The 52,295-nt window shown below is 42.0% G+C and carries 44 protein-coding genes (1 of these 44 running past the window's edge); 28 read left to right on the top strand and 16 right to left on the bottom strand.

Annotated elements, in window-relative coordinates:
* The coding region (locus tag QUD05_RS33795; RefSeq protein WP_289799861.1) for a serine hydrolase at positions 1-1,049 on the bottom strand (1,049 nt) is incomplete at its 3' end.
* Between the two features lie 530 nt (positions 1,050-1,579).
* The gene (locus tag QUD05_RS33790) at positions 1,580-2,758 is read right to left on the bottom strand and encodes a GNAT family N-acetyltransferase (RefSeq protein ID WP_289799860.1); all 1,179 of its coding nucleotides are present in this window, start codon (positions 2,756-2,758) and stop codon (positions 1,580-1,582) included.
* A 311-nt stretch (positions 2,759-3,069) separates the two neighbouring features.
* On the opposite strand from QUD05_RS33790, the gene QUD05_RS33785 reads away from it, so the two are divergent.
* Positions 3,070-3,390 carry a DMT family transporter gene (locus tag QUD05_RS33785; protein WP_289799859.1) on the top strand — a complete coding sequence of 107 codons (321 nt, stop codon included), beginning with the start codon at positions 3,070-3,072 and terminating at the stop codon, positions 3,388-3,390.
* Between the two features lie 161 nt (positions 3,391-3,551).
* Here QUD05_RS33785 and QUD05_RS33780 read toward each other — a convergent pair whose 3' ends face one another.
* A complete protein-coding gene (locus QUD05_RS33780; protein WP_289799858.1) occupies positions 3,552-5,216 on the bottom strand; it encodes an FAD-dependent oxidoreductase in 1,665 nt (554 codons plus the stop codon).
* 64 nt (positions 5,217-5,280) lie between these two features.
* Positions 5,281-5,490 (bottom strand): hypothetical protein, encoded by a 210-nt coding sequence (locus tag QUD05_RS33775; RefSeq protein WP_289799857.1) that lies wholly within the window; start codon positions 5,488-5,490, stop codon positions 5,281-5,283.
* Between the two features lie 849 nt (positions 5,491-6,339).
* On the opposite strand from QUD05_RS33775, the gene QUD05_RS33770 reads away from it, so the two are divergent.
* Positions 6,340-6,942 (top strand): hypothetical protein, encoded by a 603-nt coding sequence (locus QUD05_RS33770; protein WP_289799856.1) that lies wholly within the window; start codon positions 6,340-6,342, stop codon positions 6,940-6,942.
* 114 nt (positions 6,943-7,056) lie between these two features.
* On the opposite strand, the gene QUD05_RS33765 is transcribed toward QUD05_RS33770, so the two are convergent.
* The gene (locus QUD05_RS33765) at positions 7,057-8,388 is read right to left on the bottom strand and encodes a serpin family protein (protein WP_289799855.1); all 1,332 of its coding nucleotides are present in this window, start codon (positions 8,386-8,388) and stop codon (positions 7,057-7,059) included.
* Positions 8,389-8,791: 403 nt separating this feature from the next.
* Positions 8,792-10,387, bottom strand: coding sequence for a S8 family serine peptidase (locus QUD05_RS33760; RefSeq protein WP_289799854.1), 1,596 nt, complete (start codon positions 10,385-10,387; stop codon positions 8,792-8,794).
* 180 nt (positions 10,388-10,567) lie between these two features.
* On the opposite strand from QUD05_RS33760, the gene rpe reads away from it, so the two are divergent.
* Positions 10,568-11,275, top strand: coding sequence for a ribulose-phosphate 3-epimerase (gene rpe / locus QUD05_RS33755; RefSeq protein ID WP_289799853.1), 708 nt, complete (start codon positions 10,568-10,570; stop codon positions 11,273-11,275).
* A gap of 874 nt (positions 11,276-12,149) precedes the next feature.
* On the opposite strand, the gene QUD05_RS33750 is transcribed toward rpe, so the two are convergent.
* Positions 12,150-12,620 carry a HetP family heterocyst commitment protein gene (locus tag QUD05_RS33750; RefSeq protein WP_289800138.1) on the bottom strand — a complete coding sequence of 157 codons (471 nt, stop codon included), beginning with the start codon at positions 12,618-12,620 and terminating at the stop codon, positions 12,150-12,152.
* Positions 12,621-13,589: 969 nt separating this feature from the next.
* Here QUD05_RS33750 and QUD05_RS33745 point away from each other — a divergent pair.
* The gene (locus QUD05_RS33745; protein WP_289799852.1) at positions 13,590-13,727 is read left to right on the top strand and encodes a hypothetical protein; all 138 of its coding nucleotides are present in this window, start codon (positions 13,590-13,592) and stop codon (positions 13,725-13,727) included.
* Here QUD05_RS33745 and QUD05_RS33740 read toward each other — a convergent pair.
* Together QUD05_RS33740 and QUD05_RS33735 are read right to left on the bottom strand one after the other, a co-directional pair.
* Positions 13,724-13,879: a hypothetical protein gene (locus QUD05_RS33740; RefSeq protein WP_502911423.1), complete on the bottom strand. Its 156-nt coding sequence runs from the start codon at positions 13,877-13,879 to the stop codon at positions 13,724-13,726. The two genes, QUD05_RS33745 and QUD05_RS33740, sit on opposite strands and share 4 nt — an antisense overlap.
* Before the next feature lie 523 nt (positions 13,880-14,402).
* Positions 14,403-16,832 (bottom strand): GH116 family glycosyl hydrolase, encoded by a 2,430-nt coding sequence (locus QUD05_RS33735; RefSeq protein ID WP_289799851.1) that lies wholly within the window; start codon positions 16,830-16,832, stop codon positions 14,403-14,405.
* 384 nt (positions 16,833-17,216) lie between these two features.
* Between QUD05_RS33735 and QUD05_RS33730 the strand changes: the two genes are divergently transcribed.
* The 4 genes from QUD05_RS33730 to QUD05_RS33715 all read left to right on the top strand — a co-directional run bounded on the left by QUD05_RS33730 (position 17,217) and on the right by QUD05_RS33715 (position 22,463).
* The gene (locus QUD05_RS33730) at positions 17,217-20,408 is read left to right on the top strand and encodes a WD40 repeat domain-containing protein (RefSeq protein ID WP_289799850.1); all 3,192 of its coding nucleotides are present in this window, start codon (positions 17,217-17,219) and stop codon (positions 20,406-20,408) included.
* 298 nt (positions 20,409-20,706) lie between these two features.
* Positions 20,707-21,180: a hypothetical protein gene (locus QUD05_RS33725; protein WP_289799849.1), complete on the top strand. Its 474-nt coding sequence runs from the start codon at positions 20,707-20,709 to the stop codon at positions 21,178-21,180.
* Positions 21,181-21,653: 473 nt separating this feature from the next.
* On the top strand, positions 21,654-22,061 hold the full coding sequence (locus QUD05_RS33720; RefSeq protein ID WP_289795575.1) for a transposase family protein: 408 nt from the start codon (positions 21,654-21,656) through the stop codon (positions 22,059-22,061).
* A gap of 129 nt (positions 22,062-22,190) precedes the next feature.
* Positions 22,191-22,463: a hypothetical protein gene (locus tag QUD05_RS33715; RefSeq protein ID WP_289794483.1), complete on the top strand. Its 273-nt coding sequence runs from the start codon at positions 22,191-22,193 to the stop codon at positions 22,461-22,463.
* A gap of 328 nt (positions 22,464-22,791) precedes the next feature.
* Here the strand turns inward: QUD05_RS33715 and QUD05_RS33710 are convergent, their stop codons facing one another.
* Entirely contained in the window at positions 22,792-23,169 is a 378-nt protein-coding gene (locus tag QUD05_RS33710) for a CU044_2847 family protein (protein ID WP_289799848.1), read from the bottom strand.
* A 67-nt stretch (positions 23,170-23,236) separates the two neighbouring features.
* On the opposite strand from QUD05_RS33710, the gene QUD05_RS33705 reads away from it, so the two are divergent.
* The 9 genes from QUD05_RS33705 to QUD05_RS33665 all read left to right on the top strand — a co-directional run bounded on the left by QUD05_RS33705 (position 23,237) and on the right by QUD05_RS33665 (position 35,912).
* Positions 23,237-27,424, top strand: coding sequence for an nSTAND1 domain-containing NTPase (locus QUD05_RS33705; RefSeq protein WP_289799847.1), 4,188 nt, complete (start codon positions 23,237-23,239; stop codon positions 27,422-27,424).
* A gap of 46 nt (positions 27,425-27,470) precedes the next feature.
* Positions 27,471-27,632, top strand: a complete 162-nt coding sequence (locus tag QUD05_RS33700) for a hypothetical protein (RefSeq protein WP_289799846.1) — start codon at positions 27,471-27,473, stop codon at positions 27,630-27,632.
* Between the two features lie 168 nt (positions 27,633-27,800).
* Positions 27,801-28,205: a DUF4112 domain-containing protein gene (locus QUD05_RS33695; RefSeq protein WP_289799845.1), complete on the top strand. Its 405-nt coding sequence runs from the start codon at positions 27,801-27,803 to the stop codon at positions 28,203-28,205.
* A gap of 365 nt (positions 28,206-28,570) precedes the next feature.
* Positions 28,571-29,776, top strand: coding sequence for a glutathione S-transferase family protein (locus QUD05_RS33690; protein ID WP_289799844.1), 1,206 nt, complete (start codon positions 28,571-28,573; stop codon positions 29,774-29,776).
* Between the two features lie 34 nt (positions 29,777-29,810).
* Entirely contained in the window at positions 29,811-31,301 is a 1,491-nt protein-coding gene (locus QUD05_RS33685) for a glutamine synthetase family protein (protein ID WP_289799843.1), read from the top strand.
* Between the two features lie 516 nt (positions 31,302-31,817).
* Positions 31,818-32,114, top strand: a complete 297-nt coding sequence (locus QUD05_RS33680) for a microviridin/marinostatin family tricyclic proteinase inhibitor (RefSeq protein ID WP_289799842.1) — start codon at positions 31,818-31,820, stop codon at positions 32,112-32,114.
* A gap of 179 nt (positions 32,115-32,293) precedes the next feature.
* Entirely contained in the window at positions 32,294-33,283 is a 990-nt protein-coding gene (locus QUD05_RS33675; RefSeq protein ID WP_289799841.1) for an MvdC family ATP-grasp ribosomal peptide maturase, read from the top strand.
* An 84-nt stretch (positions 33,284-33,367) separates the two neighbouring features.
* A complete protein-coding gene (locus QUD05_RS33670; RefSeq protein ID WP_289799840.1) occupies positions 33,368-34,342 on the top strand; it encodes an MvdD family ATP-grasp ribosomal peptide maturase in 975 nt (324 codons plus the stop codon).
* A 175-nt stretch (positions 34,343-34,517) separates the two neighbouring features.
* On the top strand, positions 34,518-35,912 hold the full coding sequence (locus QUD05_RS33665; RefSeq protein WP_289799839.1) for an IS4 family transposase: 1,395 nt from the start codon (positions 34,518-34,520) through the stop codon (positions 35,910-35,912).
* A 67-nt stretch (positions 35,913-35,979) separates the two neighbouring features.
* On the opposite strand, the gene QUD05_RS33660 is transcribed toward QUD05_RS33665, so the two are convergent.
* Positions 35,980-37,167, bottom strand: a complete 1,188-nt coding sequence (locus QUD05_RS33660) for a DUF4336 domain-containing protein (RefSeq protein WP_289799838.1) — start codon at positions 37,165-37,167, stop codon at positions 35,980-35,982.
* A 626-nt stretch (positions 37,168-37,793) separates the two neighbouring features.
* Between QUD05_RS33660 and QUD05_RS33655 the strand changes: the two genes are divergently transcribed.
* The 9 genes from QUD05_RS33655 (at position 37,794) to QUD05_RS33615 (ending at position 47,533) form a co-directional block, all read left to right on the top strand.
* Positions 37,794-37,985, top strand: a complete 192-nt coding sequence (locus QUD05_RS33655; RefSeq protein WP_289799837.1) for a hypothetical protein — start codon at positions 37,794-37,796, stop codon at positions 37,983-37,985.
* A gap of 313 nt (positions 37,986-38,298) precedes the next feature.
* Positions 38,299-38,559 carry a type II toxin-antitoxin system Phd/YefM family antitoxin gene (locus QUD05_RS33650; protein WP_289799836.1) on the top strand — a complete coding sequence of 87 codons (261 nt, stop codon included), beginning with the start codon at positions 38,299-38,301 and terminating at the stop codon, positions 38,557-38,559.
* On the top strand, positions 38,543-38,818 hold the full coding sequence (locus QUD05_RS33645) for a type II toxin-antitoxin system RelE family toxin (RefSeq protein WP_289799835.1): 276 nt from the start codon (positions 38,543-38,545) through the stop codon (positions 38,816-38,818). Before QUD05_RS33650 ends, QUD05_RS33645 begins: the two co-directional genes overlap by 17 nt.
* 262 nt (positions 38,819-39,080) lie before the next feature.
* Positions 39,081-40,322, top strand: a complete 1,242-nt coding sequence (locus QUD05_RS33640; RefSeq protein ID WP_289799834.1) for a cytochrome P450 — start codon at positions 39,081-39,083, stop codon at positions 40,320-40,322.
* 55 nt (positions 40,323-40,377) lie between these two features.
* A complete protein-coding gene (locus tag QUD05_RS33635; protein ID WP_289799833.1) occupies positions 40,378-40,593 on the top strand; it encodes a hypothetical protein in 216 nt (71 codons plus the stop codon).
* The gene (locus QUD05_RS33630) at positions 40,593-41,000 is read left to right on the top strand and encodes a type II toxin-antitoxin system VapC family toxin (RefSeq protein WP_289799832.1); all 408 of its coding nucleotides are present in this window, start codon (positions 40,593-40,595) and stop codon (positions 40,998-41,000) included. The genes QUD05_RS33635 and QUD05_RS33630 overlap by 1 nt, the downstream gene beginning before the upstream one ends.
* Before the next feature lie 11 nt (positions 41,001-41,011).
* Entirely contained in the window at positions 41,012-44,026 is a 3,015-nt protein-coding gene (locus QUD05_RS33625) for a UPF0182 family protein (protein WP_289799831.1), read from the top strand.
* A gap of 398 nt (positions 44,027-44,424) precedes the next feature.
* On the top strand, positions 44,425-46,485 hold the full coding sequence (locus QUD05_RS33620) for a bifunctional metallophosphatase/5'-nucleotidase (protein ID WP_289799830.1): 2,061 nt from the start codon (positions 44,425-44,427) through the stop codon (positions 46,483-46,485).
* A 157-nt stretch (positions 46,486-46,642) separates the two neighbouring features.
* Positions 46,643-47,533, top strand: coding sequence for an isopenicillin N synthase family dioxygenase (locus QUD05_RS33615; protein WP_289799829.1), 891 nt, complete (start codon positions 46,643-46,645; stop codon positions 47,531-47,533).
* Positions 47,534-47,998: 465 nt separating this feature from the next.
* On the opposite strand, the gene QUD05_RS33610 is transcribed toward QUD05_RS33615, so the two are convergent.
* From QUD05_RS33610 to QUD05_RS34225, 4 genes are all read right to left on the bottom strand, one after another.
* The gene (locus QUD05_RS33610) at positions 47,999-48,922 is read right to left on the bottom strand and encodes a peroxiredoxin family protein (protein WP_289799828.1); all 924 of its coding nucleotides are present in this window, start codon (positions 48,920-48,922) and stop codon (positions 47,999-48,001) included.
* A gap of 49 nt (positions 48,923-48,971) precedes the next feature.
* Positions 48,972-49,055, bottom strand: coding sequence for a chaplin family protein (locus tag QUD05_RS34230; protein WP_354666193.1), 84 nt, complete (start codon positions 49,053-49,055; stop codon positions 48,972-48,974).
* A 12-nt stretch (positions 49,056-49,067) separates the two neighbouring features.
* Positions 49,068-49,298 (bottom strand): bacteriocin, encoded by a 231-nt coding sequence (locus QUD05_RS33605; protein WP_289799827.1) that lies wholly within the window; start codon positions 49,296-49,298, stop codon positions 49,068-49,070.
* A 143-nt stretch (positions 49,299-49,441) separates the two neighbouring features.
* Positions 49,442-49,714, bottom strand: coding sequence for a chaplin (locus QUD05_RS34225; protein WP_354666168.1), 273 nt, complete (start codon positions 49,712-49,714; stop codon positions 49,442-49,444).
* 659 nt (positions 49,715-50,373) lie between these two features.
* On the opposite strand from QUD05_RS34225, the gene QUD05_RS33595 reads away from it, so the two are divergent.
* A complete protein-coding gene (locus QUD05_RS33595; protein WP_289799826.1) occupies positions 50,374-50,757 on the top strand; it encodes a hypothetical protein in 384 nt (127 codons plus the stop codon).
* A 171-nt stretch (positions 50,758-50,928) separates the two neighbouring features.
* On the opposite strand, the gene QUD05_RS33590 is transcribed toward QUD05_RS33595, so the two are convergent.
* A complete protein-coding gene (locus QUD05_RS33590; protein ID WP_289800137.1) occupies positions 50,929-51,207 on the bottom strand; it encodes a hypothetical protein in 279 nt (92 codons plus the stop codon).
* Positions 51,208-51,496: 289 nt separating this feature from the next.
* Here QUD05_RS33590 and QUD05_RS33585 point away from each other — a divergent pair, with 289 nt between their 5' ends.
* Positions 51,497-52,295 carry the 5' portion of an NAD(P)/FAD-dependent oxidoreductase gene (locus QUD05_RS33585; protein WP_289799825.1) on the top strand. It continues 341 nt past the right edge of the window, so 799 of the gene's 1,140 nt are visible here — the first part of the coding sequence; it begins with the start codon at positions 51,497-51,499; its stop codon lies beyond the right edge, outside the window.

Raw genomic sequence — 52,295 nt, 5'->3', positions numbered from 1 at the left:
AAACTATTGGTTTTGACACGGCGCATAATGCCTAAAACTTGATTGCGGCTAGTTGGGGATAACAAACGATTATTAGAAACTAAGGCCGCCAATCTGACTAAATCTTTGGAACTAGTTGTATTTGTGCCACCGATATCTGGAAGGAGATTCCGCATTGCCGTATTTTGCAATCCCCAGCTACGAAAACGTTGACTAACTTTTGCAGCACCACCCAAGCGATCGAGAACTAGATTTGTGGCGGTATTATCGCTGATTGTCATCATCAGGGTAGCAGTTTCTAGGACACTAAATTTAGTGCCGATGGGTTTGTATTGCATAATTCCAGATTCGCCCACCTTTAAATCGCGCCGCATCACTAATTTATCGGTGAGCTTAATTCTACCTGCGTCTATTTCTTGGAAAAGAGCCACTAATAAGGGAAATTTGATTGTACTGGCAGCAGCAAATCTTTTTTCGCCATTAATATCTATATAGTTTCCTGTATCTAAATCTAAGAAAAATATTCCCGGATTCAATGATTTATAACTTGCCAACAAAGTGCGAATCTGAGAAGTAATACCAGCCATCTCTTGACCAAGATTTACAACTCCAGCAAATGTCGATGCATCTGTGGATCTGATGGCAATATCTTCTCGATTTTCTCCAACAATGGGATTATTTTGGCGGTTAAATGAATTGAATTTGAAACTCCAATGAGAACGAGAATCTCCTTTAATTGATATATTTTGGGAAGTTACATCATAACCAGGAGCTAACTCGACGACAAAACGAGTGGTTTGAGAGTCTGGTTTGCCGAGGCGAATTTCTTTCACCGCTTTCCCAAAACTTCGTTTGACAGTATCGGAATTAAAATTAGTTCCAGGTAAGTCAATCACCAATCGATTAGGATTATCTAATAAAAAGGCTTTTGGTTCTATTCCTGAAGTGGTAGTTAGGTCTAATTGGTTTTGGCTAGAATCATAGTACCAAGACTGTAATTGTGAGGCTTTAGCTTGTCCTGCAACTATAACCAAACTGCTTAAACCAATCGCCAGTAGATGTGATTTCATGTTGTGAATGTGGGTGTGCAAGTTAGGATCAACTAATCAGGTTTACTTAGATTGTTTTCTGATGACTGTGCTGAACTTCCGGAGAAAAAGTCATAAATCCCGTTGAGTTATTTTTACCAGATGAGGTTTGGGATTAGATAAGCACGATAAATCATCATCACTTATTAAAAGTAAATTGCTGACAGTTTAATTTGTGTGTGAGTTGACAACAACATAAATTGTTAATCTAGCGGAAGGACGAGCGAAGGATTAATTATGTTTCCAATTTAGGGGTTATCAATAAATTATCCAATCTTGTGGGGTGGACATCTTGTCCGCCTATAATAAACAAGGGCGGACAAGATGTCCACCCCACAAAAAATCCCACTTTTCCTACCTTTTTGACGAAAAGTAACAAAATTAAGTCAGGATAAATACACATGAGTTGTGAGCTATTTGTAACCTCACCTTTGGGGGACTTTAATCCCTCTCCGACTTTCAAGAGGAACAGACTTGAACTAACGCAGAGAAAGGTTAGTTGAGAGTTCACGTTAAAAGAAATCAGCCATCCAAGGAGAACTACCTGCAAAGATTTGCGTAGCTGCTGAAATAGCGGTTTCTGTCCCATACAGTTTTCCGGCTATTTGCAAATGGTAGGGAGCGAACAAACTTGTATATAGTGGTGCTAATTCTCGGATATCTAACTGCAACTCACCTTTTCCACCTTTTGTAACTTCACCGCGTCCATTGGCAACAGAAAGAATGAATTTACTATTATTTGCATCTAACAAATTATCTTGAATGTCTAAGTGCAGTTCAGTTTCGATTCCCGATGGATAACCCCGCATCTCCAGCGCCTTAACTACATCTACTACCCGCAGCATCCAACGCATCGTATTCTTAAACTTGGCAGTTTGCTCTGGTAGTAGCAATGTCAAAGAATCAGTTACAGAACTCCTCCATCGCACGTGTTCAATTTGAGAGCGATGACTGGCAAGGAAAGACCAGAATGTTTGTGCAGCCGCAGTTGTGAGAATTACCCAATCTTTGATTCGCAGGATTGCGCCATCCTCTCTTGAATGTTGGCTGAAGAGGATATAGCCTTCGGGTTTCTCTTTTGTACCGATAAAATATGCGTAAAATGTTTCCTTCTCATCTGGTTGAATTAAGCGCTCCCAGATTGCGGGATGTCGGTCTAAATATCCATGCGTTTGTCTCGCCTGTTGTTGATATAGTTCATGAAAGACTTGATGATTAATTGGCACTATGGGTTGCAAAGGTAGGGATTGCTCTCGCACTTGGATATTCCTAGTAGAAACTTCCCAATTACACCAGCTACCCCCTTGCTCATAGCCGACTCTTCGATACAGAGTTTGCATGGCTGGATAAAGAGCAGAGAGCGGTATACCTCTAGCATAAAGTTCCTTGAGCGTCTGCTGCATGAGAGCGATCGCAGCTCCCGAACCACGATACTCTGGAGCAATACCCACTGCGGCGATTCCTGTCATTGGTACACGCACACCACCCCACCACTGGCCCATATCCAGAGTTGCCAATCCACCAACTAATTGCCCAAATCCCCGAATAATACGGAAATTTTCTACGCCAATGAGATTAACATAAGCTTCCTCGCCACCAACTGGGCTGATGAAACACTGCTCAAGGATATATATCAGCTGCTGAATATCCTGTGGATCGGCAAGAGTGCTGTATTCAAATTGAGCCGTCATTTCTCATACCATTAGTAGGACAAAAACACAATCACACTACAGCAGATATTGCCCTAATACTTGAGCAATTTCATCGCCATAAAGCCCCGGAATAGCCTCAATTATACTACTGCACGTTTGGTTTTAAATGTTGGAACACCTACACCCTTTCTTTGTGAAGCTGCATATATTTATCTCCCGCTATGCCCTCCCTCCAAAGCATCTTCATGGAGAATTGATATTACACTGGTAAAAATTTTTAATGAGTTACTTCAGGACTGTTTATTCTATTTTTAGGGCGAGTTGCTCTTAACAAACCACTTACAAAAAATATGTCAACAAGTTGGATTTACCTTATAATTGCCATCCTTTTTGAAGTTTCAGGCACAACTTGCATGAAATTATCGGATGGATTTACTAAAATAGTTCCTTCAGTATTAATATTTGTCTTCTATGGACTTTGTTTTACTTTTTTGACCTTTGCCCTCAAGAGACTTGAAGTAAGTGTCGCCTATTCTGTCTGGGCTGGATTAGGAACTATTCTAGTCGCTCTTATTGGGATTATTTGGTTTCGGGAATCTGCCACATTCATCAAACTTGTGTCGATCTCCTTAATAATCATTGGGGTAATTGGCATCAACGCAAGTCAGTGAAGGGGCAGGGGGGCATACTTCTCTACGAGAGGCTGCGCCAACGACTACGCTCAGTAACCGGGGGGCAGGGGGCAGGTGGTCACTGAGCGTAGTCGAAGTGGGATAGGGGAGCAGGGGAGAGGGTTTGCAGATTTTATACGGCTTAGTATTGGCTGCTTTAGCTAAATATTACTTAGGTAGCGGTGAACAAATTGAATGGCGATCGAACCTTCTCCGACACCGGATGCCACCCGCTTAATTGAGCCATAGCGGACATCTCCGGCTGCAAAGATTCCGGGAATGTTGGTTTCTAATAAGAAAGGAGAGCGTTCTAAAGACCAACCACGAGGAGATTTGCCATTATGCACTAAGTCTGGCCCTGTGATGATAAATCCCTGAGCATCGCGTTGAATAACGCCATCAAGCCAATCAGTTTTGGGGCTAGCACCGATGAAAATAAACAGCGATCGCGCCGACACGGTTTCGGTTTGTCCAGTTTTAGCATGGGCGATCGCAATTGCTTCTAAATGTTCCTCTCCCTTGACTTCTACGACGCTGCAACCCGTGCAAACTTTGATATTTTCAGTCGCGGCAATTTGGTCAATCAAATATTGAGACATACTTGATGCTAGTGACTCACCCCGCACCAACATAATCACTTTGCTAGCATACTTAGCAAAATGCATTGCTGCCTGTCCAGCAGAGTTTGCCCCGCCTACCAAGTAAACCTCTTCGTTGGCGCAGGCGATCGCTTCAGTCATAGCAGCACCGTAATAAATTCCTGCTCCTGTGAGCTTCTCTGCTCCTGGAACCTTTAGCCAACGGTAGGAAACGCCGGTTGCAACTAAAAGTGCATGGCAACTAATCTCGCTACCATCTGCTAATTGCAGAATCCGATAAGGATCTTCCAGTCGAACCCCAGTTACTACTTGAGGAGTGAGAATTTCTACTCCAAATCGCCGCGCCTGGGTGACTCCCCGCCTTGCTAAATCACTGCCACTCAAGCCAACAGGAAACCCTAAATAGTTTTCAATCCGCGAACTCGTACCTGCTTGGCCTCCTGGCGCTTCACGCTCAATTAATACAGTACTCAATCCCTCAGAAGCGCCATAGACGGCGGCTGCTAATCCGGCAGGGCCAGCACCCACGATCGCTAAGTCATAAAAGGGGCGCTCTGCCTGAGTTTGCAGTCCAATTTTGGCGGCAATCTCTAAATTAGATGGTTGAATTAATCGGGAACCATCGGGAAACAATACCAATGGCAATTGCTGTCTGCCATCAGCTTGGGCGTATTCCACCAATTTTTCTACATCCGGTTCCAGTTCAATATCTAACCATTTGAATGGAACCTGGTTACGTGCTAAAAAGTCTTTCACCTGATGTGAAAAAGGCGACCAGCGATTACCAATGACTCGAATGCCTTCAAAGGGTGGACGGAATCCAGCTAGCCAGTCATCTAGCAAATCATCTAAAACCGGATATAGCTTCTCTTCTGGTGGATTCCAGGGCTTGAGTAAGTAATAATCAAGTCTGGTACTATTAATCGATTTAATCGCAGCATCCGTATCTGCATAGGCCGTCAACAAGGCGCGTTTCGCATCGGGAAAGATGTCTTTTGCTCGTTCTAGGAACTCCACGCCTCCCATTTGGGGCATACGTTGATCAACCAAAAATAGAGCAACTGCTTCATTCCGCAATTTTAGTTGCTGTACTACATCCAGAGCCGTGATACCTGAATCTGCCCGGACAATGCGGAAGCGATCGCCATACTGATGACGCAAGTCTCGTGACACCGCTTGCAATACTTCTGGATCGTCATCCACGGTTAAAATTGCTGGTTTCGCCATAACTACTGTTACTTAACAATTGCAGTGTCTAGCCGTTATCTTCAAAAATGTGTCGTCAAAATATCTACTGTTTAACCAGTTGCTTTAAACGAAAGTATGCCTCTTCTGGTGTCAGCGGTTCCGATTGAGTTTCATTGGGTATATAAAATACCCAGGTATCAGGAAAGTAATGCACCACAAAGCTGGGAATCAAACCCAAGCTTACTGCTTGCTTGCCGAGTTTTTCAGTTTGTTCCTCTAAACTCAGTTGGTCATGAAATGGGTGTTCAACCATACTTTTGCATCTCCCTGTACTCTATTTGACCCTGGAAGAAGGTTCAAAACCAGTATTGCACAAATCACCTTTCGGTAATTCACACCATTAACCATGTTCCAGAATGAGCTTGAGAATATTTTGGTAGTAGACCTAAATAATTTCAAATATGCTTTCGTAGAGAATCATAAAACTATTTGGGTCATTCACGCTAATCTGAAACTGGATTAAATCAGGCAGCAGGGCATTCCTTCCATTGAGGTATTGGCAAATCATCTGTACTTTGTCAAAAGCTCGTATAACTCGCTACGATGTTCTTGTACTAGTACTAATTGGCAAATTACCCTAACTATAGTATTGCTTAAGTATTATAGTTAAAATCCACTCTTTAAACAGCATTTAGCTACTTGAAGTCTAGTTATTGTTAGGTGATAGTTGTAATTGCTTGACCTAAATTAATTTGCAGATTATCTATTACTCTGTCAAGCCAACTATGCTGAGTGAGACACTTCTGAAACATCTCTTGTCTTCTCTCTCCGTGCCCTCTGCGCCTTTGTGGTTCGTTTATTTACCCTTCAAACTTCGCTTGATAGACCACTAAAGATTGTTGATTTTGAATAATACCAACTAATTGCTCAGATCCATTACCATCAAAACGATCGGCATCAAAGAAAATCTCTAGGCCAGAAACACCATTTAGTAATTTGACATCTTCTCAATCAGTAATTTTGCTTGAACTAAAGATGCAATTGCTATTAAGTACGTCTTGCTAAAAATATAGAACAGAAGCTAAAGTAATATTTATTCCTTATCTTTGTTTGAGCTTGATTTGTGAATTATCCGTTCGCATTAAAAGGATTTTAAAGAACTATGCCAATTGAAAAACACATTAATCTTAATCAAGGATGTTTCCTTAATCCCGCAAATAAACAGATAGTTGTCAATTTAGCCAGTGAAGATATTTTAAATTTAATCACGCAAGAATTAAAAACTCGTTACTCTCCAGAAACTCAAAAAAACCTACTTGAGGAGAGTTCAAAGTTATTACCTAGTTTTGTATTTCAAGAATTATTGCAACGCCAACAGCAGGTAGTAGATATTAATCCAGATAGTTTAATTGTCGTTAGCTGTCAGATAGCAGAGGCAGAAGTCGATGATTTGGGATTCGATTTAAATGTCGAAGTATATTTTGTAGTTGGAGATACAAAAGGTCAAAACCATTTTCGGGCTAATCAAATAGTCCTTTGGTCGAATATATGGGGTGATGAAGAACAGCCTTTTGATTTAGAAGATGAACTAGGTGAACAATTCTGGACAAGTTATCAAATTCAGTTGCTTTTTGATGAAAAAGAACAGCAAACAATTGAACTGGAACTATCACAAACAGATGATTATGCCGCGAGGTTAGAATTTTCCCCATCACTAACAAAATTTTCACCATCCATAGTTCCCTTTACGGATAATGACTTCTAAAAATTATTATCTGCACATACAGTGAATGTAAATTAATCATTTATATTGACTGAGGATTTTATTTTTTGGAAGTTCTCTTTTAAAAAGATGAAGTCTTCAATGCCTCCTACATCCTCATTGTGGTTCGATAATTGAACCCATAAACAAAATGTTTCCCGTCTGATTATCCCGAATAGCACAGAAGAAGGGACGATCAACAATCATTCGGAATGGTTCTGGTTCTTCTCTAAAAGATGTTGCTACTATTCCCACTGAAGTAGCAGCCGCCGCTTCGGTACCTTCTTCGTTCACTTCAACAAAAGTTTTATGCTTAACTTCGCTAATGGCAAAATTTTTACCCATGCCAGAAAAATTGGCTTTGTTGCTGAAAGCCTCCCCCATACCTAAAGTTTTTAAAGCATCATTGAGTGTAATATCGTAATCTGTTTTGAAGCGGGGTAAGCGAATAAACCCTTTTTGGTTGTTGAACTGAGTCATCCATTTTTCCCAGTTCTCAACATTCAAGTTTTGATAAAAGGCTTTGAGGTTAGAATTCTTTTCGGGTAAAAAGATATAAAAACTTATCTTACCATCTTTCCCATAAGGTAAACTAACTGCCTGAAAATTCTCGCTTTCATAGTATCTATAATCACCCTCCTGTGACATCATTGGGTGTTGTTTTCGCCTACCAGATGTGATGTAAAAAGGGTATGGAGCAGTTTCTTTCTTGTCAAACTCGTTAGTCCAATTACCTTTAAAATATATGGCATTAATCAAAAATAATACCTGATTTGGTTCAATTTTTTCAACTATTTTAGTGATTTTGCCGTTAGTATTTTCTTTGACCCAATTATTGATAATATTAGATGCGGCGGCATCTTGAAAGTTTAAATTGCTGACTTTGGCTTGATAGAAGTCCTGGGTTATATTGAGAAAGTCTGGTGCAAAGCTAACATCTTGATTTGCCCAAAGTGAGTTAGCAATATTCAATTGCACTTTCGCATCTGAATTGTCTAAAAGCTGTTTTAATACCGCCGCATAAGAAGAGTTGATTTCTGGTAGATTCATCCCCTGTAATTCTAGGGTTTTTGCCATTGCTTGTTGAGTCGAACCGCTAGCGCCGTTGTAAGTCATAGCAAGAGCGATCGCAACACTCGAAGGTGAGATAAAAATATTATTCCCACCTCGATCGTTTTTCAGCACTTCTGAAAACAGTTTGAAGCCAAACTTATTGCTAGACTCAACGATTTTTGTATCAGTTTTCGCTGTTTTTTTTTGCAATGGAGTTTCTGGCTGAGGTAAACTAGATTGGGCAAGGGCACTTTTATTACTATCGACTTGAGAACACCCTAATACACTGAATAGAACAACGCTTGCAGCTGCCAGAGCATAACGTCTACCTAGACTCACACCGTAACGTCTTTGCAGGAAATTTTCTTTTGCATCACTCAATTTATGGCGATTCATTCTGCTACCTCACTTGCCAAAGATTCCCGATTTGTGCTCAGAGTTGACGCAGATACTGTGTCAATGACTAACTATTGCATTTACTCCTATAGAAAAATGGGACTGTTACAGTTTTCGTAACAGCAAATTAGTAGCTCAGAGTAATTAAACACAACTTGTGGAGTTGCGAATACCTTATTGAGACGGCTATACAGACGACTTATAAAAAATTTTGATTTCTAAGAATTTTTATCTTTACGTATAAACGTATTGTAAGCTACGTAATCATAAAATAACCACTTCTGTGAGGTTTTTATAGATCGAATAACCTTTATCATAGGCACGAAATCTCGTTCCTATACTCCGTATGGGAACGAGAAAAACGCTATAATTTTACACGGATATTTGTGCTACCCTATTTCAATTAATTAATAGGTACACTCCACCAAGCTAAACTGTAGGGTTGAGTCGCTTCATTGAGCTTTTGACGAAACTGGACACGGATTTTGTAATCGCCAGTAGCAGTAACGGGGCAGAAAATATGTTCTACACTATCAATTTGGCTGATTGAGGAGCAAATAGCACCAGCATCAGAATTTTGAGCATCAGCTTTTACTAAGTATAGGTCGAGATTATTTAAGCCGCGATCGCGAAAAGTTTCGCCTAGATCATATTGCTGGTTTTTATTTTTATCGTTGAGTTCTACCAATCGATCCCAACTCAGGGTGACAGCAACAAAACTTCCCTGCTTTAAGGGTTTTGCTAATATATAGTCAACAAATGCTCCAACATCAACTGTGCGATAATCCCAACCAATAGCAGGCACCGCAGCTGATGCTTGCCACTGACCAGCACTAAATTGTTGATAAGCGCGAAATACATTTAAATGACCCGCTCCCATTTGGGCATCTAAAGGAATCTTTGGATCTTTATAAGCATCAGAATCTAGCCAGTTTTGATTTTGCTTATCAATTAGCGTCCGCGTCATTCCCAACTTTAAGCCATCGCCGCTATCTAAAAGTTTGTCTGCTGAATTCAGCAATACAGCTTTCATCACTTGATGACGCCGAGAATCAATGCTCCAGTGGGGTTGTTTTGTCCGCATCTGTCGGTCTGCAAGTTCTTGCAACAGAGCAACGGTAGCCGTAACTTGAGGCGCGGCAAAACTAGTACCTGTAACCTTGTTCAATTTGCCATCTGGATTGAGCAAAGGAATATTATTACCAGGAGCAACTAAACTGATAGCGCGACGCCCATCCAGGTCAAATTCCCTTCCAGCTAGTCTTCCATTCACCCCTTGGTTAACACCCGCCAGATTAGCCACGTCTACTTTGTTAAAAACTCCCCCGCGGCGGGATGAAAAAGCCACGTTTATTCCGTTAAAATTATCTGTAGGAATAGGAATACCACCTTTCCCCTGGTTGCCAGCGATCGCATACAAAACATCATGAGCGCGACTAGACCAGTCAACACATAAAGTTAATAAAGCATTGCCGTCTAAAGTAGCTTCCGGTCGAGGATCGCGACTCAGAGGTTCCCCAAAGCTAAAGTTAATCGCACGGAGATCGCCACCATTTTGGAGCGCTATGTGCTGTGCTGACAAGCACTCTTCTGGCTGACCCATGTTTTTAGTCGAACCCACCGCCGATGAATACAATCGCGCTCCTGGAGCAACTCCTGGCAAAGCTTTGTCTTGACTCACCATCACACCAGCGACATTATAGGCGTGGGCGTCAACACCATTATTAGACTTAGCTGGCTCATTGCGTAAGAAAACTGCTGCTAAAGATATGGCACGATTTTTAGACACCGCCTTATCCCACCCAAACATTCCCGGCCGNCCAATTTCCACTTGACCAATAGCAATCTTACGACCGATTAAATTATAAGGAGATTTGTGTAGCTTCAGAGCATCAATGCCATTAGTTCCTAGTGCAGATTCTAAAGCTGAAGCAATTACTGGCGCACTTAGACAAGAAGCAGTTAATCCCCAAAATATCCAGGTTAGTTTTTTAGTCATTAGTTATTAGTCATTAGGCATGGAGAAGAGACAAGGTAGACAAGGAAGAGGAGGGAGACAAAGGAGAGACTTGTTCAATAATTCCCCCTTGTCCCCAAAAAACCGGGATCAAAATTATGAGTCTTGTTCAATGTTTTGTTACAATGCGTACAGACGAGGACGCTTAAAAATCCACTAGCCATGACCCAAAACCTATCTCAAAAGCCCATTGTAATTTCTCCATCTATCCTATCAGCCGATTTTAGTCGCTTGGGTGACGAAATTCGTGCCGTAGATGCAGCTGGAGCGGATTGGATTCATGTTGATGTCATGGACGGTCGTTTTGTACCTAATATTACGATAGGCCCTCTGATTGTGGAGGCGATTCGTCCGGTTACAACCAAGCCTCTGGATGTCCATTTGATGATTGTGGAGCCAGAAAAGTATGTAGAGGGATTTGCTAAGGCGGGTGCTGATATTATCTCCGTACACTGCGAGCATAATGCTTCCCCACACCTGCACCGCACCTTGGGGCAAATAAAAGAGCTTGGTAAAAAAGCTGGTGTTGTACTTAATCCTGGTACTCCTCTAGAGCTAATTGAATATGTTCTAGATTTGTGCGATTTAGTACTAATTATGAGTGTCAACCCTGGTTTTGGTGGTCAAAGCTTTATTCCTGGTGTGTTACCCAAAATCCGCAAGCTACGCCAAATGTGTGACGAACGTGGTCTTGACCCCTGGATTGAAGTGGATGGGGGATTGAAGGCAAATAATACCTGGCAAGTTTTGGAAGCGGGAGCAAATGCGATCGTCGCTGGTTCAGCTGTATTTAACGCAAAAGATTATGCTGAGGCTATTACAGCAATTCGCAACAGCAAGAGTCCTACTCCAGAATTAGCCAAGGTTTAATTCATTTTTGAATTAGTCAATCATTAAATATGGAAGTGAAAAAGAATGTAGAGACGTAGCGGTGCTATGTCTCTACAAGGATTCTAGATTAATTGCACCAAATATCTAGTATTCATAAAAAATAAGGTGGGCAAATTGCCTACCTTATTTTTTTATATATAGATAAAAAACTGGAAGCTATTCAAGTTTTGAACCTTCCAGTAGTTGCTATATAAATTGAAAGTTTATAAACCAAAGATAATCCAGGTTGGGAGGACTAGGATTACAATAGTCGAAAGAGAAGCGTATGAGCTACTAGTTCTACCAGCCAAGGACAACAATTTCACTGTAACTTTTCTATTTCCGTTCCTAGAATTGATGTTAAGCGTTTGCAATATTAACTAAAGCAACATCAACCACAGGATAGAAAGTTTTATCAGCATTACTCGCACCGTCTGCAGTCAGTGAAAGCTGTGTAAAATTGGGATTGGGGGAATCCACCTCGCCAAATTCTCTTTGCTCAGACTTCCTCAGAAAAAGAACCACCAGTAGTAACAGTTGGATTATTGGTCTTGGTTTAGGAGTTATNNNCTCCATGAAATGCTGACTACTTTTGTAATCAGTTTGATTTATTTCATAGTTAGAACTAATCGTTGATTTTATTTTTTAAATTAACTTGATTGCCAAATCACCTCTATTTTGATTTAGGTTGTAGTTGTTATTAGTTTACCAATATCAGTAGTATATATTTGCCATTTTGGCAGATTTTTGCAAAATATTATCAAATTCATGACTGCTATAGAAAACCTGTCATGCTATAAATTTCCAATTAGCATAACAGGCTTTCAGATAATCAATCAACTTTAGAGCGGAATCTATTGATTCCAAATACTTTTTAATTGAATCCACAGGATTTCAAGGAAATGTCTTGAACATTTTCTGGTTTTAATGGCGATTTGCTTGATTGATGTTCGTGAATTTGCTGTGTCAATCTCTGGTCTAAACTACCAGCACGGAGTTCTGCTTTTTGCTTTCTAACGACTTCTAGATAAGCTACGTCTTTAATTTTGCTTAAGCAGCTTGATGAAACATTATTATCAGACTGGGAATTATGAGCGTGTTTCAGCATTTTTAGATTTTCACTTTGCTGTTGTTTTGTCCTATCGGCTTGAGAGTTCTCTTTGAGCAATCGATTGTAGGTGCGATATGGAATGTAATGCAGAGGATTATAACCACCAAATCGCAACATTAAAACACATGCCCAGGAATACTTTCCAGCAAGAATTGCTTCAACTACTTTGTCAAATTGTTGAGCTTTCACTGTTTTATCTAAGTTACTACTAATACCAGCAAGGTCTTGATTCATCATAGTGTTTAGTTATTTTGGGTGAAGTAAACTATTTTCTTCTCTGCGATTGTTGATGTTTTAATTGAGGTGTACAAACTGCACTAGCCTTTTTGCAAATCTTGAATTGCTTGTGGCAAATTATAAGCAGTGGAGCGGTGTTTGATGTTTACAAGGGATAAAAATCCATAAGTAAATAAATTTTCTTGGTTCACACGCTTATATTTCTTACTACTGTTGGATTAGGCAATTTCCGGGAAGTTTGCATATTTTTTTAGACTAAGAGAGAAAATATATTTATCTTTGAGCGTTAACAACACCATTCGTATTTATACTATTTTTTCTCGTTGCTGTCATCTACTAATCTAGTATATTTATGGGTCAAATTTACTGAATATATTCCTATACTTACTTGTGTGTTGTGCAGCTTTTAGTTTTGTCCTCTTTTGCTAATTTTGAGGGGGTCTTACCCCTCACCCGATATCATTTTAAAACCTTTATTATTGTCGAGNNNCTAGAAAACAATACCATTAAANNNAATGTAAAACAACTTGTAGAAATATTAGTCGAGAGAGAATAAAACCCTTCATGGTAATAGGATCAAACTTATTTTTCAATAAGTTAGATTAGACAATGATACTTATTAAACTTGTCTTTATTGGGTTGCAAAGACTACAGCTTTAGCTTATCTAAATATAATCGCAGTCAACTGATTGCGAATATTTTATAACGAGCAGATAGTTATTATAAAATAAACCAGTTGTAAAAGAAAATTACTGGTTAGGAGTAATATAAATAAATAGTTATAACGAGCCTTAGTTGAGTCAATAAAAAGATCCGCAAATGGATAAATTTACTCAAAAAGTGTCGCAGGCTAAGTCTGTACAATATTAGAGAATTTAAGAATAGATATAAAGCTAATTAACACAAAATATTATTGAGTTGATTCAGCAAAAAATTCTATTTTATAGAATTGAGATTATAAATGTAGTGGCAATTGAGCTAAATGGTGGTACAAGCAAGACCAAAAATCAATATGCGATCGCCTTTATCTCTCCAGACAACTACAACAATGAATTGTTTGACAATAAGCCATCTAAGGGTTATAATGTTATTCCAACTTACTAGACGCAAAAAAACTGATAGCGCTTCACATTNCTAAAGTTTGGACTGTTTCTACTAAAGGCTGGTGAAATGCACCTNGTAAAACTGACTGGCGTGAAGTTACGCAAATTGTAAGGGTTTAAGCGTATGCCCCAATGTTGGCTAATCACTGCCAAACACGCAGCGCCACAATCTGATGAACTTTGCTGTTGAGTAAAGAAATAGGCACGTCATAACCTAGCTTTTGATTGTGAACGTAGTCTGGGAACTATTAGCAATATTTATAGCTAAAGCTAGTAATCTTTGCATTTTTTGAAACAGTAGTCTTAAATTCTCAATGCTTCAACTCTTACCATTACTGAAATTTTCCTTCGCTTCCGGAAATACTCGGAAAATAAAATCGCAAACCTAAAGTCTGGTTTCTCAGATGAAGACAGGTTGAATTTGCCAGGGAAGCACATCTGTTATAGGTGTCAACTTAAGGTAGAAGTTAGGTACGAGTAAGGGGGGTTGCTTGCCCTCATCCCCTAACCCCTTCTCCCAATATGGGAGAAGGGGAACTGGAGAATTTGCTTCCTTGTGCTAATTTTGGGAAAGGAGGTGGGGGTAAAACTTATACATTCAGAAAATTTCAGGTTAAGTTGACACCCATGACATCTACGTGTGTTGCGTCAAAACGAGAACCGCTTTGATAGGCAATTAATTAATAACTAAGTAAATTCCCCAAATCGCCATTGGCCGCAGGTAAGTGCTAGCGCGAAAAGTACCAGTTGCGGTGATAGCTTCTGGCGTGCGAAATTGCAGACCATTTTCATAAATTTGCTGCACCACAGCTTGCGTCAACCTCAACGCTTCATCCTTCATTCCCATCTGCATGAGAAAAGCCGCCAGCCCAAAGTTTATCCCCGTCCAAACTTCTAAGGGATGAGTAGCTTTGGGATTTTCTGGTGAACCATCACGACGAACACCATTAGCAGCACCAAATTCACCATTACAGAATTTCAAAAAGCAAGCGTCATAAACAGTTTTCAGAGCAGAAAGGGCGCGATCGCTCGGTACAATATCTGGTAAGTCCAGTAGACGAGCATAAAATTGTCCGCACAATTGATCTGCCATTACCACATCGGAACCACTTTTACTATCCAGTCGGTAATATTCACCATTCCAAAGTTTTTCTTGGTAAATAGGAAGAGATTGTTGTAACCAAGTTTCATAAATGGATTTTTGCGCTGCCAACTCTGTTGTGTCACCTGTCTGGTAAGTTAATAAAATATCGCTAATTGCGATCGCAGCTTCTAGTGCCGCTAACCACAATCCACCACAATAGGCGCTGACACCTTGTAATCGCCAATCATCAAAAGTTTGGTCGGGTGCGCCAGAATTTTCCGGAATCCCATCGCCATCGAGATCAAAAGTTTTCAGGTAGTCGAGGGTTTGAACGATCGCATTCCAGCAATCTGCTAAGAATTCCACATCGTCAGCACCCGTGAGTAAAAAATCACGGTATACTTGCAAAACGAAATCACTACCTAAATCTTTCCATAAATTACAGTCTTGATAGCTGGTGTAATTAGTTTTCTCCCAAACGTGTTCGTTGGGTGCGCCTAAATCGTGGGGTGTTGCACCTGCAACTTTGCGAACTGCAATCGGGCTTTCTGCCTTAATTGTCATGTAATAGCCAATGATTCGGGGAGTATCATCACCTTGAGGAATCGCCCGTGCAAATGCCCGAATCACCGACTTTTCTAGTTCTGGAAACAGCATCAGCAGGGCAAAAGAGCCATACAACCGCACATCGAGACTTTCATACCAACGGTAATCTAGGCACTCCAGCACTGCAAACTGACCGATGGGGTTAAGTTCTGATGCTGCACTCCAGAGAGTACCGCCGCTGGTGAGGTCATAAAGCTCATTAAATAGAGCCATTTTAAACCAGTTGGGTAAATCTTCGCGGTCGAGAATAGGTTTTTGCCAACTTTGAATTTGCGATCGCCAAGTTTGGTATTCTTGTAATGCGGTGGATGCGATCGCCCAGGCGTTGTTTCCACTTTTACCAAAAAAGTCTGTATATCTGCGGTAATAGTTAACTCCGGCGGCAAATTCTGTAATCGGCAAATCCCAAGCGAGGACAAAGGGTATTTCGAGAGTTTCGCCTGGTTGGAGAGTGAAACGGATTGCGATGCCTGCGGCCGGCGTAGCCATCGCAGCCCCTAATTGTGTATTCTCTGTTGCTGGAGTAGTATCAACATAATTGGGCAAAGAGCCATCTTTAGCAAAGCTTTGCCATATTTCCTCACCCGTCCCTTCAGGATTCCAGCGGCTATGATGAAATACTTCCACTTGGGGATGTTTCAGCGTCGCAATACACCAAGTTCCGTCACCTTCTTGCAAAGGTTCATTACTACCAACCCGGCCTAAAACACAGCCAAACTGTTGTGTATTTTCAACTATTTGGTTGTAGTTTCCTTGACTTTCGCCCCAGCGCGGTTGGTATTCATAAACCGGACTACCATCATCGCGTACCCGCACTTCGGGAGATTTGAGAGCGTTTGTAAACCAGCCCACCATATTTTGCCAAGTGAGCATAATGCTGAGAGTAATCGGTGCATCTGTGGGGTTATGAGCATTCCAGAGGAATATTGCCACAGGGTAGCTAGTTTCTTGGTAATTACCCGCCCAGACTGGGGAAAATTGCTCACAAGTCAACTGTGCTTGAAATACATTTTCGTATACAAACCAGCTACGTGGATATAGCGCGTGATAATTGCCCGTCCCCTTTGTGCCGGGAGTTGTAGGATACCACTGCCACGCTTTGAGAGTGCCATCATCGGGCGCTTGCGTAGACAAAGCGTAGGCTTGGAAAGATGTGCTATTGGATTCAAACACACTGAACTGACAAGCGGGAATGTTTTTGAAGGTATGCTCACCGCCGTCGATGTGCCACAGGTTAAAGTCTCCCCGTGAAGAACGACCGATGCAACCTGCACCAAAGCCACCTAAAGGCATACCATGCCAAGGGCCATCATCGATATTACTTGCGTAGCGGACGGTATAAGGTTTGTCCCAGCCTAAGCCGATGGGACGGCTCCAAGTACAAGAAGGAATTTCTGGAGAGAGTTGATTTGTCATCGCCTAATGTTACAGCGTGCAGTTACGTGAATGAAGACTAGCGCGATGTGAGATTTTTCTCAAGGTAGTGGCGTGGCACAACTAAAATAGTGCATTAGCAAACTCTTGTGGGATGGGCTTCTAGCCATTGGTGTCAACTTAAGCTGAAATTTTCAACTGTTCGTAGCCCGCCCTTAGACATCGCTCCCGTAATTACTACTGGACTACAAGGTATAGAGTTTATCCCAGTCACGAAGACTTTCATATTGTGCTTCTACCGCGTGTTGCTCCAACCGCTAATTGAATTTTAAATCTAGAGTTTTTAACTCTAGTGGGTAAATCACTAGTTAATTTGGGTATTTTAAAGCACAGAGTTAATTTTCTCAATAGTTTTAACAAAACAAGATGACACAATACGCCCTTGTGGTTGAAATTGCTCAGGATGACAACAGTTTCGGCAGCCTGACTAAACCTATTGATGATACAGAGGCTGTGGCTAGCACAGAAAAATTTTTGCTGCTGGTAGATGAGTTTGGGGAAGTATTTACAGTTTGTATAGATAAGGAAGAACGGCAGAGATTTATTGAACTACTGACTGGGGTAGTAGAGATTCATGATTCGCGGTTAGCAGTTGTAATTACTATGCGAGGCAATTTTCTGGAATCCTGTTTAGATAATCCTTCTCTGGCTCACCTGATTCAAACCCCAGTAGTTGTTATACCGCCTTTAACTGGAGTTGATTTCAAGGACATAATCGCCAAACCTGCCCAGCTTCAGGTTCATAGTGTTGAAGAAGCAGGAGCATTACAAATTCTCCAAAATCTTCAACAAGAACCAGAGAATTTACCATTGTTAGAGTTTGCCTTAACTAAACTGTGGGAGAAACGCGAGCAAAAGAAACATCAACTTACCCAAGAAGAGTATGAAAATTTGGGAGGATTAACTGCGGTGTTAAATCTCCATGCAGAAAATGTTTATCACTACCAAGATTATGAGCAAGAATATCCAACTCAAGAACGCAGTCAGCAAGAAAAGGAATGGATTAAGCAGATTTTTCTGCGGTTAATGGGAACAGGAGAGGGAGAAAAGGATACCCAACAGCGCCAACCAAAAGCCACATTATTAAATATTGCAGGTAATGATGCCAATCAACAGCAACAACTTAGTGAGTTGCTAGATGGTGAAGCGGGATTGGTTAAGGGACGCTTATTAATTACTGGGAAAGATGAAAAAGGAGAAGTCTGGATTAATCTAGCCCATGAAGCTTTAATTGAAAGTTGGCAGCAGTTTGCCCAGTGGCGACAACAAGACCGAGACTTGCGACCGTTGAACGAGACATTAGAAAATACGCGACGGGAATGGTTGAGCGAAAGGTCGGATGACAAATATTTAATGCAAAAGGGATTGCTGGCCCAAGTGAGGGATAGCTGGCAACAATTGCAGCCTGATTTGCAATCACCCCAACAAGATGAGGATTTTTACCAGCGTAGCGATGCCGATGACAAAGACCGGATTGCCGAGATGGAAAGGGCGCTTACTGAATCCCAGTTGCGAGAAAAAGCGGCTAGAGTAGACGATTTATTGCCCTTACAACCCCTAGATAGTCTAGTTTTGGCAATTCAAGCTATGGGGGAGAATCAAGAGAAACTACCCCAGCAGATTCTTGCATCAGTTCAGAACAGTTTGAATCGGGTGGTTAATAAAGCAAGAGTCTCGATTCCCTTCTGTGGTCATGAGGGTTATATCAATTCTGTCGCCATCAGTGCCGATGGACAGACGATTGTCAGTGGTGGTGCTGATGGTACGGTGCGGTTGTGGAATTACCAAGGTCTTTCCTTAGCTGAACCTTTGCGTGGTCATCAGGGTTATGTTAATTCTGTCGCCATTAGTGGCGATGAGCAGACGATTGTCAGTGGCGGTGCTGACGGCACGGTGCGGTTGTGGAACCACCAAGGTCTTTCCTTAGCTGAACCTTTGCGCGGTCATCAAGGTAATGTCAATTCTGTCGCCATCAGTGCCGATGGGCAGACGATTGTCAGTGGCGGTGCTGACGGCACGGTGCGGTTGTGGAATTACCAAGGTCTTGCCTTAGCTAAACCATTGCATGGGCATAAAAATGATGTCTCTTCTGTCGCCATCAGTGCCGATGGGCAGACGATTGTCAGTGGTGGTGCTGACGGCACTGTGCGGTTGTGGAACCGCCAAGGTCTTCCCTTAGCTAAACCATTGCGTGGGCATAAAAATGATGTCTTTTCTGTCGCCATCAGTGCCGATGGGCAGACGATTGTCAGTGGTGGTGCTGATGGTATGGTGCGGTTGTGGAACTACCAAGGTCTTCTCTTGGCTGAACCTTTGTATGGTCATGAGAGTTATGTCAATTCTGTAGCCATCAGCGCCAATGGACAGAATATTGTCAGTGGCGGTGCTGATGGTACGGTGCGGCTGTGGAATCGCCAAGGTCTTTCCTTAGCTGAACCTTTGCGTGGTCATCAGGGTAATGTCAATTCTGTCGCCATCAGTACCGATGGGCAGACGATTGTCAGTGGCAGCGATGGCGGCACGGTGCGGTTGTGGAATCGCCAAGGTATTCCCTTAACTGAACCTTTGCGTGGTCATGAAGGCAATGTTAGGTCTGTTGCTATCAGCACCGATGGTCAGACAATTGCTAGTGGTAGTACTGACGGCACAGTGTGGTTTTGGAACCACCAAGGTCTTCCCTTTGCGAAACCTTTGCGTGGTCATAAGGGTTGGGTTTATTCTGTCGCTATCAGTGCCAATGGACAGAATATTGTCAGTGGCGGTACTGACGGTACGGTGCAGTTGTGGAATCACCAAGGTCTTGCCTTAACTGAACCTTTGTGTGGTCATGAGGGCTGGGTTTATTCTGTTGGTATCAGTACCGATGGGCAGACGATTGTCAGTGGTGGTAGTGATGGTACGGTGCGGTTGTGGAATCGTCAAGGTCTTGCCTTAGCTGAACCTATGCGTGGTCATCAGGGTTATGTCAATTCTGTCGCCATTAGCGCCGATGGGCAGACAATTGTTAGTGGCGGTGATGACGGCACTGTGCGGTTGTGGAATCGTCAAGGTCTTGCCTTAGCTGAACCTTTGCGTGGTCATCAGGGTTTTGTCAATTCTGTTGCCATTAGCGCTGATGAGCAGACGATTGTTAGTGGTGGTACTGATGGCACTGTGCGGTTGTGGAATCTGCAAGGTCTTGCTTTAGCTGAACCCTTGCGTGGTCATAAAGGTTGGGTCTATTCTGTGGCCATTAGCACCGATGGGCAGACGATTGTTAGCGGCGGTGATGACGGCACTGTACGGTTGTGGAACCTGCAAGGTCTTGCTTTAGCGGAACCTTTACGTGGTCATGAAGGTTGGGTTTATTCTGTTGCCATTAGCGCTGATGGGCAGACGATTGTTAGCGGTGGTGAAGATGGCACTGTACGGTTGTGGCGCGGTGACTGGCGTGCATGGTTGCAAGTCTGTTGTGACAGGTTACGTTACCATCCCGTCTTCACCAATCCGCAAACAGAGGAAGCAAAAGCCGCCTGTGAAACCTGCCAAAAATATGTTTGGAGTAAAGTAAGCGGGTAAAAAGACAGTATTGCTGTGCTTCTAAGAAGGTCTGTACTCGATTCAATTGCAAATGGCTATCAAGGCAGTAGCAACACATCCTTGGGTAAAGACGCGATTCATCGCGTCTCTACAAGTGGTCTATTTGTCGCATTCTTTTTTCAAATTGGTATAAATTATGGTGAGCGAAAGGCTTAGGCGTAACCCGCACTTTGACAACGCTCACCTTTTGTCCGTGGAATTTTTATTGGTGTTCTTGAAATTTAGTTTGTATATGTGGGCACTCTAAAATTAAGCAACATACTGGAGACTAATTTCTATGTCCACAGCCCCAATTAGTGCAACATTAGCGCAATCAGATAGAGATGCTGTGTTGCAAGCCATTGCCACCATTAAAGAAAAGCTACCATTTTTGATTGATTTAAGTAACGAGGAGCGGAAAGCTTTACCCAAGATGGGAGATAAAAGCCGCGCCTTTGTAAGCAAAGCATTAGAGGTGGCGACACAGAACCCAGAGTTTTTACCGCGATCGTTTGACCTCAATGAGATGCGGAAAGACGTTCAATTATTTGAAGCTTTGTATCCAGTATTGCTATCTTTGTCACAATTACAAGAGTTGCTGGATGATACATCTATAGCAGTGGGCAGTGAAGCTTATGCAGCCGCGTTGCAGGTGTATAACTATGCCAAAGCTAGTGGACAAGGCGCTGGTTTAGATGGGGTAGTTGAGGAAATGGGGCAAAGGTTCGCCCGTAAATCTCGGAAATCCAAGCCTCAAGCAGCAGCATTGTAGAAAATAACTCGGCGATTGTACTTCTAACGTGCAATGTTGAGGTTCAGAACTCGGATGTTGGAGTAAATTGCTCGACGTTCCGAGTTCTGAACTCGAAACTTCACCCTCAGAACATGGAATTTCGAGATAAGAACACGAAAATTGAAGCTCTGAACAGCAATATCCGAAATCCAAGAGTGAATAATGGAGAGTAGAAGGCGATCGCTCTCCTTTTAAACTCGGAACTTCGTGTTTTGAACTGCAACGGCCGAGATTCAAGGGTGAATTATGGTGAGTGAAAGGTGTAGGCGTAGCTCGCCCTTAGAGGATGTTTGAAAAGTATTTTTGGTAACTTCTAGACCTTGGAAACCTAACCCCCCTAGCCCCCCTTCCCTACAAGGGAATGCAGGGTGGATTAATTGTCGAGAGAGAAAATATAACATAGAAGGATGATTCCTTAAGAAAAACACGGTTCTCCCAGAGGAAAGTTAGGAATGAATTTAATCGAAGCAATCCAAGGGGTTCCCGATTATCGACATGCTAGAGGTATTAGACATAGACTTTGGATAATACTAACTATAGTTTTGTTAGGTAGTTGTACAGGATATTGGGGGTATAAACCTTTAGCTGAGTTCACAAAAAATCATCGATTATCTCTAATCAAATTATTAGATTTATCTCCAGATATTCAATTTCCGTCAGCATCAACATTCAGAAATATTATGATGTCAATTGATTTTCAGATATTAGCTGAACTGTTTAACGTCTGGGCAGAAAAGAGTTTGCCAATTAATTTCAAAGAATTATTTGCCATCGATGGGAAATGTATTAAAAGTACTGTAACCGGGGGAAATCAATCCTATCAAAACTTTGTGAGTATCGTTTCAGTTTTCAGTTTATAGTCATCAGCAAGGATGGGTAATCAGACATCAAGCTATGGAAAATAACAAAAACAGTGAGATTAGTGTGGTAGAAGAGCTAATTAAAAAGCTTTATGGGCATCATATCGTGATTACAGCCGATGCACTACATTGCCAAAAAAAACTGTTGAGCTGATTATCGAGGGAGAAAATGACTACATTATTACTATTAAAAGAAACCAGCCAAATCTCCTGAAAGTAGCTACTGAGCTAGCTGAATCCTCAATCGCTATCGATACCAATTACCATGATGAAAATTTACATGGACGAAAGACTACTCGTCAAGTCAAAGTCTATCCAATTCCATTTGAGTCACTACCTGATTGGGTTGGCGCTAAAAGTTTAATTGAGGTTAACAGATATGGAACTCGACCTCAAGGATAGAATTGTCGTCGCCAGATTGTTGACTATCATGAACAACACTTTTATTTAAGTAGCTTTTTTGATGCGCTATTTGACCACTCCGACTCCTTTTGCCCAATGCCTGTGAGTCCAATGGTCGAGTGAGAAAACTTTTTCTCTCCCGACAATTAATCCACCCTGCCTTCCCTACAAGGGAATGGGGGTTTTAAAGCATCTCTCCGTTTCGGGGAGAGGTTTGGAGAGGGGTCTCTGGTATACTTTACGATTTTTCAACCAACCTCTTAGACATCGCTTCCATAATTCTTAGCAGAGTTGAAAGTACAAAGCTTATCTTTGGCAAAGCAAAACCTTAAGTGCTGGAATTTTGCTTATTTTCAGGAAACTTACACTTCACCTCAATTTCAAAATTGCTCTCCGCCGAACCTTCAGTCACAAAGGGGATACCAGTTTTTCCGCCTATCTTCAAGCCAAACTTCAAAGTCACCTCTTCGACTTCAGCAGCACCTAAATTTTTAAAAGCGCCAATGGCATATTTGGTATAAGCTCGAATTTGATGGTGAACTTCTTCAATCTTGACAAATGCCTCTTCCCGAAAGCCGTAGGATTCCTTCTCCTCATCAACCTCCGGTGTGACAACTTTTGGTATATTTGGCGTTTCCTTTGACTCGAACAGAATTGTATAGATTTCCCCGTCTTCTTCAAAGACTAAACGTTCTATGTTCGACATCAAGCCCTCAGAGTTTAGGTGTATTTAAGTTATCTTATTCTGTAACAGACAATTTAAATACGTATAGATGGCTCGTTACGCGCTTGTAGTTGGCATTACGGATTATACAAATCAGCTTTCCAATCTCACAAAACCAGCTACGGATGCCGAAGCAGTCGCGCAGGTACTAAAAGCGCATGGTGATTTTGAGGATATCGCTGTTCTCAAAGGGAAAGTTAGTACAACTAAGTTGGCTAAAGCTTTCAAAACACTTTTGCAACAACAAGCAGTTAAAAACGAAGCGCTAATTTACTTTACAGGGCATGGCATCACCGTATCTGACAGCTTAGGAACACAACAAGCATATTTAGCAACCTCTGACTTGACAATTGTCACTCAAGGCAATCAGATTATTGAGCAAACAGGCGGGATTAGTCTTTTAAGTCTCAACAATTTAATTAGAGACTCCGACTTGAGTAGTCTAGTAGTGCTGTTAGATTGCTGTCATAGTGGTGAATTTTTAGAACGCAATCTCATCGAAAAAACTCTTACTGCCTTTATTTCACAGCGCGATTACTACTTTATTGCTGCTTGTAGAGGTTTTCAACAAGCTTATGCCAAAAAAAGCGAACAACACAGTATTTTTACAACAGCTTTGCTGGCTGGTTTGTCACCAGACAACACTAACGATCGCGGACAGGTGACAGGCGATCGCCTCTTCGATATACTTGCCACAGAACTTAAAAAGAGTGGTCAAGAACCAATCCGCATGGGTTGGGGGCGTTCGATTACTCTAATTACCCACAACATTCAAACACAAGCTCAGACCTTTGAGGTAAAGGAAGAATGTCCTTATCAAGGTTTAAAAGCCTTTGAAGCGGAACAAAAACAGTTTTTCTTTGGGCGCAAGCAGGTTGTAAGGAAGATTCTGGCGAAACTGGCACAAAATCCCTTTGTCCCAATTATTGGCGCTTCCGGGAGTGGTAAATCTTCTGTAGTTCAGGCAGGTTTAATTCCAGAATTAGATGATAGAGTCTGGCAAATTTTACCGCCAATCAAGCCAGGATTTCAGCCGTTGCAGGAATTGAGAGCAATTCTGAAAGCATTTTTTCCAGGGGCGAGAAAAGAAAAATTGCTGTGGGAGTTGATTACTAATGAACCGAATCCTTTACCTGTAATTCTGGAGCATCTCACAGGTGCAGAAAAATTTTTATTGGTAGTAGATCAGTTGGAGGAACTATTTACTGTTGCTGTTGCTGAACAAAAGCAGAGATTTATTGAATTGCTGACTCAGGTAGGAGAGATAACCGATTCGCGGTTGAAAGTTGTGATTACCATGCGATCGGATTTTCTCGAACTATGTTCAGATTATCCGTCTTTAAATAAATTAATTGAAAATCAGCTTGTTTTGATGCCGCGGATCACAGGAATTGATTTAAAAGAGACAATAACCGAACCTGCTAAACTTCAAGGTCATAGTGTTGAAGAAAGACTAGTACTGAAAATTTTAGAAGATGTTGGTAAAGAACCGGGATATTTGCCGTTAATGGAGTTTGCTTTAACTAGACTCTGGGAAAAACGCGACCAACAAAAGCATCAACTCACCTTAGAACAGTATGAAAACTTCCAAGGATTGACAGGGGCGCTGAATCTTCATGCAGAAAATGTTTATCTTTACGAAGATTATCAGCAGGATTCTCCGACTCAAGAACGAAATGAACAGGAGAAGGACTGGATTGGGCAAATTTTCCTGCGATTATTGCGAACTGGAGAGGGAGAAAAGGATACGCGACAGCGCCAAGCAAAAGCTGAATTGTTAGCCATTGGTGGTAATGACCAAGAAAAGCAGGAAGCATTAAGTGAATTGCTAGATGAAGGATTGGTGAAAGGACGTTTGTTGGTAGCTGGGAAAGATGAACAAGGAAAAGCTTGGATTGATTTAGCCCATGAAGCCTTAATTGAGGTTTGGGAGAGGTTTGCCCAATGGCGACAACAAGACCGAGATTTGCGGCGGTTGAGTGATAGGTTAGCAGATGCATTACGCGAGTGGTTGAGAAAAGGAGAGAATGAAAAATACTTAATGCAGGGGGGATTATTGGCAGAGGTGCGGGAAAATTGGGAAAAGCTGGAGTTTTTATCATCACCTCAAGCCAAAAATTTTTATCAACGCAGTGATGCGTATGAAAAAGACCGAATCAATATTTTAGAACGGGCACTCACCCAAGCTACTTTGCGAGAAAAAGCTACAAGGGTATTGAATTTACTACCTTTCAAACCATTAGATGGTCTAGTTTTGGCGATTCAGGCAATAGGTGAGAATCTTGACAAAATGCCAGATCAGATTCTCACCCCAGTTCAAAACAGCTTGCATAGAGTGATGGAAACAGTTAGAGTATCCATTCCCTTCCTGGGACATGAAGGTACTGTCAATTCAGTTGCTATTAGCCCGGATGGTCAAATGATTGTCAGTGGCGGTCTTGACGGAACAGTACGCTTATGGGATCTACTAGGCAATCCTATCGATCGACCCTTTCAGGGGCATGAAGACTCCGTATATTCAGTTGCTATTAGCCCGGATGGTCAAATAATTGTCAGTGGCAGTCGGGACAAGACGGTGCGTTTGTGGGACATCCAGGGCAATCCTATAGGTGAACCCTTTTACGGGCATGAAGCTTATGTTACTGCCGTCTCTTTTAGTGCCGATAGTCAAATGATAGCCAGTGGCAGTTGGGACAAGACAGTGCGGCTATGGAATCTAATAGGCCAACCTATCGGTCAACCCTTTTACGGTCATGAAGATGTTATCTTTTCAGTTGTTTTTAGCACCAATGGTCAAATGATAGCCAGTGGCAGTTGGGACAAGACGGTGCGTTTGTGGGATATTCAAGGTCACCCTATAGGTAAACCATTTTGGGGACATGAGCATGAAGTCTATTCAGTTGCCTTTAATCACGATGGACAGAAAATTGTTAGTGGCAGTCGTGACCGAACACTGCGGTTATGGGATTTAGCGGGTAGCCTCATTGGTCAACCGCTTAGTGGACATGAAAATTCTGTTTTATCAGTGGCCTTTAGTCCTGATGGGCAAAAGATAGTTAGTGGCAGTAGCGACAACACAGTTCGGTTGTGGGATTTAATGGGCAACCCCATCGGTCAACCGTTTAGGGAGCATAAAAATGTTGTCTGGTCAGTGGCCTTTAGTCCTGATGGGCAAAAAATAGTTAGTGGCAGTCGTGACCAAACAGTGCGGTTATGGGATTTAACGAGCAATCCGCTTACTTATCCCTTCAAGGGGCATGAAAGTTCAGTCAATTCAGTCGCCTTTAGTCCTGATGGGCAAAAGATAGTCAGCGGCAGCAGTGATGGTATAGTGCGTTTGTGGGATATCCAGGGCAAACCTATTGGTGAACCTTTTCAGGGGCATGAGTATTCTGTGCGGTCAGTCGCTATTAGCCCCGATGGGCAAAAGATAGTCACTGGCAGTGATGACGGGACAGTAAGGTTATGGGATATGCAGGGTCACTCCATCGCTCAACCCTTGCGTGGTCATGAGAATGTTATCTTTTCAGTCGCTATTAGCCCTGATGGGCAAAAGATAGTTACTGGCAGTGATGACAGGACAGTAAGGTTATGGGATATGCAGGGTCACTCCATCGCTCAACTTTTACGGGTAGGTGAAGGTGAACTGACCGCCATTGCCTTTAGTCCCGATGGGCAAAAGATCGGTACTGGCAGTCGTGAAGGGAAAGTGGAGTTATGGGATATCAAGGGTAACCTGCTCAGTCACTCCTTACAGGATCACGAAGGTTCTGTCACCGCCATTGCTTTTAGTCCCGATGGGCAAAAGATAGTTAGTGGCAGTATTGACAACACAGTGCGGTTATGGGACTTAGCAGGTAACCCCATCAGTCAACCATTTTGGGGGCACGAGAATTATGTTTGGTCAGTCGCCTTTAGTCCTGATGGGCAGATAATTGTTAGTGGTAGCGACGATAACACATTGCAGTTATGGGATTTAGCAGGTAACCCCATTGGTCAACCGTTTAGGGGACATGAAGATTCTGTCTGGTCAGTAGCTTTTAGCCCCAATGGGCAAAAGATAGTTAGTGGCAGCGATGATGGAACAATAAGGTTGTGGCGGGGTGGTTGGCGTGGATGGTTGCAAGTCTGTTGCAACAGGTTACGTTACCATCCCATCTTCACCAATCCGCAAACAGAGGAGGCAAAAGCCGCTTGCGAAGTCTGCCAAAAATATGTTTGGAGTAAAAGTGGGTAAAAACACGGCATTGCCGTGCCTCTAAGAAGGTCTGTACTCGATTCAATTGCAAACGGCTATCAAAGCAGTAAGTGTCGGTTTGCGCTGGCAGGAACTTGCTGTTTACCTGCACCTACGAATACACGAACAGGCGATCGCCTTCCTGGATTTGCAATATATCTATGCATTGGTACGGGGGGTAAAGATGACTGGGCGGCAGAGATGTTAGAAAGTATGCAAACTTATGGAAAAAACGTCTTATATCATGTCTGGCTAGTTAGTTATAATGCTTTTTTAGGCAGTATTCAGGATTTTTATTCATACTTGTTATTTCTAACGGTACAAGACAAAGAACTAAAAATGGTGCAATTTAAAAGTAGTGTAAATATGGTCAATTATGGACGCTGCCAAACGCCTTGCTACTCTAAATCGCATTCGCAAACTTAGCCGTCTGATGGATACATCAATACGTATCCCTTTGACAGGTTTTCGCATTGGCATAGACCCAATCATTGGTCTAGTTCCAGGTGCTGGTGATTTAATCAGTACAGCGTTTTCAGCTTACATTATATTTTTAGCGACTCAGTTTGGCATCCCGCGTCAAGACTTAGCCAAAATGATTTTTAATGTAGGTTTGGAAACAGTCGTTGGTACTGTGCCTTTAGTGGGTGATTTGTTTGATGCTTTCTATAAGTCCAACATTCGGAATTTGGCAATTTTGGAGCAACATTTGACAGTAGTTGAACCAGAACTAAAAAAAGTGTCTGATGAACTTTACTCTCAAAAATTCAGCCAAATTTAAGTAGAAAAAGAGCGTAGTTTACGGCCGCAGGCATTGCCATTGCACATTTACTATGTATTTTCTAGTACATTACTAGCCAGTTGTAGAGAAGCGATGACCGAGCGCTGNTGNGGGGCTGCTGAGTTCGTCTACAGCGTTGGGTCAACAACTGGCGATTTGTCTGTTCTGTTGATATCTCATTTAAACGGCAATTCAGAGATAAGTTATGCCAAATTGCCAGAACCTTTGAACGTGGTATCGTCACTTCAACTTTTTCTTAAATCAAGAATTGATGGGCGAACCCATCGGTTAAATTCAGCCTTGGTGTAATTGAAAATATTGTAGAGTATAGAATTGTCCTAAGTATTGCCTACGCAACTCCCCCTATGACTACCGCACCCTTAAGCTGGGAAGAACTAGAAACCCTCACGGACTATCAAATAGATACCGTTAATGGTCCCACCAACGCTAGAGCTAGGTTGCGCTTGTTTGGTCAGCCGGAATCTGATGTGCGGGTAACGCTGTACCGCGATAACCACGCCTGGTGTCCTTACTGTCAAAAAGTTTGGTTATGGCTAGAGGAAAAACAGATCCCCTACCGCATCGAAAAAGTGACAATGTTCTGCTATGGGGAGAAAGAAAGTTGGTACAAACGTAAGGTTCCATCAGGAATGCTCCCCGCGATCGAGCTAGATGGACGGATTATTAAGGAAAGCGATGACATTTTGATCGCTTTGGAAAAGGTATTTGCTCCATTGAACCAAGGGATGGAAGACCTCACGGTGCTTCCTTTACGTCAATTAGAACGACTTTTATTTAGAGCTTGGTGCGTTTGGCTGTGTTCTAAAGTCGGTTCCTCTCAACAAGAACAACGCAATCGAGAACAATTTATCGCAGTGGTGGCTAGGGTAGAGGAAGCTCTGGGTAGCACCCCAAGCCCTTATTTTCTAGATAGCTTTGGCATCGTTGATGTCATTTTTACGCCATATCTCGAACGGATGAATGCGAGCCTTTACTACTACAAGGGCTACTCACTGCGGGAAGAAAACCCTCGTTTGAGTGCATGGTTTGCGGCAATGGAAAGCCGACCAACCTACTGCGGTACTCAGAGCGACTTTCACACCCACGCACATGATTTGCCGCCCCAGATGGGGGGCTGTTGGGAAAACGGCGAAACCCAGATGCTTCTCAATAAAGCGCTGGTGGATAACGGCCCCTGGTTTGGACTACCAGATGTTACTTATCCAGAGCCGGAAAACTCCCGTATGGAAGCTCTTAAACGAACTATCGATCACCGGATAAATATTATTCGAGTCAACCCCTTAGATGATAAATTGTTTGATCGAGCGCTACGTTGTGCTTTAACACACATGATGACAGGGGAAGACTGTGTACCCCCATCGGGATCTGATGTCGCTCTCCGATATTTGCGCGATCGCATTAATGTACCACGAGACATGTCTATCTACGCAGCCAAGCGATTGAGGGAATCCCTGGAAAAAACCGCATCCCTTGCGGGTGATGGGCAGCCAGCCCCTATTCCCACTCAGCATCGACGAGATCAAGACCCGTCTAACTTTGCCATCAAGTAGGATTTCAGATATTTATGCCTAACCGAAAATCCAAATGAAAAAACCTGGATTTATTGAGCGTCATCACCTGTGGACAGCAATCCAAAAAGAAGCATCTGAAAAGATCAAGGCTGTTGTCAAAGAACGGGATTTATTGTTGATTCGTACCGCTTGGTCAGACCAGCATGGCATTGTTCGCAGCAAATCGCTCTTACCCCAGGCGTTTTTCAGCGCCTTAGAAAACGGTATGCAAATCAGCACAGGGACATTTCTGTTTGATACTGGTGGTGCAATAGTATTTAACCCGTTTGTGCCTGGCGGTAGTTTAGATATGCCTTTGATGACAGGTGCGCCAAATCTTGTGGCTGTTCCTGACCCTGATACCTTCAAAATTCTGCCTTGGGCAAAACGTACTGGTTTTATCCTCTGTGACGAGTACTTTCAAAATGGTCAGGTAATGCCCTTTTCCAGTCGCGGTATTTTGCGCCAATCATTGGTAGAGTTACATCAAAGAGGATTGGAGCATATTGTCGGCTTAGAAGTTGAGTGGTATCTGGCAAAGTTGGAAGATCCGATGTTAGCGATCGCTAATGTTGGTACTTCTGGAAAACCTGGTGAACCTGCCAAAGTTAGCGCTGTAGAGCATAGCTTCCAATACCTTTTAGAATCGCACAATCCAGAAATTCACGACTTACTGCGTATTCTGGCAGAAAATTTAGTTGAAATGGGATTGCCTTTAAGAAGTGTAGAAAACGAAGGAGGTGCGGGTCAATTTGAATTTACCTTTGACCCGATTCCGGCATTACAAGCTGCGGATACAATGATCATATTCCGCATGGCGACCAAGCAAATCTGCCGTCAACAAGGTTACATCGCATCATTTATGTGTCGTCCAGGATTGCAAGGTTCTTCTTCCAATGGCTGGCATTTGCACCAATCCCTTGTAGACCGAACCACAGGCGAGAACGCTTTCATGTCTGCAAACTCCAAAGCCCTAATGTCAGATTTAGGTAAACATTTTGTTGGTGGTCTTCTGAAACACGCCAATGCCGCTTCTGTATTCACAACCCCGACAATTAACGGCTACAAAAGATTTAGACCTTACTCTCTAGCTCCCGATCGCGCCGGATGGGGATTGGAAAATCGAGGAGCAATGATTAGATTACAAGGCGGTTATGATGACCCCACCACCCACATTGAAAACCGAGTTGGAGAACCAGCAGCCAATCCTTATTTGTATATGGCATCGCAATTGATTTCTGGGTTAGATGGTGTAGATTGTAAACTTGACCCTGGCTCCCCAACAGATGAACCTTACGCTACAGAAAGTCCAGCCTTACCCAAAAGTTTGCCAGAGGCGATTTCATATTTGAGCCAAAGCGAACTTTTTGCTCAAAAAATGGGGCAGCAGTTCATCAACTTCATCATAAAGATGAAACAGAATGAAATCAATCGCTTTTTGCAGTCCGTCGGCGATCGGCTACCAGAAGACTATTTAAAGCAGGTGACTAACTGGGAGCAAAGAGAATATTTTGAATTATTTTGAAGTGAATAATTCCTATAAATGTAAATGTCGCGCTTTTAAGGATGATTATTAAGATATTTAAGTGAATCTTTTGATAATTACCTGCCCCACCATCCCCAGTCCCCAGTCCTCTTGCTATACTGTTTCACAATTGCGCCCTGTCCATACTTGCTGTAAGAAAAATTATTATATTTTTAACTTTATACAAGCATAATTACACAAAAGTAAATATTTATTAAGAAATAAATTAATACTTATTTTGGTAAGTCAAACTTCGCCAATTTCCGAGGTTGAGTTGATGTATAAACTCTTTTTTGGCAAAGGTATTAGTATGTATTATGTCATATAATACAGGAGATATTTAAGTTCATATCATGTCCGCTTGATTGCTTATTAAACCCGAAGAACCCCACCCCGCCAAAGCTGTGCTTTGTCTCCCCTCCCCGCAGGCGGAGAGGGGGGTGGGGGTGGGGGTGGGGTTATTTTATTATGGGTAATTTGGCGGACATGATATCAGTATGTTATAGGAGAAAGATTGTGTCTGAAAACAAACCAGAAAAGTTGAATTCACAAGCAGTACCATTCTTCGCTCGATTCTTGGAAGGGCAAAGCCTTGAAGACCTTTCTGATGAAGACTCAAAAGCGATTATCGGTGGTAAATGTAATAATGCCACAAACAAGAATAAGGATGAACTTGTAACAACTCTGAAGTTTCCATCCGATCAAGAAGATGGCGCAGTAACTAAAAAGTACCCCTCTGATAGTGATGAGTTCGCTGTTACTCAGAAGTTTCCTTCAGATGGTGATGACAGTTCGCCGTCTTCACCTTCATAGCTGCATACTTTTGATCACACCAGAGATGCGGTTTTAAAACTATTGTCAGTATAAAAATACAGTTAGTGCCAACTTCATCTAGGAGTTGGCTTTCCATTAAAATTAAGTTCACTTGTTTAAAATTTTGCTTTCTTAAGAGTTGACAATAGTGAAAATGCAAGATCTAATAAAAATATTTTATGCACCTTGATCGTGATGTAGTTTTATTAATCACCCATAGTGGTGATTACTTTACAATAGATAGAGTTGCAGAAGCAGTATCAAAACTAGGCGCACAGCCATTTCGTCTTGATACTGATAAGTTTCCGATCGCACTGCAACTCCAGGCTAATTTAAGTAACTCTGGTAGCAATCATACACTGCAATATAGCGATCGCTCCCTCAACACCGAGCAAGTGCAAGCAGTATGGATGCGGCGTATTTGGCAACCCGATCTCGGTAAAGAATTGGCTCCACAATTTCAAGCAGCCTGTTCTAGTGAATCACTCGCAGTCTTAGATGGCTTTTGGGACAGCCTCAGAGATGCTAAGTGGGTAGATGATTTACGTCAGATAAGTGCAGCTGAAAACAAGTTACGCCAACTGCGGGTTGCATCAGAAGTAGGTCTTGTTATACCTCGGACTCTTGTCACCAACAATCCTCAAGAAGCACGAGAATTTTTCCATCAAGTTAAGGGAAAAATGATTGTCAAGCTGCTCAGACCTCTTTCTTCTGGGATGCAAGCCTCCTCTTTTTTCATGTATACCAGCCTCGTTAAAGAAGAAGACTTACTTGATGCTGAAACACTCCGCTATTGTCCAGTTATGTTTCAAGAACAAATCCCTAAACAGCAAGAACTACGAGCAGTGTATGTGAATGGCAATCTCTTTGTCGGGGCGCTAGATGCGTCTGAGTATGCAGCATCTACCCAAGATTGGCGACGTGAGACCAAAAAGATTCTTACCTGGCAACCAGAACAATTACCTGATAAACTAATCCGTTGTTTGGATGCCTTTATGGCTAAGTTTGGACTGATTTTTGGAGCATTTGATTTGATTAAAACGCCATCAGGAGAATATGTTTTTTTAGAAATTAATCCTACAGGAGAGTGGGGGATGCTGGAGAGAGATTTGGACTATCCAATTGCTCTAGCGATCGCATCTGCACTACTTTCAACAAACCCGAAGTAAAATGCTCTTACTTAAAAATTCCCAAACAACTGATAACCCCTATATTTATTTATATGTAGCGTACTTCATTCTCCATATTTGTAAATGACTGCTTTAATCATTACTCACAGCCAAGATAACGAAAGTATTCCTCTAGTTATTCAGGCAATTGAAGCCCAAGGAAAGAAAGCATTTCGTTTTGACACAGACCGATTTCCCACAGAAATGCAGTTAGATATTTACTATGGTCGTACTAAGCGAGTGATTCTGAGTGTCGATGACCAGATATTAGATTTAAATGAAGTGTCAGCAGTTTGGTATCGGCGTATTGCAATTGGGTCAAAAATTCCCAACTCGATGGACAAACAACTTAGAGAAGCTTCACTCAAAGAATCTCGCGTCAGCATTGAGGGAATGATTGCTAGTATTAGTGGGTTTCATCTTGATCCTCTGCCAAATATTCGCCGAGCCGAAAATAAGCAATTGCAATTACAAATAGCAAGAGATATCGGTTTAGATACGCCTCGCACTCTGACTACAAATAATCCCATAGCAGTAAAGCAATTTGCCCAAGAGTGTCAGCAGGGAATGATTACAAAAATGCTGTCTTCCTTCGCTATTTATGATGAACAAGGGCGAGAAAAAGTTGTGTTTACAAATCCAATTTCCTCAGAGGATCTAGACAACCTTGATGGTTTACGTTTCTGCCCAATGACATTTCAAGAAAAGATTCCCAAGGCATTGGAATTGCGGACAATTGTTGTAGGGAAACGTGTGCTAACAGCTGCGGTTGATTCTCAAGCTTTGGATAAGGCACGTTACGACTGGCGCAAACAGGGAATTGCCTTACTCGACGCTTGGGAATCATACACTTTACCCGAAGATGTCGAAGAGAAATTGCTCAAACTCATGGCAGAATTTGGTTTAAATTATGGGGCGCTTGATATTATTTTGACTCCTGATGGTCGTCATGTATTCCTGGAAGTTAACCCAGTTGGCGAGTTCTTCTGGCTGGAACGCTGTCCTGGTTTACCGATTTCCCAGGCGATCGCTGAGGTTTTAACTAATTCACCTAATTGATTACAATTTCTCTTTATAGGATGTCTGAAAAGTTCTTTTATATACATCTAATCCTTGGAGATCCCCCTAAGTCCCCCTTAAAAAGGGGGACTTTAAGGCTTTTATTCCCCCCTTAAAAAAGCTTGTCATTACCAACATCTTTTAAAGTGAGGTAGGGATGTAATAGAGTCAGAGTATGAAGTTGAAAAATTTCACAGACCTCAATGCTTGGGCAGTTGAGCAATGGGGAGATGCCGAATTAGGGGATACTCGTCGTACGCAAAGAGCGATCGCTATCGGTGTAGCCATAGCTGCCAACCCGCAAGGGAGTTTACCAGATATGATGCAAGGCTGGAATGAAATTCGTGCTGCGTACCGATTATTTGCGGAAGACGATGTAACTCATAAGGCATTAATTCAACCTCACATCACGGAGACGAAACAAAGCGCAACTGAAATAAAATCCAATGTTGTTTTATTCATCCAAGACACAACAGAACTAGATTATACTCATCATCGGCAAGTTAAGGGATTAGGGCATATTGGAGATGGCAAAGGTAGAGGAATGATGCTACACACGTGTTTAGCAGTAGTACCGTTACCTTTGAATCCACAAATTTTGGGATTGGCAGGACAAATACCTTGGCTGCGTAGTCAAAAAAAGGACAATGACAACACGTTGGTGGAAGCGCTACCAGAACTATTGAGAACAGATGGTGAAGGGGAAATTTGGGCAGAGATGGTGGAATCCATCGGCACTGCACCAACACCACAAACTGGGTCAATTTGGGTAAGTGTCGGAGACAGGGGGAGTGATATTTTTTCTTACCTTCGACGAGCCAAAGCTTTGTACTGGCACTGCTTAGTACGAGTCACTCAAAACCGAGTGATTACTAAACCTGATGCCACCAAAGGGTATCTCAAGGCATTTGCTCGTTCTTTACAACCAATGGCGGAGAAAACTGTTGTTTTGCGTGGGCGCAACGGAGAACCCAAACGTCAAGTTAACTTACAAGTAGCTTGGTCTCAATTGACAATTCAACCCCCAGCAATTGGCTGTGAAAGAAAACAACAGCCAATAGATGGTTGGTGTATTCGTTGTTGGGAACCAGAAGGAGATTTAGAATGGATTCTATTTACCACTGTTGCTGTAAATGCTCGTGAGGATGCCCTCATGCAACTAGATTGGTATGCTACACGTTGGTTAATTGAAGAGTATCATAAGTGTCTCAAAACTGGTTGTGCTGTAGAAAAACGTCAATTGGAGTCAGCTTCATCACTGGTAAGGTTACTTGGCTTTTTTGCTATAGTTTCAGTCAGATTATTACAGTTACGCCAACTTAGTCGCAGCAATTCCCAACTGAAGGCACACGAGTACATACCTACAATTATGTTAAAAGTCTTAGTTGCTCGTCTTGGGTTGACAAATTGTGAGTTGACTTTGGGTGAATTCTTTTTAGCGATCGCTCGTTTGGGTGGTTTTCTTGGCCGCAAATCCGATGATCTACCTGGTTGGCAGACCTTATGGCGAGGCTGGTTGCGATTACAGGATATGTGTTGGGCTGCTGATTTTATCACCCAGTCAGTTTAAAAGATGTTGGTAATGACAAGCCTTAAAAAAGGGGGGTTAGGGGGGATCGATAAATATTTGATACTTCTCAGACATCCTCTTTAGCTGGCGTTGCAATACCGCGTTTAACTAAACCCGCTTCTAGTTCCTGAATGAATTTTAAGTCTTCCTCCAATAAAGGCTGGCTTTCGCCAGAAGAAAGATTTTTTTCCAGAAAAGCAAATGCTTGCCGGAATTGACGCGGATTTGCTTTAATTAGCGAGTCAAAGTGACAGGGAATAATCTGCTGAAAATCCCAACTTGCAACTGTATCAGCCCATTTGAGGACTTGGCTTGGTGCTTGAGGAAAAATGAGGATTTGCAAAATCGGTGCGACAAATGGTCGTCCCTGACCTCGTAGAGCGTCGAATGCTTGCTTCCAGGTTGCTTGCCAGCGAAAAGGAAATAAACCAAAGTAGGTTTTTAGCGATCGCTGTGGTGCTTTGAGAGCATCACGAAACATCTGTCCGATTGAAGTAACTTCTAAGGCACTTGGACGGAAGTAAAGTGCAAACAGTGAAATGCGTTGCCATCCTTTGCGACGGTTTTCTTCATTGTCCTCGATTATCTCCCAGGCATTATCCCTGGCATGAAACAGTAAGGGATAAGGATCTAATTGGAGGATTTCTGGTGGGTCAACTGGAACACAAAGGATAGAATCAGTTACAAGCAGAGTGCGCGATCGCTTGTGAAACACTGCAACTTCTGCAAAAGATCCTCGTCCCAAGTCGATGTCCAATATTGCATAGTCAAACTCCAGAGCAAAGGGAGCAAGGCTTGAGTCCTCTGGGAGTTCTTGAGTTCGTTTTTGGGGAAAGCCTAGCCAACTAAGCGGCAGATTGAACGGAAAACTCCACTGGTGCGGGGCAACAAACACTTGTGCTTGAGGAAAGCGACGAGCAAAGGGGCCAACGAAGACTTTATGCTCCAGACCAGAACTGGTTGGCAGTAAGATGTACTTAACTTCACCGTGCTTTGCTACCAACTCATTAACCAAGCGGACACACTCAGTTGTGGGAGCAACGGGTGCATAGACCAGAAGTCCTCCAGCAGAGAGCTTGACGATAGTCATGCGAATCGGCACGATGGTGTAGAGAATGCCGTGAAGCTGATCGAATGTCCAGATAGTATCCTTAACTATTTCCTGACGAAGTGTCCGCCGTCTGCCGTAGGGGTAAAGTGGGACAGCAGCCCAGAATGGCCATGACCAATCCTTGGGGTTGTTCAAAGGAGACATACCTCGATCTTGTAGTTCAACCCTCGACTGAGATCCAAGTGAATTCATCGTCGTTCCATTGTCCTGGCGTGGGCCAGTTATGAGAGTGCTGTAGTGGCTACAAGATTGGTATAGCACGCTTGTCAGGCGAGGGCAACTGGCTAGAATCCCCACACAACACTTGTCGGTAAAAGATTCTTTTTACCGACAAGTCTCTCATAAATAGTCCCCCAAGATCAGGGTTGGGGAAAGTCTAGCTCAGAAAATTCAAATCTATTCAAAGCTACTGCAAATCTACTGCAATCTACTGCAAATCTACTGCAAACTTTGTCTCAAGCCCCATCTTAATTTAGGTTGTTTTCTATTATGTGATGATTGATTAAACCCATGTGGGGTAAAACAAATGACCGTTTTTTGCTGAAAAAGAAAATTATTATATCACAATGTAATAGATTTTTTTAAAATCGTTTTTTTTCTGCTAGATTATTATTATCGCAATGATTCAATTATTAAAAACTAACCCCTGTTTAAAAAACAGGGGCGAAAAATTTGCTTATCACTTCTAGCTGTTGAGCCCAGCTAGAGGCGCATAAGTTAGTTTTTTAGTTTTTGAATTGACAGGCAAACTAAACCCAATAAGGAGAATTATGCAAAAACCCCTTAATAACGCCTTGAGTAAAGGCGTTATTTTACCAATCATAACTACTATTTTAGTATCTGGTGCGCTAGGTTTGGCGATTATTGACCAGAAAATTCGCCCTGCCTACTTTGACCTTGTTAAAACCGTGGTCATTTGTTACTTTCGGATGCCAGGGAAATCTGACAAGGAAGGGAACTAGGTAGTCGTAAAAACCTGAGAATAGGCGGGCATCCTGCCTGCCTACTCACTTTTAACTTGTTGAGAGTGCGATCGCGGGAAACTGGTTGAGCTTTTGTAAGTAGATTAGACTTTGCAACTAAGTTACTAGATGTAGCAGTAAATTCCGACTTCTACTTTTCTTGTAAAGAGTCACTCTTTGTAAAAAGGTAAAAATTCACTCTTTTTTCGATTGTGGTGTAATAATATTAGTACAGAACGTAAATTTTGTAAATTTTTAGCAAATTGTACAAAATTTACATTTTGACTGTCATTTATTAATTTTGTAAGGTACTATGACTCGTATAAGTGCAACAGAAGCTCGTGCAAATTTTCAAGAGCTTATTAGTCGTGCTGAGTATAAGCGTGAGCGTATTGTGATTGAGCGTCATGGTAAAGCTGCTGTAGCGATTATCAGTCTTGATGATTTGAAATTGCTTGAAGCTATAGAAGACGCTATTGATTCAGAGGCGCTTCGCCGTGCAGTTAGTGAAAATGATGGTTTTACTACGTTAGACGCAATTAGTGCGAAGCGTGGAGATGAGCGAGCGCTATAGTTTGAGGATTGCTAAGACTGCTGAAAAGGATTTGAATGATTTACAAGCTAAACAATATAAGCAAGTTGTAGCTAAAATTCTTTCGCTTCAAGGTAATTCTCAACCCCAGGACTGTAAGGCATTGAAGGGTTATGAAGGTGGCTATCGTGTTGATCAAGGTGAGTACAGGATTCTTTACACTATTGACCACGAGAACCAGATGATTGATGTTTTTCGTGTTGGCAAGAGGAATGATGGTGAAGTCTACAAAAATTTGTAGTTTTTCCGGCTTCACTTCTTTTTGCATTGAGTAGCGTTGCAGTAACTTTCAACTTCAAACTTCCACCAACTAGCTGGTGAAGTTGGTGGAAGTTTGAAGTCAGGAGTTAGAAGTCAGGGGTCAATTGCGATCGCTGATGACCGTTGCAGTTTTCGTTGCACCTAAACTGCGATCGCCAATGAGCCGACGGTGAGTAACTTGTTAAGATGATGTTGATTCATTTTGAGTCAAAGCAAAACATCACTGATCGCTACTTAGAAGCATGAAGCATCTGTCAGACTACAACTTCTTTGATCCAGAAGTGCTTGTGTGCCCTTATGAATTCTACAAGCTGGCACAGGAGCAAGCACCAATAATGGAGCTACCAAGTCCCTCAACAGAAGCAAAACTCTTTCTTGTTACTCGCTATGAATTAGTGATCGAAATTCTTAAGGATACAAGAGTATTCTCTAGCAATTTCTCGACTTTACTAGCTGGCAAAGAACAACACGATCAAGAGTTGCAGAAAATTTCGGCTCTTGGCTGGCCCCAGATGAACACCCTACTGACGGCAGATCCACCAGAACACGAGCGATTTCGCTCCCTGGTGAATAAGGCATTCACTTCATCGCGTATCAACAAAATGCGTGACTTGATTGAGCAGATTGTTGATGAACTCATTGACAGCTTTATTGATCGCGGCAAGTGTGAATTCGTCAGTGAGTTTGCCGTACCTTTACCGCTCAAAGTTATTGCTCAACAGTTAGGTGTGCCGCAAGCAGATTTGCCGAAGTTCAAGCAATGGTCTGATGCTTTTATTGCCCGTTTAGGTAACTTACTTTCTAGAGAGCAGGAGATCGAGTGTGCTAAAGATGTTGTCGCTTTCCAGCATTATTTTCATGATGTCATAGAGTCACGCCAAAAACAGCCTCAAGATGATTTTATTACTGACTTGGTACAAGCAAAAGTGGATGGAGAGCGATCGCTCGACACTGCTGAACTGCTGAGTATCATTCAGCAAATATTAGTGGCAGGCAATGAGACTGTCACCAGTGCGATCGCAGGTGGGATGTTGTTGCTGACAAACAACAAAGAGCAGATGAAGTTGGTACAAACAGATATTTCCCTGTTAGAGAACTTTGTTGAAGAAGTTTTACGAATGCAAAGTCCGACAGCAGGAATGTGGCGAGTTGTGACGGAAGATACAAAGCTCCAAGATGTCGATCTCAAAGCTGGGTCTTTAGTGATGCTCCGCTTCGATGCTGCTAACCGCGACTCGCTAAAATTTATTGAGGGTGAGCGTTTCGATGTGCGCCGCCAGAATGCCAGCAACCACCTATCTTTTGGTCATGGGATTCATTTTTGTTTGGGCGCTATGCTTGCTCGTAAGGAAATGCAGATCGCATATCAGCGTTTGCTGCTACGGTTGAAGGACATTCGCTTGGCACAAGAAGGATACCAATATTTACCGAACGTACTCATGCGGACACTGAAGCACCTCTATATTGAGTTCGACAAGGCATGATGAACCACCAGTTCGGTAATAAATACTACTAGAATTTCGATAGGAGGTAAAAACAATGCTACGAACCATTGAAGGAATTTATAAAAACGGCAAAATCGAACTAGCTGAAAAACCACAAGGTATTACTGAAAGCAAAGTCTTTGTTACTTTCTTAGAAACAAAACCCATGACTTGGCCAGAAACTATTATGCAACATCAAGGTGTAGTAGAAAGTATTATTTTTGAGTCCTACCGAGACGAACTGCTACCACCTAACGAAATCGAGTTTTAATGATGGGTTATTTACTCGATACCTGCGTAATTAGTGATTTTGTCAAGGGAGAAAAAAATACTCTCAAGCTATTAAAGTCTACTACTCCCACAGATATTTTTATTTCCTCCTTAACAGGAATGGAGATTAAGTATGGATTAGCAATCAATCCTCAACGTGCCTTAAAAATTCAATCATTGATTGAAGCATTGTTAGGTTCGATTACAATTTTACCTTTTGGTGTGGAAGAAGCAGAACTTGCTGCCCAAATTAGAAGTATTTTGAAGACAGCAGGTAATCCTATCGGTTCTTATGATGTATTGATCGCAGCAACAGCACTAACTCACAATCATATTGTTGTAACATCTAATATTCGAGAATTTCAAAGAGTAAACGGCTTGCAAATACAGAATTGGCGTTCTTCTTAAATTACATATCAATGTATTGGAAATGGGGCTTTAGGCTATTAATTGGATTTTTGGGGCTGTGGCTACTTCTGGATCTGGGTTCCCGCCTGGGAGCAGAGATTTTTTGGTTTCGGGAAGTCGGCTATCTGCAAGTATTTTTGTTGAGGCTGCTGACTCGTGGTATTTTGTGGGTAGTTGTGGCTGGAATAACTGCTGCCTATCTACTGCTAAACTTGGCTTTAGCACAACGGCTAAAATATTCCCAGTCTCTAAAGATTGAGCAAGCAGAACTCAACAGTGAATTAACAAATTTTCTCAGTCCTAATTATCCAAGACGCAACGAAACCCAGATACTTGCGCCACAACGCTTTCAAGCATTAAAATTACGCTGGTTATTACCCTTAGCTCTGATACTCAGCTTGGTGATTGGGTTAATGCTGGCTCACTATGGTCAAATTGCTCTTTCTTACTGGCATACTCCAGTCAATCAGGCTATTCTACCCGTTCCCGCCCTATTTCGACCGGAGACAATCTGGCAGCTTTTGAAGCAGGTTGTCTCTCAAGTCTGGTATCTCGGTTTAATTGGGGGAGTAGCGATCGCCATCTTAATCTATCCGCAATTTTTACTGACTGCGATCGCAATTCTCTTCAGTCCCATTTTTGCCTTCATCTTATTCCACCACTGGCCCAAGGTGCTGCAATATTTCCACCCCACCCTTTTCAACAGCACTGAGCCTTTATTTGGTCGAGATATCAGCTTTTACGTATTTTCCTTACCCTTTTGGGAACTGCTAGAACTCTGGCTGATGGGGTTATGTTTGTATGGCTTTGTCGCCGTTTCTCTCACTTATCTGTTGTCGGGGGATAGTTTGAGTCAGGGAATTTTCCCCGGTTTTTCGCCCCAGCAACAGCGTCATTTATTCGGTATGGGTGGCTTGTTGATGCTGGTAGTGGCTCTGAGTTATGGGCTGAGTCGCTATGAACTCGTGTATTCTAGCCGGGGAGTGAGTTATGGTGCTAGCTATACCGATGTGACAACCCAGTTGCCAGCTTATACCGTCTTGTGCATTGTGGCAGTAGCGATCGCCTTTTACCTCCTTTGGCGAACCTTTTTCTGGAAACCAAAATCTCGATATCGTCGCTTTGTCTTTTACGGGTTAGGGGTTTATTTAGTATTAGTTGTAGCTGCTGATGTTGTTTTACCGACTGTGGTGCAATATTTAATTGTTCAACCTAATGAGTTGCAACGGGAGCAACCTTACATTCAGCGGACTATCGCCTTGACACGCCAAGCATTCGATCTAGAAGCGATCGATTCTAGAAGCTTCAACCCGCAAGGAACACTGACTGAAGCTGACATTCAAAAGAATGACTTGACAATTCGCAATATTCGCCTATGGGATGAACGACCACTCTTAGAAACTAACCGTCAACTGCAACAAATTCGGCCTTACTATCGGTTCCCCGATGCCGATATTGACCGATATACTCTCAAAACAGATGTAACTTCACGCCGACCATCTGCCCCTCAAAACCCACCAGAACCTCAGCAGGAACCAGTTGAATCAACAGAACGGCGACAGGTATTGATTGCTGCACGGGAATTAGACTATACTGGCGTACCACAGGAAGCTCAAACATGGGTTAACCGCCATTTAATTTATACCCACGGTTTTGGGTTTACTGTTAGCCCAGTTAATACAGTTGGAGCGGGTGGATTACCAGAATATTTTGTCAAAGATATTAGCGGTGATAGTAGCGCTCTGACAACTTCTAGTGAAGCCATTCGTGAAAGTATTCCCATTGGGCAACCCCGAATTTATTACGGTGAAATTGCCAATACTTATGTAATGACTGGCACAAGAGTTAGAGAGCTAGACTATCCTAGCGGTAGTGACAACGTTTACAACTCTTACGATGGTCTGGGTGGTGTTGAAATCGGTTCAGCATGGAGACGCTGGCTATTTGCGATGTATTTGAAAGATTGGCAGATGGTGCTGACGCGAGACTTTTTGCCAGAGACAAGGGTGCTATTGCGGCGAAATGTCAAGGAAAGAATTCAAGCGATCGCGCCTTTTCTAAAATTTGACAGCGACCCCTATTTAGTTGCTGCTGCTGCTAATCAAGATTTCCCCAGTAATCCCAGTTATCTTTATTGGATTGTTGATGCTTACACAACGAGCGATCGCTATCCCTACTCAGACACCGGTAGCGATGGTATCAACTACATTCGTAACTCGATCAAGGTAGTGATTGATGCTTACAACGGCAGCGTTAATTTTTATATTGCCGATCAAAGCGACCCGATTATTGCCACTTGGTCAGCGATATTTCCCAATATGTTCAAACCGCTCAATACAATGCCAGTCAATCTCCGCAGTCATACCCGATATCCGGTGGACTTTTTCAAAATTCAATCTGAGCGGTTGATGACCTACCACATGACCGACCCCCAAGTATTTTACAACCGGGAAGACCAGTGGCAGATTCCTAATGAAATCTATGGCAGTGAACCCCGTCCGGTAGAGCCATATTATTTGATTACTAGTTTACCCACCGTAGACTTTGTTGGCGCAGCCTCTCGTAGAGAAGAATTTCTGCTGTTTTTACCCTATACTCCCAGACAGCGGACTAATTTAATCGCTTGGTTAGCGGCGCGATCAGATGGCAAAAACTACGGGAAGCTGCTGCTATATGTCTTTCCTAAAGAACGCCTGATTTACGGAACAGAGCAAATCGAGGCGCGGATTAACCAAGATCCAGTAATTTCTCAGCAAATTTCCTTGTGGAATCGCCAGGGTTCGAGAGCGATTCAAGGCAATCTACTAGTAATTCCCATTCAGCAATCGCTGCTGTATGTCGAGCCAATCTATCTAGAAGCCACACAGAATAGTCTGCCAACCTTGGTACGGGTAGTAGTTGCTTACGAAAACCGGATTGTCATGGCGCAAACCTTAGAACAAGCATTGCAGGGAATCTTTAAACCAGAAGTTACACCAGCGCGAGCGATTATCCGTCCCTTTGAAGAAGCAGCCCCGCCAGGTTAAGCGATTTTAAAACTAAAAAGTTACATAAGCATCAACATAAAAGGAGTTAAAAAAAGCGCATTTTTTTAACTCTATTTTCCCTATTTTATTTCAGTTTTTTCATCTGAAAATTTTCCTTTAAAAATTGCAGTGACTTTTTTACATACCCTCAAACTCCTTTTCCCAAGCTGCACATAAGATTCAAATTACCGTGTAAGAACCTTATAATCAAGGGGGTAATAGAAAATATCCTACTTTTCCTACTTTTCCTAACTTTTATCTATAATCTTTTCCTATACATGGGCAATTTCCAATCAGCTATGAAGATGAATATTAAAACTAACTTATGAAGTATTTATTATGGGATATTGATAATACACTAAAAAAATATTCACCACTGATGAGCTAGAAAATTTATTATGTCTTTTTTAAATCGGAAAAGTCGATTTTTAAGTAAGTTTAATCGCCGAGATTTAAGGACTAGCCATTTAAGTTGGCTAATTATATCTAGCATCTTTTTATTTTTAGGAACTACTGGTGGTGTAGTTCAAGTTAAAACAGCACAGAAGTCAGGGTTCACACTACAACTTTTACATACTTCCGACCAAGAAGCAGGTGTACCCGCGCTGAAGGATGCACCGAACTTTTCGGCGGTGTTGAATGCACTGAAAAATCACGATGTTAATGGTGATGGTAAACCTGATTATCCTAATACCTTAATCCTTTCATCTGGAGATGCTTATATTCCCAGTCCCTTCTTATTTGCCAGTGACGCAGCTTTTGGTGGTCAGGGACGAGGAGATATTTTAATTCTAAATGCTCTTGGGTTTGGTGCGATCGCCTTTGGTAATCACGAATTTGACTTAAATACGGGTGTTGTTGCCGACTTACTGCGTGCTAAAGAAGATTACCCAGGTACAAAATTTCCCTATCTCAGCGCGAATCTGGACTTCAGCACTGATAAAGACCTGGCAAAATTAGTTACTGTTGATGGACTAGAAGCAAGTAAAATTCCGAATAAAATTGCCCGTAGCACCATCATTACCGTCAATGGTGAAAAAATTGCTGTGGTTGGGGCGACAACTCCCACACTGCGGACTATTTCTTCTCCTGGTGGTGTGACTGTGTTGCCTAAAGAATTTAATAGCCGTGATACCGCAGATATCGCTGCTTTAGCTGCTGAAATTCAAACTTCTGTTGATACGCTGCTGACAAAAAACCCAGAGATTAATAAAGTCATTCTATTGGCACACATGCAGCAAATTGCCATTGAGCAAAAGCTAGCACAATTACTTAAGGGAGTAGATATTATTGTTGCTGGTGGTTCCAATACCTTACTAGCCGACAAAACAGACCGTCTGCGCGTGGGTGATAAATCTGCTGGAACTTATCCAATCATCAAAAAAGCCGCAGATGGTAATCCGATAGCTGTAGTTAATACCGATGGAAACTATCGCTATGTTGGTCGGCTAGTAGTTAACTTTGATGCCAAGGGAGTAATAATTCCTAAAAGTATTGACCCCAAAATCAGCGGTGCTTATGCGACTGATTCCCAAGGTGTAGCAGCTGTAGGTGGGAAACCTGATGCCAAAATTGTTGCCATTACAGAAGCGCTCAAAAAAGTGATTATTGCCCAAGATGGTCAGATTTTTGGGAAAACCAACGTTTTCCTTAACGGCTGGCGGGGTGATGTCCGCACCCAAGAAACCAATTTCGGTAATTTGACAGCCGAAGCTAATTTAGCGATCGCTAAACGATACGATCCTAAAACTGTTATTTCCATTAAAAATGGTGGTGGTATCCGTGACAATATTGGTATCTATACCTTTCCCCCAGGTTCGACTCGCTCACAGGATGTTATCAAACTGCCACCCCAAGCAAATCCTGTAGCAGGTAAGAAAGAAAAAGAAATTTCTCAACTTGATATCGCCAACGCTTTACGGTTTAACAATAGCTTGACTTTGGTGACTTTGAATGCCAAAGAACTAATAGCAGTAATTGAACATAGTGTAGCAGCCATAGCGCCGGGTGCTACTCCTGGTAGTTTTCCCCAAGTAGCGGGATTAGCCTTTAGCTTTGACCCAGATTTGCCAGCAGGTAAGCGTGTTAAATCCCTGGCTATCAAAGATGGAAAAGGCAAAATTATTGATGTAGTGGTGAAAAATGCAGAGTTAGTGGGTGACTCTAATCGCATTTTCCGCACTGTCACCTTAAACTTCCTCGCAAATGGTGGTGATGGTTATCCTTTTCCCAAAAGAGAACGGGTTGATTTGACATCAAAAGATGCTAAACGTACAGGTTTAGCTACCTTTGCTGCTGATGGTTCTGAACAAGATGCATTAGCAGAATATCTGGCTGCTAAATTTAAACAGATTCCATTTGCTCAGGAGGATGTACCAGCTACCGAAGATACTCGCATTCAAAATCTGAAGCTGCATGAAGAAGAGGGTAAAGGGGAAGGGTTAAAGGGGAAGGGGTAAAGAGGAAGGGGTAAAGGGGAAGGGGTAAAGGAATGGAATTTTTCCTTTCCCTTTAACCTTTCCCCTTTCCCCTTTCCCCCTGCATTTATACCCGTAGGGAAAAGTTTTTAATTATTTCCCTTTCCCCCTCTCAATAAAGATGTGGTATTTTGAATCAATGGTCAGAATTCCAGTAATTGATCTCACTAATTTTACTAAGGGCAACGCCATAACTCGGCAAGCTGTCATCAAACAAATCTATGAAGCTTGTCACGAAATTGGCTTCATGTATTTGCAAAATTCGGGAATATCAAAAAACCTAATCGAGGAAGTATTCACTCACAGCAAATCTTTTTTCAATTTACCTTTGGAAGTTAAGCAAAAGCAAGCTTGGAGTGATGAATTTAGTAATATGGGTTACGTTGGGATTGAGAGAGAACGTCTTGACCCCAATAAACCAGGCGACTTAAAAGAGGCGTTTAATGTAAATAAACAAGCAGTAAGGATAGATGCTTCTCTTGTTACCTTTTATGATAATTGTACAGAACTTGCTAACACGATATTACAAGCTTATGCGTTGGCGTTGGAATTGCCAGAAGATTTTTTTACTATAAGACATAATCAACAAAATCATACCTTGCGCTTACTCCACTATCCACCATTGCAGACACCACCGAAACCCGGACAAGTGCGTGCTGGTGAGCATTCCGATTATGGCAGTATTACCTTACTTTTCCAAGATGACATTGGCGGGTTAGAAGTACAGACAGTCTCTAGAGAGTGGATTGTCGCGCCTGCAATTCCTGATACTGTAATAGTCAATACTGGCGATTTAATGCAGCGGTGGACAAATCATCGATTTTGCTCAACTAAGCATCGAGTGATGATTCCCACTGATAAAAGAGTGAATCAATCGCGGTATTCTATGGCTTTTTTCTGTCATCCTAATGATGATACAGAAATTGCTTGTTTGGAGAGTTGCCAGAAAGAACAATTGCCTATCTATCCCCCTATCCTGGCGGGAGAATATCTTTTACAACGTTTACAAGCAACTTATGGTAATTCATAATTAACGCTCTTCCATCAGTCTTGGGAAAAGTACTCGCTGCAAGGCTTACGAGACTTCGGTTTTCAGGTTTTAGCTAGATTTTTGAATTTCTATTAAAAAATAAAGCCTCAAACCTTGATTGGGTGATAGTTTTAGTTTTCTGCTTCGATTATTGTTTGATGAGAGTGATGGAAGAGCGTTAAGAAAGTAGACCTCTTGCATAAATCGAATAGACTCCCCTTTACAAAGCTACGGTGTACACACAAGTCAAATTACCCCCCTTAATTCCCCCGATGTATTGGGGGGAAAAAGAAATCTAGTTCCCTCCCCTTTATAAGGGGAGGGTTAGGATGGGGTAATTCAAGGACTGGTAGTGATTCCATAACTTGTGTGTACACCGTAGCCAATACATCGGAGAGGGTTAGGGTGGGGTAAAAAATATTTGATACATCAATTATGACTTTTCAAACATCCTGTTAGGACAAGTTAAAATGAGCCGCTAGGAACAGATAAGTTTGGTTTAACGCGTTTAACAAAGTCTAGCGGCATTACTCCCAACCATTTCTCTCGAATTATACCTTCCTCTAACAATACAGCAGTTGGAAAAGCATTGGTTAAACGTGCCACTACAGTAGGACTCATTGCCACTACCGGAAAGTTAATATTATTAGATTGAACAAATGCTTGAACTTGTTCTAATGTTTGGGGAACTCCTGCCACGACATCAGGTAAATCAGTTCTTTGGTGAACCACTTTTAGCACTTTCAACCAGTTCTTGCACGTTGGACAACCAGGCATTAAAAACACAACCAGTTTTTCTCCAGTTGTTAAGCTTTCGGGATATTCCTTTAGCCATTGGGGTTGCCAACGACGATTAACCTGAAGCGGCTCTAAGTTTAGGATAGGTTTTTTTTGCTTCCAGAAATATATATATGAAACAGCAGTTAATAGACAACTTGTTGTTAAAGAAATCAACAATGCTGTTACTTGTTGTGAAACAGTTAAAATATCGGCAACCGGATAAAACCAAGCCAAACCCATCAAAGTAATGTAGAGGGCATTGAGGAGTAAACTTTGTTTGGGACTGATGTCAATTAAACCGTTATAGCAACCACAATCATCTGTGCGTTTGGTCGAAGTACTCCAATAAGTTAAACTCGATAGGAGCAATAGCAAAACAATTGTACCGAGAAATAGCCACTGGGGAAACAGCCGCAAAATCAAAGCTACTCCCAGGATGCACTCTAGAATTGTAAAAGCGATCGCTGCACCTATATTCACTTTTGGCGGTAATAACTGCAATTGACTGATGTGAATCAGAAATCTTGTAGGTGCGAGTGCTTTGACAACACCAGTCACCAGAAATACACTGCCAACTACTAGAGAACTTATAACAGAAAGTGAATACATAATGCTAGCGATCGCTATTTAATCGTAATAGTCAATAGAGCGCAAATCATTACGCATCTACACAAGTATTCCCGAAAGCTGGGTTAAGTAGAGCAATTATATTGATACTCTTACCATAAACTGGTATGTACATTTTTCAAGCGGATTATTCACATACTATTAATTTAGTGCAACCCATCAAGCTCTTCGCAGCCAAACATGCAAGGGTGTCCTGTACACATTTGGCAGATATAGATCCGTCTACTTCGACCTTAAAACCTCCCACTACTGCCATTAATTCTGCATCGCTCAATTCTTCAAACAATTCTAAATCCTGTTGAATGAGTGTAGGCGTTTGTTTTGTTGCTTGTTTCTTTGTTGAAAATATTTTTAACATGATGATTTGACTCTTTTTGGTTGTTTTTAAACTGTCTAATTGAATGTGTTATGGCTCTCTTGTATGAAGTATCAAAAAATTGAATACATAATGCTGGCGATCGCTATTTCATCGTAATAGCCAATAGAGTGCAAATGGTTACTTTATTTACAAGTATTGCCGAAAGCTGGGTTAAGTAGAGCAATTACATTGACACTATCAACACAAACGTTAACGGGTACATGAACGGGTACTTGAACAAGGTTTCCCGAAAGAACTCCAGGACTACCAACAGCAGCACCATCTGCACTTGAATCTCCGCCAACTATAGCTAATAAATCAGCATCATCTAGTTCTTCAAACAATTCCAAATCCTGTTGAATGAGTGTAGGCGTTTGTTTTGTTGCTTGTTTCTTTGTTGAAAATATTTTTAACATGATGGTTTGACTCTTTTTGGTTGTTTTTAAACTGTCTAATTGAATGTGTTATGGCTCTCTTGTATGAAGTATCAAAAAATTGAATACATCATGCTGGCGATCGCTATCTATTTGAAATCGCTACTTTGCCTGTGTATTTGCTGGTTACTTGTTATATCTATGTAGTCTACAACGTAATAACATGATTAGCAGTAACTTATGTAAAACATCCTACTTTTCCCACTTTTCCTACTTTGTCTTATTTATAAACTTTAAATAACTAGTATAATATCGCACAAAAAAATGTTATAGCCATAGTCACATCTGTTTCGCGTACCCTGGATCAAATTCCGCTTTCACGTTTGAGTGTTTCGCGCACTCTGGATCGAATTCCGCCTTGACGTTTGAGTGTTTTGCGCACTCTGTATCAAATTCCGCCTTCCCTGGATCGAATTCCGCCTTGACGTTTGAGTGTTTCGCGCACTCTGGATCAAATTCCGCCTTCACGTTTGAGTGTTTCGCGCAGTCTGGATCAACTTCTGCCTTCACGTTATCAGAAGTCGCTGGAAATTACTTAAATTTTAGGTTTTTAAATAAAAACCAATAATTTTACGTATGACAACTTTTGAAACAATTGTCCATTATAGAGTTATGGTAAATTTGAAAAATAAGTAACAATTATGGCAAGACCAAAACGAAATTCACGTATTCTTGGTAAAGCTGAAACACGTCTAGCAAGCGTTAAATCTATCAATTCAAGTCTAGATGTCGGAGAGGGATTGTCAGTCAAAGACTATACTGGAAAAATCGAAAGTCTGCGACAATCTCTAGAAGCATACAATACTACCCTCTCCACTATTGATGTCTTGCTAACCCAGATCCTTGAAAATGAGCAAGATTTAGCAGATTATTCTGAGCAAATTTTGCGTGGTATTGCTTATAAATTTGGTAAGAATAGCTATGAATATCAGATGGCTGGAGGTATTCGTAAAAGCGATCGCAAGCGTAATGTGCGTAAAAACGTGGTTTCTGCTGTCGGTGAACCTGCCCCTACTGCTTTGTAAAGGATTACCAAGAAATAAATTATCCACTCTTGTGGGGTGGACATCTTGTCCGCCCTATGAACTGGGCGGGCGAGACGCCCACCCCACAATAAAAGTTGTATATTTTTTTATTTATCAGTCCCTAAATCAAATAGAAAAAAGACGTTGCATTGCAACGTCTCTACATTTAGGTTAGTGGATAAGAATCTGGCGGATTAAAATGCTCATTACCTTATCTGGGTTCTCGGTGGGTACTAGTGGACTCCAGTCCCCAACGCTGGCATAACCAATTACTTGTAAATAGTGGATGGTGCTGGTAACGGCTTTGGCAGAACCAATCAATGTATGTTTAATCGGTTCTCGCCGGGGTAATGGTTGTCCGGTTGGTTGATGGCTGGTGGATGTATCGAAATTTTCCCCAGACAAAAACTGTTTTAACTTGGACTGGGCAGATTTTGGTAATTGTGACATGATGATATTCATACTCCGATATTGGGGTTTATATAAAGGCGATCGCTGTCTTCTTTGCGGGATATGGCGATCGTCTTTATCGATTTTGGGGTTTAGATAAAGGTTTTCAAGGTAGACGAAGTTTAACTGAGTACAAATTATTGTTNNNGGGACTTCCAAATAAAAAACATACAATTTTTCTTGTGGGGTGGACATCTTGTCCGCCCCAAGCCTTGGGCGGGCGAGACGCCCACCCCACAAGATTGGATAATTTATTTCTTTACCTTGACCTATTTATAATTTGCAAAATATGAAAACCTACGACTGGATTGTGGTTGGTGGTGGAATTACGGGTGCTACACTCTCTTACGAACTAGCGAGGAAAGGTTTTGCTGTACTTTTGCTAGAACAAGATGTTACACCACAAAATGCAACTCGCTATAGTTATGGTGGGCTTGCCTATTGGTCGGGTACTACACCACTAACTCGGATATTGTGCGAAGAAGCGATCGCACGTTACCATATCTTATCTCAAGAGTTAGACGCTGATATTCAATTTCGGGAATTAGATTTATTACTGACTATTTCGACCGATAACGACCCAGAAACAACTGCGGCATTATACAATGATTGTGCCATTCCACCCAGTTTACTCAGTATTCAAGAAGCTTGTGAGTTGGAACCACAGCTAAATCGAGAGGCGATATCTGGGGCTTTAACTGTCAAACACGGTCATATTCACCCAGAAAAAACATCACTTGCTTACATCCAAGCTTTTGAACGGGCTGGGGGTGAAATCCACATTACTCAAGTATTGCAAGTATTGCAACATGGTGTCCAAACCACCACTGCAACTTTCCACAGCGCTAACGTTGTCGTTTGTGCGGGTGGACTCAGCCGCCAGCTTCTCAAATCTGCTGGTGTTTCCATCAAGCTGTATTTTACCCACGAAGAAATCATTGAAACCCCAGCCGTTGATGTCAGGTTACGCACCTTAGTTATGCCAGCTAACCAGCAACGGTTTCGACTAGAAGCTGAATCTACTCAAGTTGATGAATTATGGGATGAACTTGGTAATGAGTTAGTACCACCGATTTTAGATGTGGGTG

The organism is Nostoc sp. GT001 (assembly GCF_030382115.1).
Classification (GTDB): domain Bacteria; phylum Cyanobacteriota; class Cyanobacteriia; order Cyanobacteriales; family Nostocaceae; genus Nostoc.
This window is presented reverse-complemented; position numbering and strand designations above follow the sequence as displayed.

Excerpts from the sequence above, each read along its gene's own strand:
- QUD05_RS33710 (WP_289799848.1), bottom strand. The coding sequence starts at position 23,169 with ATGTCGAACATAGAACGTTTAGTCTTTGAAGAAGACGGGGAAATCTAT.
- QUD05_RS33780 (WP_289799858.1), bottom strand. The coding sequence starts at position 5,216 with ATGGCGAAACCAGCAATTTTAACCGTGGATGACGATCCAGAAGTATTG.
- QUD05_RS33705 (WP_289799847.1), top strand. The coding sequence starts at position 23,237 with ATGGCTCGTTACGCGCTTGTAGTTGGCATTACGGATTATACAAATCAG.
- QUD05_RS33690 (WP_289799844.1), top strand. The coding sequence starts at position 28,571 with ATGACTACCGCACCCTTAAGCTGGGAAGAACTAGAAACCCTCACGGAC.
- QUD05_RS33660 (WP_289799838.1), bottom strand. The coding sequence starts at position 37,167 with ATGTCTCCTTTGAACAACCCCAAGGATTGGTCATGGCCATTCTGGGCT.
- QUD05_RS33675 (WP_289799841.1), top strand. The coding sequence starts at position 32,294 with ATGCACCTTGATCGTGATGTAGTTTTATTAATCACCCATAGTGGTGAT.
- QUD05_RS33670 (WP_289799840.1), top strand. The coding sequence starts at position 33,368 with ATGACTGCTTTAATCATTACTCACAGCCAAGATAACGAAAGTATTCCT.
- QUD05_RS33790 (WP_289799860.1), bottom strand. The coding sequence starts at position 2,758 with ATGACGGCTCAATTTGAATACAGCACTCTTGCCGATCCACAGGATATT.
- QUD05_RS33735 (WP_289799851.1), bottom strand. The coding sequence starts at position 16,832 with ATGACAAATCAACTCTCTCCAGAAATTCCTTCTTGTACTTGGAGCCGT.
- QUD05_RS33695 (WP_289799845.1), top strand. The coding sequence starts at position 27,801 with ATGGACGCTGCCAAACGCCTTGCTACTCTAAATCGCATTCGCAAACTT.
- QUD05_RS33750 (WP_289800138.1), bottom strand. The coding sequence starts at position 12,620 with ATGAATCAAGACCTTGCTGGTATTAGTAGTAACTTAGATAAAACAGTG.
- QUD05_RS33775 (WP_289799857.1), bottom strand. The coding sequence starts at position 5,490 with ATGGTTGAACACCCATTTCATGACCAACTGAGTTTAGAGGAACAAACT.
- QUD05_RS33610 (WP_289799828.1), bottom strand. The coding sequence starts at position 48,922 with ATGTATTCACTTTCTGTTATAAGTTCTCTAGTAGTTGGCAGTGTATTT.
- QUD05_RS33770 (WP_289799856.1), top strand. The coding sequence starts at position 6,340 with ATGCCAATTGAAAAACACATTAATCTTAATCAAGGATGTTTCCTTAAT.
- QUD05_RS33625 (WP_289799831.1), top strand. The coding sequence starts at position 41,012 with ATGTATTGGAAATGGGGCTTTAGGCTATTAATTGGATTTTTGGGGCTG.
- QUD05_RS33685 (WP_289799843.1), top strand. The coding sequence starts at position 29,811 with ATGAAAAAACCTGGATTTATTGAGCGTCATCACCTGTGGACAGCAATC.
- QUD05_RS33785 (WP_289799859.1), top strand. The coding sequence starts at position 3,070 with ATGTCAACAAGTTGGATTTACCTTATAATTGCCATCCTTTTTGAAGTT.
- QUD05_RS33595 (WP_289799826.1), top strand. The coding sequence starts at position 50,374 with ATGGCAAGACCAAAACGAAATTCACGTATTCTTGGTAAAGCTGAAACA.
- QUD05_RS33730 (WP_289799850.1), top strand. The coding sequence starts at position 17,217 with ATGACACAATACGCCCTTGTGGTTGAAATTGCTCAGGATGACAACAGT.
- QUD05_RS33620 (WP_289799830.1), top strand. The coding sequence starts at position 44,425 with ATGTCTTTTTTAAATCGGAAAAGTCGATTTTTAAGTAAGTTTAATCGC.
- QUD05_RS33720 (WP_289795575.1), top strand. The coding sequence starts at position 21,654 with ATGAATTTAATCGAAGCAATCCAAGGGGTTCCCGATTATCGACATGCT.
- QUD05_RS33645 (WP_289799835.1), top strand. The coding sequence starts at position 38,543 with ATGAGCGAGCGCTATAGTTTGAGGATTGCTAAGACTGCTGAAAAGGAT.
- QUD05_RS33640 (WP_289799834.1), top strand. The coding sequence starts at position 39,081 with ATGAAGCATCTGTCAGACTACAACTTCTTTGATCCAGAAGTGCTTGTG.
- QUD05_RS34230 (WP_354666193.1), bottom strand. The coding sequence starts at position 49,055 with ATGTACATACCAGTTTATGGTAAGAGTATCAATATAATTGCTCTACTT.
- QUD05_RS34225 (WP_354666168.1), bottom strand. The coding sequence starts at position 49,714 with ATGTTAAAAATATTTTCAACAAAGAAACAAGCAACAAAACAAACGCCT.
- QUD05_RS33590 (WP_289800137.1), bottom strand. The coding sequence starts at position 51,207 with ATGTCACAATTACCAAAATCTGCCCAGTCCAAGTTAAAACAGTTTTTG.
- QUD05_RS33635 (WP_289799833.1), top strand. The coding sequence starts at position 40,378 with ATGCTACGAACCATTGAAGGAATTTATAAAAACGGCAAAATCGAACTA.
- QUD05_RS33615 (WP_289799829.1), top strand. The coding sequence starts at position 46,643 with ATGGTCAGAATTCCAGTAATTGATCTCACTAATTTTACTAAGGGCAAC.
- QUD05_RS33650 (WP_289799836.1), top strand. The coding sequence starts at position 38,299 with ATGACTCGTATAAGTGCAACAGAAGCTCGTGCAAATTTTCAAGAGCTT.
- QUD05_RS33665 (WP_289799839.1), top strand. The coding sequence starts at position 34,518 with ATGAAGTTGAAAAATTTCACAGACCTCAATGCTTGGGCAGTTGAGCAA.
- QUD05_RS33655 (WP_289799837.1), top strand. The coding sequence starts at position 37,794 with ATGCAAAAACCCCTTAATAACGCCTTGAGTAAAGGCGTTATTTTACCA.
- QUD05_RS33630 (WP_289799832.1), top strand. The coding sequence starts at position 40,593 with ATGATGGGTTATTTACTCGATACCTGCGTAATTAGTGATTTTGTCAAG.
- rpe (WP_289799853.1), top strand. The coding sequence starts at position 10,568 with ATGACCCAAAACCTATCTCAAAAGCCCATTGTAATTTCTCCATCTATC.
- QUD05_RS33725 (WP_289799849.1), top strand. The coding sequence starts at position 20,707 with ATGTCCACAGCCCCAATTAGTGCAACATTAGCGCAATCAGATAGAGAT.
- QUD05_RS33765 (WP_289799855.1), bottom strand. The coding sequence starts at position 8,388 with ATGAATCGCCATAAATTGAGTGATGCAAAAGAAAATTTCCTGCAAAGA.
- QUD05_RS33605 (WP_289799827.1), bottom strand. The coding sequence starts at position 49,298 with ATGTTAAAAATATTTTCAACAAAGAAACAAGCAACAAAACAAACGCCT.